The sequence below is a fragment of the Morganella psychrotolerans genome, assembly GCF_001676155.1.
Taxonomy (GTDB): domain Bacteria; phylum Pseudomonadota; class Gammaproteobacteria; order Enterobacterales; family Enterobacteriaceae; genus Morganella; species Morganella psychrotolerans.
Window position 1 is genome coordinate 801,364 of sequence record NZ_LZEW01000001.1, and the last position, 57,671, is coordinate 859,034.

A 57,671-nucleotide genomic window follows, 5' to 3' on the forward strand; every position below is an offset into this window, starting at 1 on the left:
AGCGATATCACCCAGAGTTATCCATTGTTCATTACCTACCGGCAACTGAATGTTTTTAATGTCATCAATGGATTTTTTTTTCACCCGGTACCCGGATAGTGTGCGAAAGCGCATTGTATTTTGATGATCCACCCGCCGCATTCTGATGAACACCGCGCAACACCTCGTTGATTGTGACAACCGAGAATTTTAGCGCCGCGAGTTTATTGGCATCCGGCTCAATGCGGATCACCCGGTCAGCGCCACCAGTACGGCTTACTTTCTGCACACCGGGCTGCATAATCAGCTGCTTACTGATAGTGTCATCCACAAACCAGGAGAGATCGGCTGCCGGAATTGTATCGGATGATACGGCATAGCGCAGGATAGCCCCGCCTTCAACATCGATGCGGTTAATCAGCGGTTCATCAATGCTTTGCGGCAATTCACTGCGGATTTGTGTTATCTGCTCACGGACATCATTTGTGGCGGTATTGGCATCAATATCCAGGTTAAATTCCACCGTTGTTGAGGAAATACCTTCTGTCACCGAGGAGGAAATATGACGGATGCCGGGAATTCCGGACACTGCGCGTTCAACCTGTTTGGTGACCGCATTTTCAAGCTCTGCCGGTGAAGAACCGTCCTGAGTGACAGTGACGGTCACAATCGGAAAATTAATTACCGGGTTTGCGGTGACCGGTAACTGCGAAAATGAAAATAACCCGGCAATAGTCAGTGCCAGAAAGATAACAATAACGGGAATGGGGCGGGTAATCGCCCATGAAGATAGCTGTAATTTCATTCAAAAGCCTTAACGGGCGTGACAGTGTCACCATTTGTCAGAAATGCCTGCGCATTGATAACCACATCAGCATCCTTTGTCAGCGGGCTGAGGATCTCAATGCGCCCGTTTTCTGTTCTCCCGGTCTGTACCGGGTGCTGTAATGCTTTATTGTCATTCACAATAAAAACAGAGCGCTCACCATTTTTACCGGTGCGGATAGCGCTGTAAGGCAGTGTCTGCCGCGATTGCGGTGTTTTCGTATAAACCATGACCCCGGTTTGTCCCGGGTGTGCGAACTCATTTTCCGGCATATCCGTGATAGCGGCACGTACACCGCCGGATTGTGTCAGTGATGATAATTTGGCCGGGAGATAGCGAATTTTCCCTGAAAGCGCAGTCTGCTGTCCGGTTTTAAGTATGACCTCATGTCCGGCGCGCATCTGAGCCAGGTCAGCAGCATAAACGGGGGCTTCAAATTCAATCTCATTATTTTCGATTATTTTAAATAACATGGCGTTATCTGACAGCATACCTTTAACCGCATGGCGTTCACTGATAACCCCGGCGGCAGGGGCGAAAATCTTTGATTTATCTTCCTGACTCTTTTCCCGCGCCAGTTGCGCCTGTAACTGACGCAGTTCTGCACGGGCGGCATCCGTCAGCGCCTTCAGGGCTTGTGCATCAGATTTGGCTTTTTCAAATTCACTGGCAGAGATAACACCACTGCGTGCCAGCGGCGTCAGACGCGCCAGATCACGCTGTGATTGCTGAGCGAGGGTACTTTCCCGGCGGATATTAGCCGCCGCTTTTTCAGTTTCGGCCTGTAACTGACGAACCGTTGCGCTCTGCTGCGGCGATTCAAGTGTCGCCAACAACTGATTTTTCTCTACCCACTGACCTTCTTCGGCAAAGACATCCGTTACCATTTGTTGTTGCAGCGGTGAACCAACCGCAATCTCATTTCTTGCCACAAAGGTTCCCGGCAGCACTATTTCGTCTGATGCCGGGGTTATCTGCGGATGTGTCACACTGACGCGGGCAGTTTCTGCACCACAGTAAAATGATGCAGCAGATAAAATAAGTGTTACCGTCATCAGCAACCTGGTTTTCATCGTAATACTATTTCCATTCCGGGGAGTTACCCGATAAATTAAACTAATTAGTCTAGTTTTCCTTAATTCCGTGTTAAGACGCGATTTTGCATTAAGCTGATTTAAGGAACGGGTCTGACCGGCAGAACCGGTACGGATTGATACTCAGAGGAATAATAAGAAAATGAAGCGCATTCTGACCTGGCAATACCTGCAATATACTGTTACGACAGATACTGCACTGTTTGATATTGGCGCTATTCATCAGTATCTGACCCGTTCATCCTGGGCGGAAGGCATTGATATTGATACCGTAAAGGAAAGCATTAATAACAGTCTGTGTTTCGGGCTTTTTGACGGGCAGACCCAAATCGGCTTTGCCCGTGTCATTACTGACGGGGTAACATTCGGCTATCTTTGTGATGTTTATGTCCTTGAAGAGTGGCAGCATCAGCAGCTAGGTCGCCGACTTATGGAGTGCTGTCAGTCTCATCCTGTTATGGCGCGTTTACGGCGAATTATGTTAGTGACATCGACCGCGCCGTGGCTGTATGAAAAAATGGGCTACAGCCCGGTTAATCGTGAAAATTTTGTCTGGCAGATTGTCAGACCGGATATCTACCGGCAATGCGGACAGGTGACATAATTTTATGAATGAAATTGCATTATATCTTGCCTCGGTACTGACGTTCTTTGTGGCACTTCTTCATTTCGGCTGCTTGTTTTGGGGGGCCGCCGGTTACCGTTTTCTGGGTGCAGGAGAGCGGATTGTCAGGCTGGCAGAAGAAGGGCGTTGGTATCCGCATGTTATGGCAATCAGTGTCGGGATTGTGCTGACGGTTGTTTCTGTTTATGCCCTTGTGACTGCCGCAGGTATAGCGGTGCTGCCGTTTGCACAGGGTGTGCTTACTGCTGCGGCCGGGGTTTTTTTGTTGCGGGCGCTGGCGTTTCCGCTGATAAAATCCCGCTTCAAAGGAAACAGTGACCGTTTTTGGTATATCAGCTCATTTTGCAGCCTGACACTTGGCTGTTTGTTTGCGGTTGGCGTATGGCGCTGAGTGTCATAAGGGAAATCAATCTCCCGGTGGATCCGCCGGGAAATTCCGTTATAGTAAGGCTGCTTTATTCACCCACCGGACAGGGATAATGACGAAATCGACAGCAAGCAGTAATACTGAAAACAGTAATGATGAAAAATCCGGTACTGCCGGCGGGTTAAAAACCGGACTGAAAAATGGTCTTTATTTTGTACTGTTTTTAATCGGCATTCAGTTACTGACCGCGATCACCGGTGGTGCAGTGACTGCGCTGGGCATTGAGCCACGCACCATTAACGGGCTGTTTGGTATCTTGCTTGCGCCCTTTATTCACAGCAGTTGGGGGCATTTGTTCAGCAATCTGCCACCGTTATTGATTTTAAGTGTTCTGCTGATGCTGCCGTCATTTAAGCACTATGTGAAAGCATCGCTGTTTATTATTATTGTCGGCGGGTTACTGGTCTGGTTGTTCGGACGGAATGCGGTTCATGTGGGTGCCAGCGGGTGGATTTTCGGCTTATGGGCATTACTGATTTATCAGGGAATTTTCCGTCGTAAACCGCTGGATATTCTGATTGGCATTGCAGTGCTGTTTTATTACGGCGGGATGATAACCGGTCTGTTTCCCGGGGAGCAATATGTCTCTGTTGAATCCCATATCAGTGGTGCGGTTGCCGGTATTTTATTCGGCTGGATCCAATACAGAAAACGCAAACCCGCAGTAAAAGCCACGGCAGAGCAGAAGTAAAATTTCAAATCAAAATATACCCTTACTCATTCAAACTCTTGAATGACGTTGGGTATAGATGAAAGCAATGTGTCCGTATTTTCTGCAATACGGACAAATGCCTGCCCGGATGGCGATAGTTCACGAAATCCCAGCATTAATGCGAATTCAGGCTCATGCCCGCCCAACGCATGATAACGTATTTTATCATGATAAAAGCCGCGCATACTCTGTGGCACAACAGAAACCCCCGCACCTGCGGCAACCAGTGAAAGCACGGCATGCATGCTGTGAGCCTCCTGGGCAACCACAGGAACAAACCCCGCCCGGATACAAAGCTGAAACACTTTCAGATGAAAGCTGCGCCCCTCATCGGCCGGCCAGAGTATAAAGGGTAAATCAGAGAGTTGGCTCAATGTCACGTCTGTGTGCGCATTTAACGGATGCGCTTTGGGTAAGGCGATACATAACCGGTCAGTATCAAACGGTTTTTGCGTTATATCATCCGCACTTGTCAGTGGAGGAATAATAATACTGATATCTAACTCATCATTGCGTATGGCATCAATTTGCGCCGCCGTTGTGGCTTCCCGCAATTCCAGGCGGATCCCCGGATGCAATAATCTGAATTGCTGAATGATATCCGGTAGCCGCCCGTAAAGCGCACTGCCCACATAGCCCAGCCGGATAAACCCGGTGCGTCCGCAGGCGAGATCCTGCGTTGATGTAACTGCCGCTTCTGCCTGTTTTATAACGGTACGCGCCTGATATAAAAAGTGTTTTCCCGCAGCAGTTAAACCGGATATCCGGTTGTTACGTTCAATTAAAACAACATTCATATCCTCTTCCAGCTTACGGATAGCATTCGTCAGCGGAGGCTGGGACATATTTAATTTTTGTGCTGCGCGATGAAAACTAAGCTCTTCGGCAACGGCAATAAATTGCGCCATTGCACGTAAGGTAATCCGGTTTTTATTGTTATGCATTGTCTTTTTACCCGGGGAATTAGCCGATGATGATACATAAAAGATATCATGAGATTATATAAAGTATATTATTTATATCGAAAATTGAATGCCATACTGATTTTTTCAATCAGAAGCTAAAGAGGCATTTAATGACTGATTTCACAGGACAGGTTGTGTTGATAACCGGAGCGGGGCGCGGGCTTGGTTTGGCTTATGCGGAGTGCATCGGACGGGCGGGTGCAAAGGTGTATATTCAGGATATCGGCGCGGACAGCAACGGAAAGGGTGAAAACCCGGAGGTTGCTGAACACGCCGCACAGTTGTTACGGGCTAAAGGACTGGATATTCATGCAATTGCCGGGTTTATCGGCTCCCGGAACGGGTGTCATCAGCTTGTATCATCCGTATTAAATAAGTGCGACCGGTTAGATGCCATTGTCCATAATGCAGGCTGGGTGGCTTATCAGCCGGTGACAGAACTGACTGAAGATGAGTTTGACACCATGATGGCGGTTACAGCAAAAGCACCGCTCTGGCTGGCTCAGGCAGCCTGGTCCGCGATGAAAGCAGCACATTATGGACGCATCGTGATGACAACCTCATGCCGTGCGTTATTCCCTGAATATGCACAGCAAGGTCTGGCATCTTACGCCGCTGCAAAAATGGCGGTTACCGGGCTGGTTAACACACTGGCTTATGAAGGCGCACAGCACGGCATTCTGGTCAATGCGGTGTCACCTGTCGCCAAGACCCGGATGTGGGGTGTCACCGGTGAACCGGATGAATTATATCCGGCAGATGTTGCTCCCGGTGTGGCATTTTTAGCCTCTGATAAGTGCCATTCAACCGGCTGGATTTTAAGAGCCGCAAATGGTCAGTTCCATGCAACAAAAGCCGCCGAGGCAGATAATGTTAATTATCCGCGCGATCTGCATGCGGTACACGCGTCAACCCTGCGGGAAGTTGCCGGTAACTGGCATAATATTGCTGTTCTGAACCGGGAACCCCGGTAATGGAGAGGGTAACGGTGATTTCCCCGTCACAGGATAGATTGGGCGAATCCCCGCTCCTGAGTGCAACGCGCAAATCACTTCTTTGGGTCGATACCCCGGCGGGGTTATTGCATTGTGTTGATCCCGTCAGTCATAAAACAATAACCTGTTCAGTCCCCGCACCTCTTGCTTTTATCGCAGAAGAACCAACCGGCGGGCTGTTGTTGGGGATTGGCTGTCATCTTGCGGTATGGCATGAACATGCCCCGGTAACCTATCTTTCAGCTGCACCGCACCAGCATGCCGATTTTCAGCTAAATGATGCAAAAATGGATGCAGCAGGGCGTTTGTGGTGCGGATTAATCAATAAATACCTGAATGCGGACTCAGGATATCTCTACTGTATAGACCCCGATGGGATATGGCAGACAAAAGATACGAATTTCACATTAATAAACGGCATAGCATGGAGCACAGACAATAAAACCTTGTTTGTGACGGACTCGGTAAAACGGGTAATTTATGCCTATGATTACATGCTTTCAGACGGAACAATCAGTCACAAACGTGTCTTTTACCGTTTTACCCCCGCGCAGGGCAAGCCAGACGGGTTAACGATTGGCTCTGATGATTATCTGCTGAGTGTTCTTTTTGACGGAAGTGCCGTCGCCCGGATTTCACCCTGCGGACAGCATGTACAGTTTATTGATCTGCCTGTTCCGCGTCCGACAAGCTGTTGTTTTGATGAAAATGAACACTATTTATATGTGACAAGTGCACGCATCGGGCTGACACCACAGATGCTCAGCGCATTTCCGTTATCAGGCAGTGTATTGCGGGTTGATATGAAGGGGTATTGACGATATTAAGAATAATCACCGGGTGATAACACCCGGTATCAGGCAGGAGTCAAATCAGCCGCGCAGGCGGACTGTCAGCCCTTTCAGGAAATAACGCAGCAGTTGATCACCGCAGTTGCGGTAATTTTTATGATCCGGGTTACGGAACAGGGCGCTTAATTCCGGTTTTGACACAGTGAAATCAGCATTCTTATAAATTTCCTGCAAATCCGCATCTTTCAGTTCGAAAGCCACGCGCAGTTTTTTCAGCATAATATTGTTGGTGAGCCGCGCATCAATTACCGGGTCCGGCCGACTGTCATCTTTTCCGCGACGGAAAGAAATCAGTCCGTTAAGAAAATGCCCCATCGCATTATCATTAATCTCCTGATAATCCGCATCATCTTCTTTTTTCAGCCACGCGGTCATTTCTGCCTGCGTTACAGTCAGTCCACCCAGTGCGGTGACTTCAGTCATTTTGATATCAGACAGATCCAGCATGTAACGGACACTGCGCAGAACATAATTATTTAACATAAATTGGGTTTATCCATTGGGATATAGTTGAAAACCCCGTTATGGTAGTGATTATCGTCCGGGTTTTCAATGAAATCTGCCGATTGGAAGTACATAAGAGGCAATGGTATATTGGTTTTTTCAGCCCTGTTTGAGGTTTTTATGTCATTATCCCGCTCCGCCTGTGTTGTTACCCTGCTTGCCGCTGCCTGTTCTGCTTATGCTGCCACGCCCGCCGACCTGATGATCACTGACGGAACGGTTCTGACAATGAACCCGGAAAATCAGGTCATTGAACATGGCACGGTGGTAATTAATGCCAATAAAATAATTGCTGTCGGCGGACCGGAACTGGCGGATAAATATCAGGCAAAAAAAATCCTCAATGCAGAGGGCGATATTGTGATGCCGGGGCTTATTAATACCCACACTCACGGCTCAATGACGGTTTTCCGCTCCCTCGGGGATGATGTTCCTGATCGCCTGCACCGCTATATTTTTCCGCTGGAAAATAAACTGGTTTCCCGCGACATGGTGCGGATTGGCGCAAATCTTGCCAATATTGAAATGATCAAAGGCGGCGTAACAACTTACGTCGATATGTATTATTTTGAGGATGAAGTCGCTAAAACAGTAGATAAAATTGGTCTGCGGGCAGTTCTGGGTGAAACCATCATTAATTTCCCGGTTGCAGATGCCAAAAATGCCGATGAAGGCATTGCTTATGCGGTGCGCTTTATTAAAGAATACAAAAACCATCCGCGCATTACACCGGCCTTTGCGCCACATGCACCTTATACCAATACCACTGAAAACTTACAGAAAATCGCGGCTCTGTCTCTGGAACTGGATGTGCCGGTAATCACGCATCTGGCGGAAACCGATCGCGAAAAAGAAGAAATAGCCAAACGCACCGGTGGTAAAAGCCCGGTTCAGTATATGGCGGATATCGGTGTGCTGAACCATAAATTACTGGCAGCGCACGTTATTATGGCTGATGACAACGATTTGGCGCTGTTGAAGCAATATGATGTCGGTGTGGCGCATAATATCAGCGCCAATACCAAATCCGCCAAAGGGGTTGCGCCGGTAACCGCCATGCTGGAGAAAGGGATCCGTGTCGGGCTCGGTACGGATGGTCCTATGTCATCCAACACACTGACGACGATGAATGAACTCGGGCTGGTGGGTAAGATCCACAAACTGGAAACCAAAAACCGCGCTGCAATGCCGCCACTGACAGTGGTTGAAATGGCAACAATGGGCTCAGCCCGTGCACTGCACATGGAAGATAAACTCGGCTCGCTGGAACCGGGCAAGCTGGCAGACATCATTGTGGTGGATACCAAAGCGCCGAATATGGTTCCGATGTATAACGCGTTTGCTGCCCTGGTATACGGCGCAAACGGGGCGAATGTTCGTCACACCATTGTGGACGGCAACATTTTGATGGAAGACCGCAAATTACTGACCACAGATGAAGCATCCATTATTAAGGACGCACAGATTTTTGCCGACAAAGTCCGTGAAACTGTGCTGGCATCAGGGGAAGAGGTGAAATGACCGAAAAATTAAAGTGCGCATTGATTTATGATTTTGACGGCACATTAGCCGAGGGTGATTGTCCGGAGCACGGATTAATGCCTGCGCTGGGTGTGAGTGACTTCCCGGCATTCTGGCGTGAAGTGAAAGCACACGCCAAAGAAGATGACGGCGATGAAATTCTGTCCTATATGGGAACGCTGGCGGCAAAGGCCAATGCAACACACTCAGATGAACTGAGTGTTGAAAACCTGATGAAACACGGGAAAAGCATCCCGTTATTTCCCGGTGTGAATGCCTGGTTTTCCCGGATTAATAAGTGGGCGCAGGAGCATAATTTACTGCTGGAGCACTATATTCTCTCCAGCGGGCTGGATGCCATGATCCGTGGCACAGCTATCGGCAACGAATTTCGTGATATCTACGCCTGTAAATATCACTATTCCCCGGACGGAAAAAAAGCCCTGTGGCCGGCTCAGGCAATCAATTACACCACCAAAACCCAGTTTTTATTCCGTATCAACAAAGGAATACATAATTCCTGGGATAACGCGGCGGTGAATGAGTTTATTGAGCAGGAAGAGCGCGACATCCAGTTTCGTCATATGATCTATTTCGGTGACGGGGATACAGATATTCCGGCGATGAAAATGATCCGTTTTCAGGGCGGTTTCTCGCTGGCGGTGTTTGATCAGAAAAAATGGGGCAATCCGGAGACTCAGCAGAAAGTCGGTAAATTAATCGCTGAAGAGCGGGCGAACTATGTGGTGCCTGCCAGCTATGAAGAGGGCAGCCAGTTGGATGTCACGGTAAAAGGATTATTGCAGTTGTTCAGCCGCAAGCGGTAACATTCAGTCCGCTACTTCCGGAAATAAGGCGGCGGATATTTAAAAAAAACTAAAAAAAACACAGGGAGTTGTGTATGAAAACTATTTTGCGTGTATTCACCGGTTTTTTATTTACCGCATTGTCTGTTCAGACTGCAAACGCGGATATTACAGTACCTATTGTATATGTCGAAAATGCTATTCCGGCGGTATCACTTACTGTTAACGGCATTCAGGTCCCTAAATTATCCATTGATACCGGCGCACCCGGCGGCTTATATCTGTTACCGCCGGTGTTTGAACAGGTTTTATCTGTGCAGGAAAATAAAACAAAAGAGATTCAGGCAGGCATTGATATATTCGGGGGGCAGCATTCAACTGAATTTATCCGCAATGCTACAGTGACTATGAATGGTGAAACCGTATCCGGTACAGATGTTTTTGCATTTAATCCGTGGGGTGCCGGAATGGCGACAGCAGATGGTCGCCTGCTTATTGATGGTGTGCTCGGGCTGGGCGTGGTCAATAAAAACCGCTCTCTGATTATTAATTTTGCGGCAAAACAACTGACAATCGCAGATAATCCGGCGGCGCGTCCTGAGGGATATCGCTGGCAACCGATTGACTTTACACGTTCAGACCAGGGAATAGTGATTAAAGTGCGCGGGGAAAATAATAATTCTTACCGGATGATGATTGATACCGGCGCAAGTCACACAGTGCTGTTTAACCGCAACGGTAAAGGCTGTGCGACACCGTCTTTATCCTGCCCGCGGGAAACCATTATTACCCCGGATGCCGTTACACTCTCAGCGCTGTTATTTCAGGTCAGTGACAGCCGGATAAATTATGACGGATTACTGGGCAATGATTATCTGTCCGATAAAGTGTTGTTTATTTCAGCAGACACCCTGTTAATTGGTGTACGATAACAGAAGGCCGAATAATCAATAACTGAAGAAACGGAGATAATATGAAATACCAGGATGTGACTAACCAACCCGGCGAAAATGCGTATTTCCTTGTTTTTAATCTGACAGAAAACTCACAGACACGGGACAAAGTGGTTACGCTGTGTAATAACTTATCAGGGATACTGCGCAGTATGCGGACCCGTTATCCTGCACTGGAAGTCAGTTGTGTCGCAGGGTTCGGTGCGGATGCCTGGTCGCGGTTATTTCCGGATGCCGGAAAACCCCGCGAGCTGAATACATTTAAAGAAATAAAAGGCGCACATTTTACGGCGGTATCCACTCCCGGTGATATCTTCTTTCATATCCGTGCATTAAATGTCTCTGCCTGTTATGAACTGGGATCTATTATCAGCCAGGCATTAAGCGGAGCGGTGACCTGTGTTGATGAAGTTCACGGGTTCCGTTATATGGACGGACGCGCCATTATTGGTTTTGTTGACGGCACAGAAAACCCGGCATTTGAAGATGAACGCGCTGAATATTCCGTTATTGGTGATGAAGACCCGGTATTTACCGGCGGCAGCTACGCGTTTGTGCAAAAATATATTCATGATATGAGTGCCTGGCAAAATCAGAGCACGGAATATCAGGAAAAAGTCATCGGACGCCATAAATTTAATGATGTTGAACTGACGGATGAGCAAAAAATACCCGGCTCCCATAACGTGGTTACCAATATTCAGGATGCAGACGGAAATGACCTGAAAATTGTCCGTGCGAATATGCCGTTTTCCAATCCGGCAAAAGATGAATACGGAACGTATTTTATCGGCTACGCGCGTTATTTCTCCACCACACGCCGCATGCTGGAAAATATGTTTGCAGGCACAGAAAGCGGCGCAAGCGATGAATTACTGAAATTCAGTACCGCGGTTACCGGCACACTGTTTTTTATTCCACCGTCTGCTCTGTTAGATGATATTGAGTAACAAAAGCCCGTTACGTAACGGATTTCAAACTGTTTTCGGTGGTGTTTTTACGCAACCTGATGTAAAGTTGCCGGCTTTTTTCCGGTACGATATAACTATTTGGGTGGCGGTATGTTTATTGGTTTTGATTACGGAACATCAAATTGCTCTGTTGCAGTCATGAAAGAGGGTGTTCCGGTACTTTTACCGCTGGAAGGCGACAATGTGTACATTCCTTCAACACTGTGTGCGCCTACCCGTGATTCGGTTTCTGAACATTTATTCCGCCACCGGGATATTTTACCGTCAGATAAAACCGGCGAACAAATATTGCGCAAAGCCATTGCGGCAAACCGGGAAGAGAGTATTGATCTCGAGCCGGAAGATATTGTTTTCGGGCAGGCAGCCCTGGAATTATATCTTAATGATCCGCGCGATGTGTATTACGTCAAATCCCCGAAATCCTTTCTGGGCGCGTCCGGATTACATGAAGTGCAGATCAGTTTTTTTGAGGATTTAGTCTGCGCCATGATGGCGAATATTAAACATCAGGCTGAGAAATCAACACAAAACACCATCACACAAGCCGTGATCGGTCGTCCGGTTAACTTCCACGGACTTGGCGGCGAAACGGCAAACCAGCAGGCGGAAGCGATTTTACTGCGTGCTGCAAAACGTTCCGGATTTCATGATATTACCTTCCAGTTCGAGCCGGTTGCAGCGGGGCTGGAATATGAAGCAAGCCTGGAAAAAGACCAGACTGTGCTGGTAGTTGATATCGGCGGCGGCACAACCGACTGCTCATTAATCCGCATGGGACCGGGATACTGCGGACAGGCAGATCGCACTGAAACACTGCTTGCGCATAGCGGGCAGCGCGTCGGCGGGAATGACCTGGATATTTATCTGGCGTTCAAACAACTGATGCCGTTATTCGGCATGAGTACGCGCGCATCATCCGGTATCGAACTGCCGCTGATGCAATTCTGGAACCCGATCGCCATTAATAATGTGGAAGCTCAGCGGGAATTCTATTCACGCCCTAATCTGGCAGCATTACAACAGCTTAGACGTGATGCGGCAGAGCCGGAAAAACTGCTTCGCCTGCTGGAAGTGTATAACGAAAGCCTGGGTTACAGTATTGTCCGGCGTGCGGAAGAAGCTAAAATCGCGCTTTCATCCTCCCCGCAGTACCGGGCGGGCATCCGGCTTTTCAGTGAGGTGCTGGAAGTGGATATTGCCGGTCAGGAAATGGAAGACGCGATTTCATCTCCGAAAGATAAAATGATTGCGCTGGTTAATGACGCTGTGCAGCAGGGCGGTGTTACACCGGACACCATTTTTATTACCGGCGGGACAGGGCGTTCCCCGATGTTGTGCCGCGCCATAGAGCAGCAATTACCGGGCATTCCTGTTGTCAGAGGGAATGATTTCGGCTCTGTCACTGCCGGTCTGGCGCGCTGGGGTGAAATTTGTTTCAAATAAACTTGCACCAGACCGATCGGTCTATTACAGTATTTGCATGAACAGACAGACTGACCATGATACCCGTGAACACCTTTTAGCCACCGGCGAACAGCTTTGCCTGCACCGGGGGTTTACCGGAATGGGACTGAGCGAACTGCTCAGAACCGCAGAAGTGCCTAAGGGGTCGTTTTACCACTATTTCCGCTCAAAAGAGGCGTTCGGTGTTGCTATGCTGGAGCGTTATTATGCGGATTATCTCACGCGCTTAGCCGATCATTTTGAGCGCGGGGAAGGGTGTTACCGGGCGCGTTTTCTCGCATATTACGGGGAAATGCTGAAAAATGCCTGTCAGCACAGCCGGATCCACGGGTGCCTGACCGTTAAGTTATCAGCGGAAGTCTGTGATTTATCAGAAGATATGAATGCCGCAATGGATAAGGGTGTCAGCAGGGTCATTGCCTTGCTGGCGCAGGCGCTGGAAAACGGGCATGATGAAAAATCGCTCGTTTTCAGCGGCAGTTCTCTTGCTACCGCACAGGTTTTATATTCCCTGTGGCTGGGCGCGAATTTGCAGGCCAAGATTTCCCGCAGTGCTGTCCCGCTGGAAAGCGCGCTGGCACATGTGAATGTATTGCTTACAGCGCCGGATGTATAACCGGCGTTTTTATTTACCCAATCACTAGTCGACTGGTCTAATCCGGAGATATTATGTCACAAGAAAAATTATTCACCCCGCTGAAAGTGGGCATATTTACTGCCCCTAACCGTATTTTTATGGCACCGCTTACCCGCCTGCGCAGTATTGAGCCGGGTGATATCCCGACGCCACTGATGGTTGAGTATTATCGCCAGCGCGCCAGTGCCGGGTTGATTATCTCAGAAGCAACACAAATTTCGGCACAGGCAAAAGGCTACGCGGGGGCGCCGGGGCTGCACAGTCCGGAGCAGGTCGCGGCATGGAAAAAAATTACTGCCGGTGTTCATGATGCAGGCGGCCATATTGCCGTTCAGTTGTGGCATACCGGGCGGATTTCACACACCAGTATTCAGCCTGCCGGGCAGGCTCCTGTCGCGCCATCGGCTATCAGTGCCGGAACCCGCACATCACTGCGCGATGAAAACGGGCGTGCCATCCGCGAGGATACCTCCATGCCGCGCGCATTGGAAACAGATGAAATACCGGGAATTGTGAATGATTTCCGTCACGCGGTGGCAAATGCGCGTGAAGCCGGTTTTGATATGGCAGAGCTGCATTCCGCCCATGGCTATCTGCTGCATCAGTTTCTGTCACCGGACGCCAATCACCGTACTGACCAGTACGGCGGCAGTGTTGAAAACCGCGCCCGTCTTGTGCTGGATGTGGTTGACGCGATTTGTGATGAGTGGGCACCGGAGCGCATCGGGATCCGCCTCTCGCCAATCGGTACTTTCCAGAATATGACAAATGGCCCGGATGAAGAAGCAGATGCGCTGTATCTTATTGAACAGCTGGATAAACGTGGTATTGCGTATCTGCATCTGTCAGAGCCTGACTGGGCAGGCGGCAAGCCGTACAGTGAAGAATTCCGCCGGAAAGTGCGTGCACGTTTTAGTGGTGTGATTATCGGTGCCGGTGCTTATACAACGGAAAAAGCAGAAGATTTAATTGAAAAAGGGCTTATTGATGCCGTTGCTTTCGGTCGTGATTATATTTCTAATCCGGATCTGGTCGCGCGTCTGAAACAAAAAGCTGCACTGAATCCGCAACATCCCGAAACCTTTTATGGTGGCGGCGAGCAGGGGTATACTGATTATCCGTTCCTCGTATAGTAAAGTATGAAAAGCAAAAGCGGCGAACTATGCCGCTTTTGCTTTTCAGGGATGCATTATTCTGTCGGCATACACTGTGCAATATCCGTCCATTTCTATTTTTTTAAATCTGACATCAAATACGTCACTTAACAGCGGTGAATCAATGAGCTCAGTTGCTGAACCGAAATAACGTAATTGTCCATGAGACAGCAAAATAACAGACTCAAAATAACGAAAAACCATATCCAGTTCATGCAAACACACAATCACTAATTTATCTTTACCCTGTGTGGTTAAATCTTCAATAAGCTGCATCCGGTGTTTGATATCCAGTGCGGCTCCCGGTTCATCGGCAAAAACAACCGGCGGGTTACACATCAGCGCCATCGCGGTTAATACCCGGCTTTTTTCACCGCCGGATAAAATATGCCAGTGTTTATCCAGCAGCGGCATTAATTCATATTTCTGACAGACAGTTGATTTTGCGTGTTCAGGCTCTGCTGCCCGCTCTGCCGCGAGTGTAATTAACTCATCCACCTGTTGATCCCAGCAGGGATTAAAACTCTGAGGGATAAGCCCGATTTGTTGCATTCGTGCCGCGCCACGATAGGCGGCTATATTTTTCCCGTTTAATGTGACGGATGAAAATACCTCCCGGTTAAGACCGGATAAGGCATTAATCAGGGTTGATTTACCGGAGCCATTCGGACCAATTAAGGCAATGCTGCTTTTATCCGGTAAATTCAGATTATCTATTGCGAGAAGCGTTTTTCCCTGTTTGCAAATATGCAGATTTTTTACTGTGATCATATTTTCCGCACCCGCTTTGCCAGTAAGTAAATAAAGAAAGGTCCGCCGATAAAGGCAGTAATCAGCCCCAGCGGTATTTCACCGGGCGGCAGTAAACTGCGGGACAGTGCATCAGAGAACATAACCAGTGCCGCACCAATAACAGCGGCTGCCGGTAAAACATATTTATGACGCGTGCCGACCTGCCAGCGGGCAATATGGGGCGCAATAAGCCCGATAAACCCGACAATTCCCCCGAGTGAAACCGCAACAGCCACAATAGCCGACCCGGCAATTAACGCTAAAATAGTGAATCGCTCAACGGATAAACCAAAACTCATCGCCATTGTTCTGTCGAGTCCCATCAGATCCAGCCCGTCAGATAAAATAAAGACAGAAATCAGAATGCAGGATGCGGTTAATAACAGGCAGATAAATAAACCTTCCGGTGAAGGCGTTTGTATACCACCCAGGATCCAACTGAGAACAACCTGAAGGCTGGTGCTTTCATCAGATAACGCCATCATCATAAAAGAACGGGCGGCATTTAATACCGCGCTGACAGCAACGCCGGTTAATAATAATGTGGCGGTATCCAGTGAGCCCGCTATCCGGGAAACAGAGATAACAATAAATATTGCTGCAAGTGCGCCACTGAAGGCAAATAAGGGCAGGGTAATTGCCATCGGTAATGCCAGCGGAACTAATAATGCGATGGTTCCGCCAATTGCCGCACCACCGGATGAACCTAATAACCAGGGCTCTGCCAGCGGGTTACGAAATACTCCCTGGAATATAGCGCCGCTTAATCCCAGCAATGCGCCGGTAAACCCGGCGGTAATCACCCGTGGTAAACGCCACTCAACTAATAGCCGGGATGTCAGGTCATCTGCATAAAATAATGCACTGATGACCTTAACCGGGCTTTCCCATGTATGTCCGGCGCAGGTGGAAAAAATAAAGGTAATAATGAGCAGAAATAACAGACTGACTACCTTCACTGTTTTGTGCTCCATTGTTCAAATAGTTCAGACATGTATTCAATACCATCAATAATGCGGGGTCCCGGGATCAGAACAAAGGCACTTTTCACCGGATAAATATCATTATTTTTCATCGCTTTTACCTGAGCCCAGCCCGGTAATGCAAGCAGTGACGCCATTTTTTCATCCGCAATGGTATAAAGAATAATATCCGGGTCAGCGGCAATAATCGCTTCAGGTGAGACTTGTTTTAACACCGGACCGGCATGTTTATATTCCTCCAGTGCAAGTATTCCGCCTGCTTTTAAAATAGAATCTGCGGTATAGCCCGGCGTTTTTTTTATAAGTCTGCGGTCTGGCGACCAGTAGTAAACCGTTGCTTATCTGCCCCGTTATCATAATCACGCGGGGAGCATGATAACCCGCCGGTTTATGTTGCGCGTTATTTAACCGCCTTTCCATTTCTGCGGCGACCTGTTCACCTTTCTCTGTTGTTTTTGTGACTTTTGCCACCAGGCGGATATTACGGATTATTTCATCAATACTGTTACCTTCCAGAACTAATACGGGAATACCAAATTTTCTCAGGGGAATTAACAGCTGATGAGTCGCCTGGCGGGCAGGTGTCATAATCACCAAATCAGGTTTCTGCTCAATAATACGCTCAAGGGAAAAACCAAGGCGTCCGCCGATTAAGGGTTTATTTTTTATTTCATCGGGGAAATAAGTGTATGCATCAATACCGACAATATTATCTGACAGACCCAGGATCGCCGTGATTTCAGTATTTGATGAAAATATCGTCACAATGCGCTGTGGTTTTTCATGCAGTGTAACCGGTGTATATAATGGTGCCGTTATGCTAAAAGCAGGAAGAGCATGGAACAAGGCCATGCTCAGTATGATAATCAAAAACAGATTTTTCATGATTATACCCTTATTCATTCAAACTCTTCCCTTGCCGCCTGCCTGCATCCTGAATGACGTCGGGTATATTATCTGTTAAAACCGGTAAGACACACCGGCAATAAAGGAACGCCCCGGCATGGATGTTCCCAAACTACCGTTGGATTTGGACGGCAACATAATATACGGGTCTTCATCCAGCGCGAAAAATACCGGATGTTCGTTTTTATTCAGAATGTTATCTATACGACCATAAAATGTCAGGGACGGGCTGATATCAACATCAGCATGTAAATTCCAGACCATAAACGGGGATTTACGCATAACATAAGAGGTATAAGGGCGGACTTCCGGAATAATGCCTTCTTCGGTTTTATACCACATTGGTCCGCGCAAAATGCCCTGAAGCTGAATACTCCACGGATACTGACCATTGGCAAAATACAGGTCATTAATCACGGCACCCTGATACTGATACATCCGCTGTACTTTTGTACTATTATTGGTCGCGGTTATTTGTGCACCTTTATCTTCCATATCGAAGTTCCAGCTGCCGTTAAACCGTAATACCCAATCCCAGTCCGTCTGCCAGTTCATTAATGAATTAACGGCGGTGCGGCTGTTTATTTCCAGCCCGCGCACAACAATATCATTTTCACTGTTTGCATACTGATATACGTTCGGTGAAATAACATCTGTCTGTATTCTGTCCTGAATAGTGTTCTGAAACAGAGAAATATCAACGGAATGGAGAGAGTCACCAATAATAGCGCCGACTTCAATCTGCCGGTTACTTTCTGCATTCAGCGTGTTGTTGCCTAAATATTGTGCGCCGGACAGAGTTGTATAATCAGCACCTAATTGTGTTGCGGTCGGAGCGCGGTATCCGGTTGCCAGAGATGACTTCAGGTTCAGCCACTCATTCACCTGATAGTTTGTCCCCAGACTCCAGGTTAATTTATTATAGGATGTGCTGCCGGTAAATTGATTGTCCAGATGCGGCGTTTTATCAAAGTCTGTTTTACCATAGGTATAACGCATCCCGCCGCGGATTATCCAACTGTCATCAAATAAGCTCTGTTTGTCATCAAAATAAAATGCATACAGGTTTTCGGTCTGGTTATTATCGTAAGGCGCGGATTGTTTAATTGGTTTTCCGCTCACACTGACCTGATGACGCTCAGAGCGTAAACGGCTGTGCTCATAATCAACACCTAATAACAGGTCATTCTGTTCATGAATTTTAATGATCGGCTGAAATTTAATACCATAAATATCTAATGCACGACGGTTATGATCACTGCTGGTTTTTGCCGTTAACGGCGATGCCCATCTGAAATTATCCACATCCTGAATAAAATAAGCATGGGTATTCATGCTGACGATACTGTCATTATTGCCGTTTTTCCAGACCAGATCCGCAGAACGGTTATAACGGGTATCTTTGGCATAGATATTTCCGGTTGACCCGCGAAAACCGCCGTCATAAATACCATCTGTCCTCAGTGATAAGTCCACCAGGTTATTTTCGTCTATTTTCCAGCCTACATTTCCGCTTAAACCAAACCGTTCCCAGTTTGTATTTTCCTGTTTATGTCCGCCTTTACCTGAATGGTAGTCATCCCGGCGACCGGCTTCAAAACCAAAGTAGCCGTATATATCGCCATTATCATTTTGAAAACCGTAGCCACCGTAGGTTTGGGCTAATCCCCATGAACCGGTTTCAACCGATAATTTCCCGCCTTCATCGGTTAATCCGTTTTTCAGGAAAATATTAATTACCCCGCCCATTGCCTGCGAACCATAAATAACAGAAGAGGGACCTCTGATAATTTCAATCCGGCTGACATCTTTAGGTGATAATTTGGATAAATTCGCGGTACCGGCACGGCGTCCGTTTACCAGCACTAAAATCTGACCGGCAAAATCTTTTCCCTGACCATCAGTTGCGGCACCACGGATATTCACGGATGTTTGCCCGGGGCTCCATTCACTGAAAAAACCAACACTGTTTTGTGCTAATAAATCCGTCAGACTGGTTGCGTGAGCGCGCTCTATCTGTTCGCTGTCAATAACCTGCGTGGTCACTGTCGATTTGCGTTGCTGCTCTTCACGTCCGGATGCGGTAACGACAATGGTGTCATTTGCCGGATCTGATTTGCTGTTATTTTCTGCACCTACTGCTATTTGTGAATACGATATAATTAATGAAAGAAGTACTATTTTCCTGCCGTCTATTTTCATCTTAAAACTCATTATTTTTATTTATGGCATAACTAAAATATCAACCGGTAATATCCGGAAGGTTTCCCTGTAATAAATAATATCACCCATAAATGATAGGCATTATCATTCTACAAAAAAACAACAGGCTAAGTTACTAAAAATAAAAGTAAAAATGCAAAGGGTGAGAGTGGTCAAGGTAATTGAAATCAATCTGTTACAATCACGGGCAGGAATTATAAAAAGGTATGAAGATGTGTCTTTAATCAGCAGGGTATTAACAAAATAAATACATCTATATCCTTATTCATTCAAACCGCAGGTTCGTTGGCAGCATCCTGAATGACGTTGGGTATATTTTTATAACATTCCACCGTGCAGTTGATTACACGGCGGAATAACGCATCATAATAAATCAGTTTTTGACAGGGACCTGAAAACGTTTCAGGCGTAACGCATTAGCCAGAACAAAGACACTGGAGAGCGCCATTGCGGCTGCGGCGATCATCGGGGACAATAATGTTCCGTTGACCGGATACAACAGACCCGCCGCAACAGGGATGAGCAGGGCGTTGTACGCGAACGCCCAGAACAGATTCTGTTTGATGTTACGGATTGTCGCCCGGCTTAATGCAATCGCATCACCAACACCGCGTAAATCGCCTGACATCAGCACCACATCTGCCGCTTCAATTGCCACATCAGTTCCGGTTCCGATAGCAAGACCAACATCGGCTTCGGCAAGTGCCGGCGCATCGTTAATACCATCACCGACAAATGCCACTTTCGCACCATTACTGCGGAATTTCTTCAGTGCTGCCACTTTGCCGTCAGGCAGAACTTCCGCCGCCACTTCATCAATACCCAGTTGTTTGGCGATTGCCGCTGCTGTTGCTGCATTGTCACCGGTGATCATTGCAACTTTCAGCCCCAGAGCATGCAGGGTGCGGATAGCTTCCGGTGTTGTGTCTTTAATCGGGTCAGCCACTGCAATAATCGCTGCCAGCTTTCCGTCAATTGCGGCATAAAGCGGACTTTTACCTTGTTCACCAAGACGCTTAGCGTCGGGTAATAAACGGCTGATATCCAGACCCAGCTGAGTCATAAACCGGTCTGCGCCGACAGAAACCGTGCGCCCGCCGACATCAGCAGAAACACCAAAGCCCGGTACGGCGGCGAAATTCCCGATTGGTGCCAGTGTCAGTCCTTGTTCCTCTGCTGCCACCACAATTGCCTCTGCAATAGGGTGTTCTGAGCGGGTTTCAATGGCAGCCACCAGGGCAAGCACTTCATTGTATTCAAACCCATCCGCCGGTACGAGGTCGGTCAGTTCAGGGCGACCTTTGGTCAGGGTACCGGTTTTATCAAGCGCAACCACGCTGACATCGCGCAGTGCCTGTAATGCTTCCCCTTTGCGGAACAAAATTCCCATCTCAGCGGCGCGACCGGTTCCCACCATAATGGAGGTCGGTGTCGCCAGTCCCATTGCACACGGGCAGGCAATGATCAGAACAGCCACTGCATTAATCAGCGCGAATGCCAGTGCCGGGTCCGGCCCGACAAATAACCAGATGAGGAAGGTGATTAACGCGCCTGCCATAACCGCCGGAACAAACCACATGGTGATTTTATCAACCATCGCCTGGATAGGTAATTTCGAGCCCTGTGCTTCTTCGACTAACCGGATGATTTGCGCCAGTACTGTATTCGCACCAATTTTAGTGACGCGAAAGCTGAATGCACCGGTTTTATTAATGGTTCCGCCGACGACTTGTGAGCCGGTTTCTTTTGACACCGGAACCGGTTCACCGGTGATCATGCTCTCATCGACATAAGAAGCACCTTCAGTTACCTCGCCGTCAACCGGAATTTTCTCCCCGGGGCGCACAAGAACAATATCGTCAGTCATTACGTCACTGAGTGCGATTTCAACTGTTTTTCCGTCACGCAATACCCGTGCCGTTTTCGGCTGAAGCCCGACCAGGCGTTTGATTGCCTGTGATGTTTTTCCTTTGGCACGAGCTTCCAGGGTACGTCCGAGCAGGATCAGTGTCACTATCACGACGGCTGCTTCATAATAAATATTGGCGGTTCCCGCCGGTAAAATCTGCGGAATAAAGGTGGATACAACGGAAAAGAGATATGCCGCTGCGGTACCCACCGCAACCAGTGAGTTCATATCCGGTGCGCCGCGCAGCAATGCCGGAAATCCTTTGCGGTAAAAACGCATTCCGGGACCAAATAACACGATGGTGGCGAGCACGAACTGAATATACCAGTTCAGCTGTTGCCCGAGTGTATTTGTAACCCAGCCGTGTACGCCCGGAATAAAGTGTGAGCCCATTTCAATGATAAAAACGGGCAGGGTGAAAACAGCGGCTGTCAGAAGTGCGCGGCGCAATGAACGGTCTTCTTTTTCCCGGCGGATCTCTGCCTGATCATTTGCGGTTGTTCCGCTGTCAGACAAACGCCGGGCTTTATAGCCCGCTTGTGTGACCGCCGCATCCAGGTCAGCAAATGTTACCTCCGCAGTGTGACGCACCCGGGCGCGCTCTGTTGCCAGGTTTACGGTTGCCTCGGAAACACCCGGGACATTTGCCAGCGCTTTTTCAACGCGCCCGACGCAGGATGCACAGGTCATTTCTTCAATGGCAAATTCTGTGGTTTCCATTGTGACGTTATACCCTGCGCCTTCAATGGCACGGATAGCCGCAGGCGCATCGATATCACCGGCAAAGGTAATATCTGCCCGCTCCGTTGCCAGGTTAACAATGGCATTATTGACACCCGGAACGGTTTTCAGTGCTTTTTCAACGCGACCAACACAGGATGCGCAGGTCATGCCTTCAACGGATAAGCTCAGCCGTCCGGATGATGAAGATGAGGATGGAGTTGTATTCATGGTTTTTCCCTCTGGAATAAATTGTCTGATAAGAAGCTTAACCTTTCCCTTTAGGGGAGGGTCAAGCGTTATCTGTTATTTTTTTCGCAGAGAGGTGTTTTTACTTAGTTTACTGTCACAGCCACCTGATCCGGTGGCTGAATTTCCCGGTAAACTGTGCATTCCATGCATCGCCCCCGTGAACAGTCTCTGCGGATGTCGGCATTGCCATTGATATCGCTATTGTCATCGTTATGCGCGGTAAACCGCCTCCCCGTGAAGATAGGTTTCAAGAACCCGCAGTGTGCTGTCCTGACTGTCCAGCACCACGATATCAGCCTGTTTTCCGGCAGAAAGCGCACCTTTGCCGGATAAACCGAGGAAACGGGCGGGGTGCTCAGAGGCATATTTCCACGCCTGCGCCGCGTCACACAGCCCGCTGCGGATCAGAAAATTAATACATTCCAGTACAGATTGTGCAGAGCCTGCCAGCAGCTCTTCGTTCGCCGCGAGGTGCAGGCGGCCTTGCTCTGTCAGTACCACATCACCGCCGATATGCGTGTGATAACAGCCTGGTGCCATGCCGCCGAATGCGGTGGTATCACTGGTCAGCAGGATTTTTCCTTGTTTGGCGCGCATAAATACACGGATCAATGCAGGCGGAAGATGAAAACCATCAGCAATAATGCCGCACCATAAATCATCTTCTGCTAACTGTGCCCAGATCGGATTATTGTGGCGGTGCATATGCAGCCCGCAACCATTGCCCAGATGAGTGGACATTGTGGCGCCCAGTTCTGTTGCCAGACGGATCTGCGCGGGTGTTGCGATAGTGTGCCCGATGGAAACCCGGATCCCGTTTTGTACACAAAAACCGATTGTCTCCGCCAGTCCGTCCTCCCGTTCAGGAGAGAGCGTCAGAATGCGCAGTAATCCGCGGGAAAGCGTATGCCATTTTTTCACTTTTTCTGCATCACAGTCCTGAACACAGGCTTTATCATGCGCGCCGCGCGGTCCGCTGACCGGTGAGATAAACGGACCTTCCAGATGAATTCCGGCAGTTGATGCGCGGATCTGCGGGTCTGCGGCACAGAAACCGGCGAAATCCGCCATAAGAGAGGAGATACCGTCATCACTGTTGGTGATAATGGTCGGACAGAGGCTGGTCACGCCTTTCTGATAAAGCATGCCATAGCTGTGGCGGACATCATCCTGATGCAGCGGCAGGGTGTTGTAATCGGTTCCCGCATAGCCGTTAACCTGTAAATCAACTAATCCTGCGGCGACAAACGGCAGATCGTCCGAGTGTGCGGTATTCAGGGGGCTGATGCTGTCTATATGTCCATTTGCCATGGTGATGACAATAGCATCACCCTTCAGCGTTTTTCCCTCAATGCGTTTTTCTGTGCTGTTCAGCATAAATCAGCCCCCGAATCCGGATCGAGATATAAAAAATGCACTGTTGTGGCGGCGAAGAATAGTAGCGGGTAAATCTTCGCTGATAGTGTCGTTTATCATCGCGCAGACAGCCCGGCGTTTCGTTGCAGCAGGCACCACACACACCATGTGGCGGGCGCTGAAAAGCGCGGGGATTGTCAGTGTCAGGGCATAAAGCGGCACATCATCAGTCCGGGCAAAGCAGCCGTCATTAACCTGTTGCTGACGGCACTGTTCATCAAGCTGCACCCGTTTAACCACTGCCGGATCATTAAAGTCAGCCACCCACGGGTCATTAAACGCAATATGACCATTTTCCCCGACACCGAGGCAAACCAAATCAATAGGCGCGGCGTTGAGTAACGCACTGTAGCGGCGGCACTCGGCTTCGCTGTCCGTCGCATGGGCGCGGATAAAACAGGTGGCGGCGGGCTTGACCGCATCAAACAAATGCGCCTGAATATAGTGGCTGAATGCCTGCGGTGCGCCCGGCGGCAACCCGATATATTCATCCATGTGAAATGCGGTTACTTTTGACCAGTCTATTTCACGAAATGATTGCAGATGCTGTAAAAATTCATTCTGTGATGGTGCGGAGGCAAAAACAATGCGTACCGCAGGTTGTGACGCCTGGCAGGCAAGGATGATGTCGCGGGCTTTTTCTGCGGCAGCGCGACCCATGGCATTGCGATCTGCATAAACGGCGTACTGTAACTTACCTTTCTGACCTGTGGTAATGGGTGTATCAGACATTAATATGTTCCTCTGACAGGTGCATAGCAGCCTCTTTAAAGCGGTATTCAAATCCGCCGGGCATGACCGGCAACGGTGGCGTGATATCAGTTTTACTGGTGCCGGGAGTCATTTCTGTTGTCATGATGATTGTCCGCACAGTGCGACAATCAGTTGCAGATTGCGCATGATGTGAAACGGATCTTTTACCGGCAATGCGACCACTTTATTCAGCGGCTGCCCCGAGCGATCGCGGATCTGCGTCCATTCACCGTATTCATGATTCGGAAATGTTTTGAGGACATAATCAGCGGTCTGCTGATACAGGGCGTAAAATTCCGGGTCATCGGTCTGATCTGCCATCAGCAGCAGGGTATAAAGCGCTTCTGAGTGAACCCACCAGATTTTGGTGTCCCATGTGTCCTGAATCAGTTTTTCATACGGGTCATTTCCCAGCAGGCGTCCGGCAGGCTCAGAGCCGTCCGCCTGTACATAACGGAACAGCCCGCCTTCTTTTTTATCCCAGCCCGTATGCCACATCAGCGATACAATTTTCCGGATAGCAGGCAGGTATTTCTCTGTTTCCCCGAGCAATTGCGCGGCATGGAAGCAAAACCACATATTTTCCAGGGTATGCCCCGGTGTTTTATGGCGGGCGAGCAGGGTATCACTATGTTCCGGTGACACGTTCATTTCCCGCGGGATAAGCGTGTCCGGTTCGTGCAGTTCAGTAAAAATCCGCGCCAGACTACGACGGGTAAGCGCCGTCAGCCGGGAAAGAGCCGAGTGCTGATACCGCAGGGCGTAACGCAGTAATTCGCTGACCGTGCCGAGCATAATCATTTCATACGCATAAGGTTCAAAACCCGGCGGTGCGGGATACGGATCACTGCGGACGCACCCGGTCTGTAACCGCTGAAAAATAGTGTCATATAAATTAAGTGCGCGCTCAAAATACTCACTTTCGCCGGACACAAACGCATATTCACACAGCCCGATCACGATAAAGCAATCGGCATAAAATGAGGTGTCGTAACCCTCTCCCGGGGTCATTTCCAACTTATTACCGGTGCTACCCAGCAAAAAGGCACAGTGCCCGTTATCCAGAAACGCATGCGCGAGCAGAAAATCTGCCGTCTGTTTTGCGTGTGCGAGCAGGGGAACCGCATCCCCCTGACACAGCCCGCTGCGGATAAGGGCAGCCTGGCGGCTCTCATTCCAGAGGAAACGACCTTGTGACCAGGTAAATTTATTCTCACTCAGGCGTGTTGCGCCGTCATTACTAAAACACGTAAAAACGCCGCCATAATCCGTGTCAACCGCCTGCTGCCAGAACGGCAGAATATTGTGTTCGAGTTCCTGTTGCCACAGAGTACGGCACTGTTCGCGCTGTTGCGGTGATAACCCCATCTTAATGTTCCCCGTCGCGGCTCAGTTTGTGCATAAGTTCTTCCACTTCCGGTTTTACCGGGTTTCTGCGGGCGATAATGGCTGCCAGCGTGAAGAACACCAGGGAGCAGAAGACCGGTCCGCCGACTGACAGCGCCATTGATGGTGCCGTTACAAACAGTTTGGTCCCGGCAAAAACAGCCAGACCTATCAACATGGAGCTGATGGCAATTTTAGGTCCGCAATGCTTATAGAACGGCAGAAGACCTAATACCATCGGGATAGAGGCCGGACCAATTAATCCGCCGAACCACACGACGATAAGTCCGATAATGCCGCCGAAATGCTCCTGATTCAGAGCCAGGATCATGGTGCAGAGTGTAAAGGTGAATGTGACAACCCGTGCCATCCAGAGTGGTGTTTCACCATTAGCCCGTTTCACTCTTTTTGAGATCAGCGGCAGAATATCCCGCGAGAGCACAGAACTGATGGCATTAGCATCAGATGCCACCATCGAGAGTGTTGCGGCAAACATGGATGCGAGGATCACCCCGACAAACCCGGCCGGTAAATATTTCAGTGTCAGCATCGAATAAATCTGAGTCTGTTCTGAATGCGGCACATCAGGGAGAAGCAGCGGGGCAGCCCACATAGGCGCAAACAGGATCAACGGCCAGACAAGATAAAGTGAGGCGGAAAGCATCATAGCGCGGCGGGCTTGTTTGCCATCCGGTGAAGCGATAAAACGGGAGGCGAGGTTCCAGGTGCCGCCGTTATAACTGAGGAAACAGACAAATGCGAAGCTGGCAAAGAACAACGGACTGTACTGACCATTAAACCAGTCACTGTTACCCGCCGGAAGTTTATCCCACATATCCAGATAGTTAGTGCCGATATCGCCCAATTGTGACTGCACGATAAAAAACATAATCACACCTGCCGCGATACCAACCAGGAACTGGAAGAAATCATTCATGGTATCCGCCCACAGCCCGCCGACAGTGACATAAATCATCGCAACAGTACCGGAAATCAGCACACCGTAAATAACCGGGAGCCCCGTGAAACCGTAGAACAGCACACCGATTGCCGCATATTTTCCGGCGGTATCCAGTAATTTCAGTAACACACCGAGCCAGGCGATCAACTGCTGGGTTTTAATATCATAACGGATTTTCAGGTATTCAGTCGGTGACTGCACCTGTAATGCATTACGCAGCCGCGCCCAGCGGGGCACGATAAGCCAGGCACCAAGCAGGCACGCGATAGTCACGTTCAGCGCCCACCACACATACAGGTTAAAGCCGGACGCATAGGCAAGGGCGGCATAACCGGTAAACACCACACCTGAATACCCGGACACATGATGCGAAATCCCGGCCAGCCACCAGGGCAGCCCGCCGCCGGCAACATAAAAATCGTTTGTACCTTTCACCCGGCGGTAAGCATTCAGGCCGATACCTATCATAATCACGAAGAAAAGTGAGAGTGTTATCCAATCCAGCATTTGCATCTTATTGATTCCTTGTCGTTATTTTTATCAACATCATCAGGAAATACGTTGGTTGCGGTACTGAAAGAGCTATAGAAAATGATAAAGAGTCATAAAAACAGCAGAGCGTTACAGAGATATCAGGGTACTTCTTATCCGGAATGTACATTAATTACGCAGACTGTAAATATATTTAATTCCACTGTGTGTTATTAATACGATCTGACTCACAAATTAACCTTCGGACAAAGAAAAAAAAGACGGAATTTATATGACAATGATGTGTGATACACATAGGATAATGGCACCGGATACTCTTGACATATCGGGTAGATAGCTGAAAATCAGAGTGTTCCCTATCCTTTATCCGGAAAAATAAACAACTATGGTGAAAACCTCTCTTTCGTCAGAACGCAGGCAGCATCTGTTCCGGCAGATTTTATCCGGATATAAAGATCAGGAAATCGTGACCCGCAAAGGGCTGGCAATACGTAACAATCTGCGCCCGGCGACCGTGACACAACTGATCGGTGAAATGATTCAGAGCGGACTTATCATTGACGATACTATTAATCACCAGCCCGGACCCGGACGACCGGAAGTGGGTATTATTCCGAACCTCAGGCAACTGACCGCTATTTTTATCTGTATTGATGCCCGTAATATTATTGCCTCGCTGGTGGATATCAGAGGGATCGTGCTTTCCTCACTGAATCAGTCGTTACCCGACGACAATGTCGGCAGTGAGGTATTGCTGACGTGCCTGCGGAAACTGATCAGTCAGTTACTGAATAATTGCCTGTCGGATACCTGTATTCAGGGAATTATTATTTCTCTGCCCGGGGTCATTGATGCGAAGCTGAGCCACTGGCTTTACACTAATCGCTGGCCAAAAGCGCGCCATACCAATCTCTCTTTGCTGGAGACAGAATTTGCAATTCCGGTATGCCTGGTCAAAAATTTGCAGGCGGAATTAAATGCATTTATCCTGGAAAATCATGACCTGGCAACAAAACGGGTTCTCTATGTTCACTGGGGGGAAGGGATAGGTGCGGCAAGTTATTCAAAACAGCAAATTAATGCCAATCAGCAGGGATTATTCGGCGAGCTGGGGCAACTGACACAGGGAGATGACCGGACAATTGAGCAAATGTTGTCACTTTCTGCGTTACGCGGGACATTGAATGAGGCATTACCCGGGGATTTAAGTAATGAGCGGGCAGCCGCAAAAGCACTCAAAGATGCCGATATTACTGTATTACCTTGTCTGAATAATGCGGTCAGCACCTGGAGCCGTGTTCTTGCCAATATTTATTTTATTCTTTTCCCTGATGTGATTATTTTTTCTGGTCCGTTTACACACAATGATGCCTTATTTAACGGGATTATTGACGGATTTAACCAACGCGTACCGGACTATTTTGAACAAAATGTTATCTTCACCATTAACCATAAATCGTTTACTAATGAAATGAATGGCGCACTCTCACCATTTTTTGAAAAATTAGTGACGAAATATTGTCAGGATGATTGCGCAGTATTATGAGGCTGATGAAAACACATGATTTACAGAAATAAAAATGTCCCGGAACTTATTGTCAGTCATTTAGAGAAAAGCCTCGCGTTTTGGGTCGGCATTCTTGGTTTTACGATTTTATATGAACGCACTGAAGAACGTTTCGTCTATCTGGATTTAAACGGGGTTCAGTTTATGCTGGAGGAGCACCAGGAAGATCAATGGGTAACAGCACCATTGGTTCCTCCTTTCGGGCGCGGAGTTAATTTTCAGATTGATGTTGAACACCAGGATATGATTTTATCCGCATTAGAAAAAAATCATTATCCTTTATTTTCCGGACCACAGGAAAGGGTATATCAGGTCAATAATACTGAACGGGTACAACGCCAATTCCTTGTTCAGGATCCGGACGGATATTTATTACGCCTGGTTCAGGTTATTAATCACTGAGCAGCAGAAAAACCGGATAATATTTATTCGATAGTTTTGGTCCAGGGATTGAATCCCGGATGCGTCTCTTCTTCCTGAATATCCTCATCCCGTGAATCAAGATACAGCGCTTCAACTTCTGCACGGGCCCAGGGGGTTCTGCGCAAAAATTTCAGACTCGACTTCACGCTCGGGTCACTTTTAAAACAATTTATCTTAATAATTTGAGACAGTTTGACCCAGCCATATCTGGCAACGAGTGCATTAACCTGCATTTCAAGTGTGACGCCGTGCAAAGGGTCTTTAGGCGTATTCGCTGTCATGAATAAAGTGTCCTGTTATATCAGATATCAAAAATAGGGAAACAGCCGGAGTTTAACACAGATTACCGGTTTAATTCCTGTAACAGGCGTGTATTAAGGTACAGTTTTTCCCGCCCGGACTGCATTTCTTCCAGCACGCCTATTTCAACCAGTTGTTTCAGGTAAGCAGAGGCCGTCTGACGTTTTGCCACACCCCGCTCAACAAGATTCTCTATCCGGCAATAAGGTTGCACAAAAAGAACCTGAATTAACTCATGAGTATAAATTTTAGGTAATTTTTCCCGTACGTATCCGGTAATCTCTTCTATTAGCCTGCGGATAACGGCTATTTTCCGGGATGTCCATTTTGCTGTGTTTTCAGCGGCTTCCAGCATAAAGAGTATCCATGACTCCCAATCATGGTTCTCTGTCACTCCGCGTAATAATGTGTAGTATTTATCCCGGTTTTCCAGAATGAAACGCGACAGATAGAGAATAGGTAATGACAGTATGTCCGTCTGAATCAGATATAAAATATTCAGTATCCGCCCGGTTCGCCCGTTACCATCGGGAAACGGATGAATACATTCAAACTGATAGTGCAATATTGCCATTTTAATCAAAGGGTCAATATCATCTTCCGCGTGCAGGAATATCTCCCAGTTTGTCAGCAAATCCCGGATAACAGTTTCGCCTGACGGCGGGGTATATATCACATTTGCGTATTGGTCGCTTAATACGGTTCCCGGCGTTTTGCGGATATCCGTCTGAATAGATCTCAGCGTTGTACAAATCTTTATTGCGGTATTAGTACACAGCGGAAATGTGTTTAACTGTGCAAAACCATTATGCAACGCAGTGCGGTAGCGTAATGCTTCTTTAGTTGCGGGGTCAGCATTCTCTTCGTGACCGGCATACTGAAATAATTGATCGCTGGTGGTAACGATATTTTCAATACGGGAAGAATCTTTTGCTTCCAGCAACGGCAGAATATTGATCAGCAGGGCAGGATCAGGAATCAGTTCTCCTGCCGTTTTCAGTTCAGCAACCGCCGCACGTGCAGTGATGCACGCTTTGAGTATTTTTCGTGTTTCAATAAGATCCAAATCCGGCGGCAGTGCCGGGAGCGCGTTGTAAGGGACTTTCGGATCATGAGTCATATGTTTACAAAACCTATTTTTTATCGACATATGACCATACTATGTTGATAGCATAAACATGTCACGTACTATATGTACGAAAAATCCACTTTTATCGACATATCACTGATATGTGTCGATGTGATAAAGGTATGCCGGTGAACAGAACGTATTGCTGTTTTATTAATACATATGTTTTGACGAATATGACGTGGTGATATACATTGGCTGACAGATAACAAAGGAGAGGGTATGGAACCATTACAGCTATTCAAAATACTCAGTGACGAAACACGATTGAATATTATTTTGCTTTTAAAGGCATCAGGTGAATTGTGTGTCTGTGATATTTATACGGCATTAAACCTCTCTCAGCCAAAAACATCCCGCCATCTGGCTATGTTACGTGAAGCCGGAATTTTACTGGATTCTAAACACGGGAAATGGGTTCATTACCGGTTATCTCCCGCATTATTACCCTGGATAAAACAAATTATAGACCAGGTTTATATCACCGAACAAAGCAGAGTATCCGGACTACTGAGTCCGATAAAAAACAAATCCTCTGCCGGCAATTGTATCGGTTAAAAAAAATTTAAACATACGCATCTGATAATTCATATATGAAATCGTGACGACTAACAGTCCCTCATATTTCAAAAGAGGCAACGCATGCTCATTGCATCATTTATTTTTATTCTGACTATCACCTTTGTTATCTGGCAACCCAAAGGACTTGGTATCGGATGGAGCGCAACTATTGGCGCAATATTGGCACTGATATCCGGAGTTATCAGTTTTCAGGATATCCCGGTTGTCTGGAATATTGTCTGGAATGCGACTGCGACATTTGTTGCGGTTATTATCATCAGTTTACTTCTGGATGAAAGTGGTTTTTTTGAATGGGCAGCACTGCATGTGGCTAAATGGGGCGGCGGAAAAGGGCGCTTATTATTTACTTATATTATTTTGTTGGGCGCATCCGTTGCCGCTCTGTTTGCCAATGATGGGGCGGCATTAATTCTGACGCCGATTGTGATTGCCATGTTGCTCGCATTAGGTTTCAGTAAAGGCACAACACTGGCATTTGTTATGGCGGCCGGGTTTATAGCGGATACAGCAAGTCTCCCGCTGATTGTCTCTAACCTGGTTAATATCGTTTCTGCTGATTTCTTTAATATCAGCTTTAACGAGTATGCCTCTGTAATGATCCCCGTTGATATTGCAGCAATTATAGCAACACTGGTGATGTTACATTGGTTTTTCCGCAAAGATATTCCTCAGCACTATACCGTATCAAAGCTGAATAGCCCGGCATCGGCAATTAAAGACCCGGCAACGTTTAAAGCCGGATGGTGTGTATTACTGCTGTTATTGATCGGCTTTTTTGTATTAGAGCCATTAGGTATTCCTGTCAGCGCCATTGCGGCAACGGGTGCGTTAATACTTTATGTCATTGCATCAGCCGGGAAGGTGATTAATACCGCAACCGTATTACGCGGCGCACCATGGCAAATAGTTATTTTTTCACTGGGAATGTATCTGGTTGTTTATGGTTTAAAAAATGCAGGCCTGACGAATTATCTTTCAGACATATTGAATTACCTTTCAGGTATTGGTCTTTGGGCGGCCACATTAGGTACAGGGTTTATCACCGCTTTTCTATCCTCCGTAATGAACAATATGCCGACAGTATTAATTGGCGCATTATCAATTGAAGGAAGTGAGGCAAGTGGATTAATACAGCAGGCAATGATGTATGCCAATGTGATTGGTGCAGATTTAGGACCTAAAATTACACCAATAGGCAGCTTGGCGACACTGTTATGGCTTCATGTTTTATCACAAAAAAAATATCACCATTACATGGGGCTATTACTTCAGAACCGGCATTATCATGACCATTCCTGTGTTAACCGTCACATTGGTCGCGCTGGCGCTTCGTTTGTCTGTCCTGAATTAAGAGAGATAGCATGAGTATAATATTTCACCCATTTGCATTTTTTTTCTTCCGTAAATTGATACAGGACAAGTTAATAAGATTCAATCTCATTGTTTAAGCGTTATCATAAGAAAATCAGAAAAGAACCGGAACATCGCGCTCAGGATATAATCTAAAGCGCGGTTACCGGTTTTTATGATTTTATTTAAGATAACTATACCCGATGTTATTCAGGATGCAGGCAGGCGTAGTAACGCCAATAAACCTGTCGTTTGAATGAATAGGGTATATTGAGGAATGTTTATGTGGTTCACTGCGCTTTTAAGGGAGTCTGCTCATGATTAGCGGCTTATTCATCGGCATGCTCTTCGGCGGGCTTTTACAATCAGGGCAATTTTGCTTTGTTTCCGGTTTCAGGAATATTGTTTATCAGAAAAACACCCGTTTTCTCACCGCGCTGCTGATTGCGGTTTCTATTCAGGCTACCGGATTTTTTACCCTGCAATCAATGGGATTACTGACCATTCCGGAAGGAACTCTGCCGGTGACCGCCACTATTATCGGCGGTTTTTTATTCGGGGTTGGCATGGTATTAGCGGGATGCTGCGGTAGTGGTGCCTGGTTCCGGTCCGGTGAAGGGCTGACAGGAACATGGATTGCCTTATTTTCATTTGTCGTCACTATGGCGTCAGCCTGGAAAGGCAGTTTAAAACATTGGATTGAGCCATTATTAATACATCCGGCACAAGCTGACACTATCTATAAAACACTGAATATCTCTCCGTGGTTTCTGGTTGCAGTATTAATTATTGTCACTATCGGATTACTGATTTATCAGCATCGTCATCCCCGTTATTCTCCGCCCCCGTTGGGCAAATTTAAGCGATTACCCCTTAACCTTACCGCCGTGCTTATTGGTATCCTCGGTATTATTGCCTGGCTTTTCAGTGCGGAAAGCGGACGCAACTTTGGCTTTGGTATTTCTGTGCCTTCCGCCAATGTCATTCAGTATTTAGTGACAGGTCAGCAGCGTTATTTCAATTGGGGAATGTTATTTGTTATCGGTATTTTTGCCGGTTCAATGATCAGCGCTAAAATACGCGGGGAGTTTGCCTTAACATTACCACCGGACGGAAAAACGGTTGTGAAACGGTTAACCGGCGGCATAGTAATGGGAATAGGGGCAACACTTGCCGGCGGATGTACTGTAACTAATTCACTGGTAGCTACCGCGTATTTCTCCTGGCAGGGTTGGATTTCAACACTGACGATTATGGCGGGTGTCTGGATCACCAGTTATTTCATCAGACCATCACAGTGCAGAATATAGGAATATATATGAAAGGAAAATTAACAATCTTATTATTATCAGCGCTGCTGTCGGGCTGTGACCAGACCGTCGTAAAAGATATCAGTGTTGATGAGTTATCAAAAAACCTGGATAACCCGGATTACCTTATTATAGATACCCGTCCGGACAGCCTGTATTTTGGTTTTAAAGATAAAGATGCAACCCGCGGTGGTCATATAAAAGGTGCTATGCAATTTACCACCGGTTGGCTGGACTTTATTGATGAAAATAAATTCAATAATTTTGTTGCCGAAAAGGGAATAACCAAAGAAAAAACGCTGGTTTTCTATGACAGTAATCCGGATGACCTGGACAGAGTAACCGCTGAATTTGCCGCCAAAGGCTATAATGTACTGGCATTTAAAGAGTTTATTAACTATGCAAATTTAGATTATCCGATGGAAAAATACCCGAATTACTGGATGAGTGTTTCACCCGGATGGGTTAACGCCGTACTTAACGGTGAAAAGCCGGAAAGTTATACCAGTGATAAAAAACCGGTGATATTTGAAGTTTCATGGGGCGCTGCGGAACAATCCAAATCCTATTCCACCCATATTAAAGGTGCCTATCATTTTAATACGGACTGGATTGAAAATGCACCTGTATGGAATTTATCTGAACCTGACGTTATTAAAAATAATTTACTGAAAAATAGTATCCGCAAAGATACCCCGGTCATAGTCTATTCTGAAAATCAGATGGCGGCATTACGGGTATTGTGGGCGCTGAAATGGGCAGGGGTTGAAGATGTCCGTTTTCTTAACGGCGGTTTAAATGTTTGGGTTGATGCAGAATTACCAACAGAAACCGCAGTTAATATCCCTGTGCCGGTTTCTGATTTTGGTGCTTTTATTCCGGCAAATCCACAGGTCAATATTTCCATGCCCGCTGAAGCTATTCAGGGACAAAAATCCGGATTAAAACTGATCAGTAACCGCACATGGGATGAATATACCGGGAAAATTACCGGCTATGATTATATTCCGCGTAAAGGTGAACCGGCAGGAGCTATCTGGGGATTTGGCGGTAAGAATTCCAATGATATGTCTGATTATTATGATCCCGACGGCACATTACGTAATCCGGAAGAGATTTTTGCACTCTGGAAAATGCAGGGAATTGAGCCTTCAGATCACGTTGCGTTCTATTGCGGAACCGGATGGCGGGCAAGTGTCTCATGGTTTATGACGCAAATGGCGGGCTGGGAAAACAGTCAGATATATGATGGCGGTTGGAATGCATGGCAAATGAACCCGGAATTACCGGTGCTTGATAATGCACAGAGCAAAATCAGCAAACCAAATGCACTGAATGACTTTGGTGAAATCGTGAAAAAACCGGGACAATCCTGCAAAAGCTGATGCCGGATTATCAGTATCCAGGCACGGAATTTTTTCCATCAGAGGTAAAAAGTGGTGAATAATAGCGAGAATATTCTTCAGGGGGGAGGGAGATCTTTAGTAACGAAGAAAGATGATGTGGTTTTCCGCATCCCTGCTCCCTGGTCAGCGACAACCATTGCACTTCTCAGACATCTGGAGCAAGTCGGCTTCAAATATTCACCAAGGATCGTCGGTACTGGATTCGATCCGGAAGGGCGGGAAATGGTTTCATTTTTGGAAGGGGATTTTGTTCATCCTCAGCCGTGGAAAGACGAGGCTCTACCGTTATTGGGACAGATACTGAAAGAGTTGCATCAGGCGACCAGTTCTTTTTTGCCACCAAAAAACGCTCAATGGCACCCATGGTTCGGTCGGAATTTGGGAACAGCTTCGGTGATAGGTCATTGTGATACGGGGCCATGGAATATCGTCTGCCGTAATAAATTACCCTTTGCGCTCATTGATTGGGAAGAGGCAGGGCCTGTTGACCCATTGATTGAACTGGCACAAGCCTGTTGGCTAAACGCTCAGTTAGTCGATGATGATATTGCTGAAAAGCAGGGACTCCCTTCAGTTGAGGTTCGTGCACATCAAATGCGCATGTTACTTGATGGATATGGCGTTCTACGCTTTCAGCGAATTGGTTTTATTGAAAAAGTGAGAGACTTTGTGATTTTCAGTGCTGCAAATGAAGCTATTACAGCGCGAGTGACTATGGATAGCCAGGAGATTGATCCGCTTTGGGGGATATCGTGGAGGGCTCGCAGTGCAGCTTGGATCATAAGACACCAGGAAAAACTAAATCGGATAATCATGGCGGACTGATCGTTCATCCCGAAGTACATATATCTGAACGAGAGTTTGGAATTGAAAGAGACAGAATAGAACATGAGCATGCTCTGAGAGGCACGGGAGAATTTACGCTGGTTTTTTCCGGATGTGATTGGTGATGTCCATAAAAATGGGATTCACGGACAATCAGCTGAAATCCCGAATTTTTCCAGTGCGGGTAAAATAATTTTCTTCTGAATGAAAGTCCAATAGGGGCTGGATACCTGATTTCCATTGCTATATGTCATTTAACATAATATACATTATGCGAACCTAAATATGAAATAGAGAAATCCAGTGTTCTGGCTGGTTCAATCATGTTGGTTCTTTTTCGGCTCTAAACTGAGTCCTACCTTCATTTAACCCCGAATACCAATTACTGGTTTGTCATCTTCAGGATCATGACGCCCTAATGAATCTTCAGAAAAAGGCTTTAATTGGGGTCGATATTATTCGACCCTGTGTGTGTTTAATGATTAAATCCGAATATCACTTTTTGCAGTACGCTCTCCGCCTTCATGGCCTGTATTTAGAATGCCACAAGGTTCAATTATCATAATATGAGTTTCGATATCGGCACTGGTCTTATGCTCTATGCCCCGGGGAACAACATACATTTCTCCTGCAACCAGCTGCACATGCTCATCTTGAAAATCAATCCGTAAAACACCATCGAGTACAATAAATGCTTCGTCTGTCTCCGGATGTGTATGCCAGATAAAATCCCCCTGAATTTTGACTACCTTAAATTGATAGTCATTCATTTCAGCAATCACTTTAGGTTGCCATTGTTCAGTAACAAGGGATAATTTATTTTTTTAAATTGATGGGTTGATACATTATTGAGCTCCTTATAAATGAGGGAGCATCATAGTAAGAAATGCTGAATAATTATTGAATGATCGTGCAACTTAATATCTCAGTTATTTTGGATGTATTTTAACCATCGACCGGGAGAAATACCAAAATGACTTAAAAATTGACGGTTTGCATGACTCTGATCTGCAAACCCAGCTTCGATAGCACTATCTGCCAAATGTTTACGCTTTAATATCAAGTCTTTAAACCGTTCCAATCGTCGCATAGTTATATATCTATATGGACTTGTTCCAAATAATACGCGGAAATCCCGACTCAAACTCCACCGTTCCCTGCCACTCACTGAAGAAAGCTCATCTAGTGTAATATTATTATCAAAATGTGAATGAATATACTCCCGGGCAAGCTCTGCGGCTTTGTAATCAAATGACCGTCGTTGATGACTTTGTCCTCCGATAGCAGCGAGGATCTGTACAAGATCGTAAATTGCATCTTCTTCTTCAATCATTTCAAAATGCATATCCATTGCTTTTAATAAGGGCTGAATTGCAGTTGATAGCCTGGGATCAGTAGAAATACCATCAGGAATAAAGGGGAGCGGCTTACCGCCAAGAATATTTTGAACTAAAGAAGGCTTAATATATAACATACGATACCGGAATCCATCCAGTGTCCCTGCCTTTCCATCATGCACTTCATCGGGGTGTAATATTACAGTCCCTCCCGGCAAGCTATGACGTTTTTGACTACGATAATTAAAACTTTGTACACCAGCTAATGTGCGCCCAATGGCATAGGTGTCGTGGCGATGAGGTTCATAACCATGACCAGAAAAAAAAAGCCTCTATACGTTCTATCTGCATTGAGTGCTCAGCCAGCTTCACCCAGTCTTTTGCTTTTTCATTTCCCGGCATTCTGATACTCTCCTCTCAAACCACAGGTAATTAACAGTATTATATACAATAAATCTTTTGTTCAGTAAAAAGTCTTTATCAGGCTGTAAGGCCGCATGGCTTGTTGACTTATATCAATGAAACAAAATTAATTGAATCGATTCGTCTCATAGACTATTTCCTGCTATTGACTTAATAACCCATGGGGTGAGAATAAATTAATACTTTAATTTATCTGAATAATAATTTTATCCTTGGAAGGTTTATCATGAGCTATCGTATGTTTGATTATCTGGTACCGAATGTTAATTTTTTTTGGTCCGGGCGCAATTTCTGTTGTCGGTGAACGCTGCAAACTGCTGGGTGGTAAAAAAGTTCTTCTGGTGACTGACAAAGGCCTGCGGGCAATTAAAGACGGCGCGGTAGATAAAACTATCGGTTATCTGAAAGAAGCCGGTATTGATGTTGCCGTGTTTGACGGCACTGAGCCCAATCCGAAAGATACCAATGTGCTCGAAGGTCTTGCGATGTTCCGCCGGGAACAGTGCGATATGATAATTACGGTCGGCGGCGGCAGCCCGCACGATTGCGGTAAAGGTATCGGTATTGCGGCGACACATGAAGGCGATCTGTATAGTTACGCCGGGATTGAAACTCTGACAAACCCCCTGCCACCAATTATTGCCGTGAATACAACAGCCGGTACTGCCAGTGAAGTTACGCGCCATTGCGTACTGACCAACACAAAAACCAAAGTGAAATTCGTTATCGTCAGCTGGCGTAACCTCCCTTCTGTCTCTATCAACGATCCGCTGCTGATGATCGGTAAACCGGCGGCACTGACTGCCGCAACCGGTATGGATGCCCTGACTCATGCGGTTGAAGCGTATATTTCCAAAGACGCCAATCCGGTAACGGATGCCTCTGCTATCCAGGCAATCCGCCTGATTGCCCGTAACCTGCGTCAGGCAGTGGCACTCGGTACTAATCTGAAAGCACGTGAAAATATGGCGTATGGATCACTTCTGGCCGGGATGGCATTTAATAATGCCAATCTTGGTTATGTGCATGCGATGGCGCATCAACTGGGCGGCTTATATGATATGCCGCATGGTGTGGCTAATGCTGTATTACTGCCACATGTTGCACGCTATAACCTGATTGCCAACCCGGAAAAATTCGCGGATATTGCTGAATTTATGGGTGAAAATATTACAGGATTATCTGTGATGGATGCCGCTGAACGGGCAATTGCCGCTATCGCGCGTCTCTCTGCGGATATCGGAATTCCACAGCATCTGAGTGAATTGGGTGTGAAAGAGTCTGATTTCCCGTATATGGCTGAAATGGCACTCAAAGACGGTAATGCGTTTTCTAACCCGCGCAAAGGTAATGAAAAAGAGATTATTGAAATCTTCCGTCAGGCATTCTGAGTTCCGGGAAAAACACCCGCCGGGGCATTGTGCCGGCGGGCTGATTGCCGATACGGTAAACATTATGCGAACCAAGGTAGCTAATGGAGAAATCTGACACTTTAGCTGGTTATATCCCCCCCCCCTAAACGGAGCCCTCTTTTTCAATCACCAGTATTCTGGCTTCACCCACCGGATGTGCAACATGCTCACAGCCGATACCGGCATAAAGAATATCACCGGCATTTAAGATAACTTGCTTAGTCTCGCCATTCTCTTTGTAATGCATTTCTACAGTGCCATCCATGACGGCGAAAACTTCTTGTCCGTCATTAACGTGCCATTTGTATGCTTTATCTGTCCAATGCAACCGTACTGTTGTGCCGTCAAAATTAGCAATATCTAATGCCTGCCAGGCTTTGTCTGCGGTAAAGTCTTTGCTTTTGTATGTTTTCATTTTGTGATTTTTTTGTAATTATCAATCAGTTATTTTGTATTTAATATTTGCAGTTTTTCAAATCGGAATCAATAATTTTTCTATTCTATTTCCTGGTAGTTGAACAAAAGTAGATACCGGAAATGATCAGAACCGCACTTAACAAATGAAACCTGTGTAATGTCTCATTTAAAAATATATGTAGCCTGCTTATAGCCTGAATTTTATTTTCAGACTAAAAATCAATAAAATAGACTATCGCCTGTTTTATTGTTTGCAGTACCATTTCCAGTTCGTCATACGTCAGTGAACTGATTGCGACACGGATAGCTTGCGGAATATCCCGTGTGACGGCGTAAGATTCAGCGGAACTGACGACTATATTAGCATCCCGCAAATGGCTGATAACGATATCGCAACGGACACCGGGAGGCAGCGGGATCCATAAAAAATAGCTGCACGGATGGGCGATATAGGGAAAATCAGTAAAAATCCTGCGGACAATATCTTGCCGGTTTTTGGCATCACGGCGTTTTCTCTTCTCCAGTTTTTCTGCATCCCCCTGCTCTAACCATTCACTGATAATCGCCGTTGTTAGTGCAGGCGTGTTCCATGTCGTAATACGGATGATGCGCTCAAGATTGGCAATCTGTTCCGGTGGTGCAACAACCAATCCCACACGAAAGCCGGTCGCAATATTTTTGGAAAATCCGGTCACATAAAATGTGATATCCGGTGCAAGCTCAGCCAATGGCGGTGGTGCCGTTTTTTGCAAAAAAGAGTATGAACCATCTTCTATCAGCCAGAATTGATGCTTTCTTGCAAGGTTAATCAATGCCTTACGGGATGATAAATCCATCACCCAACCCAGCGGATTATGCAGTGTTGGCATGGTGAAATAACCACGGATCTTCCGGTGTCCGCATATTTGAGCAAATGCCGTTAAATCAGGGCCGGATTCTGTAATAGGAATTGCTACTAAATCAATATGATACATTTGTGCCAGTGCCTTGAAACCAGGGTATGTCAGGGCATCAGTTGCAATAACATCTCCCGGGCTGAACATGCCCAGCACAATGGTGGCAAGACCATGTTGTGCGCCACTCACTATAACGACCGTTTCCGGATTAACGGATGAAAATCCGCGTAATTTCAGGTGTTGTGCCGTTATTACGCGTTCATGACGCCGTCCGGCGTGAGGCTGATAATGCAACAGACTGTCCAGATCACCACTCATGGATAACTGACGTAATGAACGGCGCAGCAGTGTTTCCTGTCCTGTAATTTCCGGATAAATAAAATTAAGATCATACATTTCCGGCATGACATCCTGTTCAATACTAAATGTTGGTAACAAACTGATATCACGAACAAATGTTCCGCGCCCTGTTTCCCCTCTGACTAACCCGAGACTGATTAATTCTTTATATATCCGTGACGCTGTCACTAATGAGGTCTTCTCATCAGCAGCAAATGTTCTGTGTGCGGGTAATTTAGTCCCCGGAGGTAGCTCACCACTCAGGATACGGGCTGCGATTGTATCGACGTAGCATTTATAACGTGGTGCGGCCATTTGAAGTGTATCCATGACAATTTTTTTGATTGTCATGATTATCAGTATTAGGCTCTGGTATCACAAGGTCTTATTAAGCGGAGTATGATATGGATAATGAAATAGTGGCAACTTCCCACTCAGCGCGTGGCTGGATCAACGGCTTTATTGGTGTCCTGATCTTTAGCGGCTCCCTGCCCGCAACAAAAGCCGGTATTATCGGGTTTGCACCTGATTTTCTGACAGTGTCACGGGCAGCAATTGCCGGGATTTTTGCACTGATAATTTTACTGGTCATGCGCCAACGCTTGCCGGCTGCAAAATATATCCCGTCATTACTGATAGTGGCGGCAGGCGTTGTTGTAGGTTTTCCGTTATTGACCGCTCTTGCCCTGGAGCATGTCAGTTCTGCTCATTCAATTGTCTATCTCGGATTATTACCTCTGGCGACTGCATTGTTTGGTGTTTTGCGCAGCAGTGAACGCCCGAAGCCTGCCTTTTGGTTTTTTTCAGTCCTGGGCAGTGTGTTTGTTATGGGATTTGCATTATTTCAGGGCGGTGAAAGTACACTGACCGGCGATATCTACATGTTGGCGGCAGTATTACTTTGCGGGCTCGGGTATGCGGAGGGCGCTGCCCTTTCCCGTCATATCGGTAGTTGGCAGGTGATTTGCCAGGCATTGGTTATTTCCCTGCCGGTGATGATCATTCTGTGTATTGCATTATGGCCGGAAACATTACGCGGTATACCGGCACAGGCATGGGGCGGATTAATCTATATTGCGTTATTCAGTATGCTGATTGGTTTTTTCTTTTGGTATCGCGGGCTGGCTGAAGGCGGTATTGCTGGCGTCAGTCAGCTACAGCTGTTACAGCCGTTCTTTGGATTGGTCCTTTCTGCTTTGATACTTAATGAGGCGGTCAGCTTTGTTATGATTGCATCAACGGTTGGCGTTATTGCCTGCGTGGCAGGTTCAAAGCGATTTTCCTGATAAGTTATTATGAAGGTGATTTATTTTTTGACTGAATACTAAAAACAATGGTTAACATAAACAGGGTTATGACCAGCGGCATAAACATAACAGAGTCGCCATAAATAACAGCCGCAACAGCGGCACCAATGGCAAGGGCTACGCCGGAAATACCATCCAGTATGGCGATGTTCCGGTCGCTGTCCACTGATGTAATTAGTGTATCAATGCCTGCGCCGTAAAACATTTCCAGAAATGTCACACCAATAACAATTAACAGCAGTCCCGGCAGACCCGTCAGCTGGAAAAACCAGGGAATAAACAGCAGAATACAAAGCCCGGTTGCTATCAGTATCGAATTTACTATGCCGCACTTTTCCGTGAGATATCGGTATACGGGGATCTGCCCGATAATTATCACACCGGTGTTGAATAACATCACCGGTCCGATAAGCGATTTGTTATCTGATTGCACCAACTCCAGCGGAACAATGACTTCAAAAGTGTAGTACAACATAGAGAAAAGAATACTGATAACTGAAATAACCGCGACATCTTTATTTATCAGGTCAGAAATAGTAATGGTACCATGTGGCTGACGTGGTTTCCCGGGACAAATTTTCAATCCGGTTGAGAATAAAACACCGATGATAAATAATAAGATCAGTGTCAGGAGTGCAGTGGTAAATGTCATGGAAAAATAGACAAATGCACTGATCAGCATCGGTGAAATTGCCGCACCTGTATTGTTGAGTGTCATACGTACAGAAAAGCTTTCACTCATATTTTTCGCTGTGGCTTTAATATAATATTTTGATGCAACCGAAAAAAAAGATGTAGCAATGCCGTTTGTCAGCATGACAATCAGGCAAAGATAAAATGACTGATCATAAAATAACAGTGAAAGTGATATTAATTTAAATATCAGTGAAAAAATAATGACTTTTTTACTGTCAAACTGTGTTGCCGACGGGATCACTATAAAATAGGCCAGTGAATATGACCAAAACTTTACAGTCCCTAAATAAAGTATTTCTTTAGCGCTGAGATGTGTACCGACAAGGTATAACAACGCCAGAGGCATCAGTAATCCGGAACCCATCGCATTAAGTAAAAAACAGAGGTTAATAGCCCGGCTGTTTTTTTCAAAAACGGCACGGTATATTCCCATCAGCTAAGGTTCCAGCGCTGACATATTTCAGAAAAAATCGCCCTTCCGGTATCGGTAAGTACGGCATGTTGTTTGACGATACCGGCTGTATTGCGTAATTTATTCATGCTCTCAGTAAATCGTTCGTTATACTCATCGGTACATTCCCCGGTGCTTTTTTTTAATGATTTCATCAAATACATGGCAAATACGGGAAAGAACAAATAAAGCATGAAAGATACCGATCATTGGCCTGTCATCATCACGTAATGGTGCGGTAAATACATCATCGGGCGAATTCAATACCAGTTGATCCTGTGCGTTCAGTATATTCAGTGCGGTATGCCCACACTCATGGGCCAGGATATCAATGTAATACGCCACAGAATGCGACGGATGAACATAGGCAAATAACATTCCCCACATATAGAAATTAGTGCCTGAGCGCATAAAACGGGAGCCGTCTTTTGTTTCCTGAGTCAGGTAGATCTGATGAATGAACTGATTGATCTCCTGCCGGGTATCGGGGGCATAGCGATAAATAACAGCAAGTGCCTCTTTAAGTTTTACCGTTTCATCAATTGCCAGTTGGTTATCATCACAATAGCCGAAACCAAGCTGTTTATCGTCACGGATAATTTTTAAAATGATATGTGTTGCAAATGAACAATCATCAGAGCTCAGTGGTGATATTGCCAGTTGTTGCAGGTTATCTTCTCTTTTTAATTGATTGAGATAAGTTATCGCAGTTGAGTGATCTTCATCTTCAGCATATATTCCGGCTATATAGTGGATAGCACAGGTTTCCCATGATAACGGCAATGATGGTTTCATTTCAGGTAGTTTATAAAAATCCAAAAGATAATTCAGTGATGCATAGATTTCGGATGAAAAATAGTGATAAGCCTGCTGGTGTGAATAGTCAGGAAAAGTCAGATTAAACATATTATCATACTCCATTGATTATATAGTCCATGAGAGGGTCATGCCTGTAACAGACAGGCATGACCTGTATACCCGTATTCATTCAAATCGCAGGTTCGTTGGCTGCACTCAACCAGCCGGGTCACATAGTTTATCTATGCTCCCCGTCTGTTTTCCCTTGCCGCCTTCCTGCAACTTGAATGACGTTGGGTATAGTCATTATTAAATAGCGGGCATATTATTTACTAAATGACCAACCAGACAATGGGGATTTTATCTTCAGTAGTTTACTGGTATCTAATTTTTTTCATTATTTTAATTCCTTATAAATAATAATAGATGGAGTTAGATTGATTATTGCTGTGTTTGAATGACCAATAAATCGTAAATTAAAAAACGAAAAAATAAAAAAACATTTTTTTCGTCATGTGTGTGATTTTTTTAGATGATAGTCACAAAAAAAATAATTTTCTTAATTAAAATATATCAGGACTGCATTTATTAATTAAATGCCAATTAATTAATAATGATATTAATGATTTATTTTTTATAAAAAAATACCGCCCGACGTTATCTGCCGGGCGGTATCAATAAGAGTCTGAATATAGCTTACATCAAAGATAAAAATGTCTTTTTAAAATCATCGATATCATGTTGTGTCGTCGCCCATGAAGTACACAGACGCAAACAGGATTTACCCGGTTCAGCAAGCAATGTTTCATGGAATACAAACTGTTTTTTCAGTTTTTCGGCCAGTGTCACAGGCAGGATCACAAATACCTGATTGGACTCCGGTGGTGCCAGAAAGGTGAAACCCTGTTCTGTAAAGAATGCAGATAACTGCCCTGCCATATTATTCAGATGACGGCCTAATGTGAAATAGAGGTCATCGGTAAACAATGCGAGGAATTGCGCTCCGAGTAACCAGCCTTTTGCCTGTAAGCCACCCTTTTGCTTGATACTGAAGCGGAAATCATCTTTCAGTGCAGGATTATTAATCACCAGCGCTTCTGCGGCAATAGCACCGATTTTAGTTCCGCCGATGTAAAATGCGTCTGTCAGCGCGGCAACATCTTCAATTGTGATATCGCTCACGTCAGACATCAGACCGGATGCCAGACGTGCGCCATCCAGGTAGAGCCACAAACTGTGTTCATCACAGAATTGGCGCAGCGCCTGTAGCTCGGCTTTGCGGTAAACTGTACCGATTTCTGTGGAGTTCGTGATATAGACCAGTTTTGGCTGTACCCAGTGTTCATCATTATGTTGTGCAACTATCGGTTTCAGATGATCGGGGGTCAATTTTCCGTCAGGGGAAGAGATAGTGATAACTTTGTGCCCGGTTGCTTCAATCGCGCCGGTTTCATGTGTCGCAATATGCCCTGTGCTGACAGAGATAACCGCCTGATGCGGACGCAGAAAGTGAGAGATAGCGGTCAGGTTTGTGATGGTGCCGCCGTTGAAAAAATGCACGTCTGCCTGCGGACGACCGATCCGCTGTTTAATCAGTTCAGCTGCACGGTTGCACAGTGAATCCATCCCGTAGCCGTCGTGGCGATGCCCTGCAGTGTCAATTATCTCTTTTAAAACAGCGGGATGAGCCACTTCATTATAATCATTCTGAAAACGGTACATGTATTTCCTCCGGTTATGTTATCCCTGATAAATCAGTTTGTGCTTACCAGCCCGATCACGCCCTCATCAAGGGTGATTTTCCCCTGAGTTTTCAGGCGCAGCAGGACTTTGTCAGCATGGCGCCGGGAGGTTCCCAGGATACTGGCAAGCATATCCCGGGGAAGACGGATTTGGTGACCACTGATTTGTGTCAGCATATAAAGTAAGTTATTTTCAATAGAATCAACGGCATTCATCAGGCGCTGTTCGCCGTTAATCAGACAACGTTTTGCCAGTTGACGATTAAGCAACAGTGACAAGCGGTGATCCTGAGCAAGCCAGGTCAGAAATGCCGTTGCCGGCATGCGCAGAACACGGCAATCTGATAATGCAATAACATCATACCGGTAGGCCTGCTGGCAGATAGCTTCCATTTCACCCAGAAATTCGCCGCGATAACAAAAAGTTAATCCGACTTGCTTGCCATTTTCCGCTTGTTTATTAACGATAAACTCGCCGTCCAGGATAACATAAACCGCCTGGTTAGGGTCGCCCTGACAGATAAGGTTTTGTCCGTTACGGACATGCAGTGTGGTAACGGTGTTTCTGATGAGATCAGGTGCATCGCGGAACAAGCCGTCCGCATTGGGCAGAAGCTCTTCTTCACTGAATTTCAGCCATAATTCACGAAACGGGGTATCGTTTTGCATCATCGTTATCAATTGGTCAGACTGAGATATTTATCGTGAAAATACGGTAACACGGTTAATCGTGTGTTTGAATAGGTCGTGGCGGGTTATTTTTTGTTACGGTGTAACAAATATTCATCAACAGCAGGTATATATTTCCTGCTGTTGACGCATATGCAGTGAAGGTTATTAATTTAGTTCGTAGCCATTCAGGTATTTTTGCTGTTTTGTGCTCAGATTATCCAGTGAGACACCCATGTCTTTCAGTTTCAGCGCCGCTACATTGCGGTCAATTTCATCACTGACATCATAGACTTTAGCTTCAAGGCTATGTTTGAGCAGGTATTCCGCACTCAGTGCCTGAAGTGCGAAACTCATGTCCATAATTTCTGCCGGATGACCATCGGCACAAGCGATATTGACCAGTGCACCGCGACCTAATAAATAGAGGGTGTGTCCGTTTTTCAGGGTGCAGCCTTCAATATTGTCACGGACAGTCGTGATAGTGTCGCTGAGCCGTTTCAGGTCAGTCAGGTTAATTTCATCTTCAAAATGACCGGTATTGCTGATTATGGCACCCTCTTTCATCAGACTGAAATGCTCTGCTGTCAGTACATCACAGCATCCGGTGGCGGTAATGAAGATATCTCCCCGTTCTGCCGCTGCGTTCATGGTCATAACGGCAAAGCCGTCCATTTTCGCTTCCAGTGCTTTGATAGGGTCAACTTCCGTCACAATGACTTCAGCACCCAATCCTTTTGCCCGCATTGCGCAACCTTTACCACACCAGCCGTAACCGGCGACAACAACCGTCTTCCCGGCAATGACCAGGTTGGTGGTGCGCATAATGCCGTCAAATGTGGATTGCCCGGTGCCGTAACGATTGTCAAACAGGTGTTTGGATTGCGCGCCGTTAATGGATAACACAGGAAAATTCAGTGCCTGATTTTTTTCACGGGCAATTGCGCGTAAAACGCCGGTGGTGGTTTCTTCACAGGCGCCGATAGTGTGTTTTGCGTATTCAGGATAGATACTGTGCAATTCATGAACCAAATCACCGCCGTCATCAATCACAATGTGCGGCTCACAGGCCAGTGTTTGTTTTACAAACTCCTGATATGCCTGCGCATCGGCTCCGTGAATGGCAAAGGTACTGATCCCGCTGACAATAAGTGCCGCCACAACATCATCTTTTGTGGACATAGGATTGCTGCCGGTGACAGACACCTGTGCGCCGCCTGCCGCCAGAACCCGCGCCAGATAGGCGGTTTTGGCTTCCAGGTGAATAGAGAGCGCAATACGTTTTCCGGCAAAAGGTTGCTCTTGTATAAAACGTTGTTCAAGTGCACGCAGCAGCGGCATGTGGGCACGAACCCAGGTAATTTTTTGCTCGCCCTGCGGGGCTAATGAGAGATCTTTATAGATACCGGTGACCATAGCAACTCCTGTGTACCCTTATTCATTCAAACCGCAGCCAACTAACCTGCATTGAATGATGTTGGGTATATACGTTTTTAATAACGGGGAATTGGGTCACAGTAGCGGAGTGCTTTATATGTCTCCAGGGCAATTGCCCTGAAAACGGCAAAAAAAGGTTAACCGGATGATATTTTTTATCAGCACATTCTTCAGTTAATGGCTCAGGTAATCATCGCTATGACAACCGGCAGTGTCAGCACGGCGACCATGGTCTGAAATGTAATGATACCCGCCATTAGCTGACTGTCACCGCCGAGCTGGCGCGATAAAATATAGGCGGTCGGTGCGGTCGGGATAGCAAAGAAAATCACAAACAGGTGATATTCAAGATCATTCAGCCCCGTTACAGCCGCAACAGCAATTGCCAGCAACGGCATAAGACATAAGCGGATAACACTGTTAAAGCCGATTTTCAGTGCCGAGTAACGGATAGTTGCAACCTGTAATGCCGCACCGACACATAACAACCCGAGCGGCAGGCTGGCACCGGCAAGTAATTTGGCAAATTGATGTGTGTTATACGGCAACCCGATACCAGAGATATTCAGTAACATCCCGATAATGCAGGATATTATTAACGGATTTGTCAGAACGGGAACCAGCAGACGGCGCAGAGACAGTTGCTGAAATTCTGACAGGGATATCACGGAAATAATGTTACACAGCGGCACTAATACCGCGAGGATCACCGCTGCAACGGCGACACCGGAAGGACCATAAAAATCATTGACGATGGATAACCCTAGATAGGTATTAAAGCGGATAGCCCCCTGGATAAGCACACCAAATTCAGCAACCGGTATTGCATGAAACCGCTTTGCAATCACAAAGCCGATTGTCGCCAGTCCGAGCATGATAACCAGAGAAAGCGCGAGTTTCGGCAGTTGTGGGTTATCCAGCGGCGCGGTGGCGAGGCTGCTTATCAGCAGTGCCGGAAACAGAATATAGTAATTGAGTTTTTCCGCACCATTCCAGAACCCGGCGTCAAATACCGGACGCCGTTTTAATACGCAACCCAGTAAAATCAAAGCAAATAACGGCCACAATGTCATTAATATGGCAAACATCAGCTGACTTCCGGCAAGACAGATATGTCCGCATCATAACAGGAATAATGTAATGCGCGAGTAACAGTACCGGTTTTGTATCTCTGATCGCGTTTTTACATTAAATCAGGTGCAACACATAAAACACACTACGTTTTTGCCGCGCAGTATGTTAACCCGCCGGAGTTATTACCTGATAAGTTTGCCGGCCGAATGAGCGACAATGTCAGCGGGTTATGCTGAGTATGGTGGATTTTCTTCCGGGTGACGTGGTGAGTTTCCTGACTGACAGAGGCATCAGGATTTCTTTGTTGGATTTAATTTAACCCCGGAGACATCATTCACGGACAGATGTCCGCTTTAATCCGCAAAGTGCCTTATAACCACAGGCTTTGTGGAAAAACCAAACCATAACATGTACATATCCTTATGTACATGACTTACCTTTCTTATGATTTTATCAACTAAAAGTTATACTTAACCCCAATCATAGCTGAACTATCGTTATAACCTTTATCACCCACTTGCGTACCTACATTCCCCCACAGGTTCAGGCGTGGGTTGATTTGCCCTTCCACACCCACTTTCACCTCACCTATGTTACGAGCACCCGCCTGGCTGATACGGACATCATCCATTGTAGCGCTATAGCTGCGTGTATTATGCAACCAGTTAACTTCAATAAACGGCTCGAAGGTACGACCTTTGTCTTCATCCATAGCGTAATGGCTCTTCAGATAAGCACGCATACCCAAACGTGTCTGTACATTGCCATCGCCATCGCTATTGACGAGGGTACCATTATCTTCTCTATGTTGGTCAGCCGCCACACCCATCCACGTTGCCTGTGCTGTAGGTTGGATAAACCATTCGTTTATCGTACCTTTGCCATTGGTAAAATCACCCATTTTAATGGTGTAACCCGTTTCCAGCGATGCAGTTAACCCTTTAGACTTATAGGACTCACTGACCAGCTGTTCGCCCTTGACATCGTTATTAAACCAGTTGTATTGCAACCACGTATCCATATAAAGACCCAATTTATCTGCATCGTTGGCAAACCATGTACCATAAACGCCAACACTGTAGCCATTAACTGAACCTTTAGAATCATAGCCCGTTACAGAGGAATTTGTCTTACTATGGCTATTAGCATACCCGGTCATCAGTCCCAGGCGGCTTTGGTTTAAACCATTCGTTGACCATTGGGCGATATCGCCCCCCAACTGAACCATATAGCTATTACTTCGAGTTTTTAACTTCCCATTGCTATCACGCCAGCCGTTATACCCCCCAACCTGACGTAACCAAAGGCTGGTGACCTTTTTCTCTCCAGTGAGAGCATCAATATACTGAGTTTCACCTAAACGGTCGTGCAAACTTGTATTAAATAACGTATTTGCCGCTGCGAGATTAGCAATATAGCTACCACCTTCAGGTCGACTCACATGTTCACCATCAACAGGTGGCCCAACTACAGGTGGCTCAACTACAGGTGGCTCAACTACAGGTGGTTCAACTGGTAGTTGACTTGTTAAAATCCAGTTATTGTTTCTGCGAACCAGCGAGTAGTCGTATGCACCAGCAACGATACGGCCGCTCTGAGTAAATATACCGTCTGACTGACCGTCTACATGAATTAATTTAATTCCTTCAATAGTCCCGGCGCCTTTCCCGCCGATATTATTAACAATGACATTTGTATTACCATAGCTATCTCCTTCAATGATCATCTTATCGATAAGAGAGTCATCCCCGGCCAATTTTGCATTAAAACTGATAGTGCCATCATTCCCAATATAATTATAATGAACAGTCAGGGTTGAACCTATACCATACCCATCAGAGAACCGTATAACTCCAGCGTTAGCAAGTTCGTTTACATCAGAGTCCAAAATAATATCCCATGAAGAAGTGGAGTCAATATTAAGCACACCAACGTTACGAATGTAGCCAACAAGTGATGAATAATTGGATAATCGAGTGTCTATATAAGATTTACCCACAGCAATTATGGAGCCAATAGCACTGCTTTTATTAAGGTTAAAGTCAATAATCGATTCGTCAGAGCCAAGTAACAAGGCGGCGGTAGGGTTTCCGGTGGTGACCATTGAATCGTTAATTACATTAATTTTTGCAAAAGCCCCATCAGAAACCATAAATGCCGTGGTGCTTTCGGTAGTGACAGATGAGTTATCAATAGCAATATTAGTGGTGAAGTAGGTACCAGCATTACCTTTATATATATGAATCGCACCAGCTGTATTTTTAGACTCAACAACACTTCCATTTTCAATGGAAATATCCCCACCTTTTGTAACAATCCCATATCCAGAACCATACTTATCTCTTCCGGTGGAATTTATTCTAGTATTATCAAATTTAATTACGCCACCAACAATATAAGCTCCAGCTGCCGAACCTTCTGAATTTATAGTACTATCCCGCACTAAAGTTGTAGTGGTTTTTGGATTCTCAACTCTGTTGGCATTCACAACCAATCCATTAGCACTTTCTCCGGAAGTGCCATCTGTCGCAGTTACGTTAATAACTGTATTTTTAATCTCATACTGGCTAAATTTATTAAATACTGCCCATGTATCATGACTGGATAAATTAGCATCCTCGATGACGGTGTTGGCGTACACAATAGCAGGGCTTAAGATAAGCCCTGAAATAACTAAGCTGAGTGTTTTTATTTTATAGTTATGCATATGGTAATTTAAATACTCCTTTATGATAGGTCGGTTTTTACAGGTTGAGGATAATATCAATAATAACAAGATGGAACTCATGTTGCGTTAGGTAATGGAAAATGATATTAAAAATAAACGGACAAAACCAAGAAGAGAAATCCTGATTTTATTATTTTCAATCTGTGTTGACTGGTTGGTTTTTGATAATTCCCCTCCATTAACTCCATCTTACAATAATCAATCAAATAGCATTGTTAGATTCCGGCTTAATTTAGCTGACACATTGTGCTTATGATAATATGGTAGGTTTCCCATTAACGTAATTAGGCTATCTGATGCACTAAGTTTTTTTTCGGATTTTGAACATTATAAGTAATCAATAGAATAAAGCACTATTATTTAATTCCTCATTTTAATTCCTCATTAAGATGAGGTTATTTAACAACATTAACCTATGATTAGTCAAATTCATTATTGTTGTTTCATTTACCAGTAAAGGTGGTTGATTATGCTAATCGTCGGCGGAGCGGCACAAACCCAGAAAGATTCTGTCGCATTAACAGCGTGAAAAAGCTGAAGCCGATATTCCTGAGTCTGGTGGCGGAAGATGTGACCGGCAACTCAGTAATATCAAATTTGAAGTCAAACTCAAAGATCCGTCCAAAATCGATTCATTAATATCGGAAAATTTTGGCGCAGAAGCCACCTTTGTATTTGATAATAACGCACCAGCACCTTTGATGGGGGTTATGAAAAAATCTTTATCCGCTCAACTGTGCAAAGCCAGGTGACAGTGTCACGCTTACAGGCGGGGTATCATCCCCGCGGATACGGCGCAACAACCGGGTGGCGGCGGTACTTCCGACTGCACGGGACGGCTGGGTGATAAAGGCGACCGGGATGTCATACAGCGCTTCACTGCCGATATCATCAAACCCGACCAGCGCAATTTCCCGGGTATAATAACTTTCGTTATCCCCTTGTTTTACCGCGTTTCCGGTGCTCAGTGCCGCAAAATAAGCGCCGAGCGCAGTACCTGTGTTATGACAGACAATGGCACTGACGTTAGGGTACTGATACAGAAATTCAGACACCATGCGGATAATATTTTGCTGCTTATTATCAGTCTCAACAATCCATTCCGTCCGGAACGGCAGCCCGTACTGCACTAAAGTGGAGCAGTAACCGCCGATCCGTTCAGCACGGGTCAGTGAATCACTTTCCCCGCCGAAATAGGCAATCTGTCGATGACCGTTTTTGATGAGATATTCTGTTGCCATCCTGGCGGCAACCGCATTGTCCGGGCGGACAACATCGATACCGGCAAATTCACTGGCACGGGCAGCACATACCAGCGGGATCTGATAATGGTTTACCCGCTCAACGACATCATCTGTCAGAAATTTCCCGCCGCCTACAATTACACCATCCACACCATAGCGGATCAGGCTGTCCAGCGAGCGGGTAAAACCGTCGGCTGAATTTCCGCATTGTGTCAGAAAAACCTGCTTTCCCTGAGTCTCCGCGTATTCACTGACACCGGCGGCAACTTCAGCATAAAATGGCTCAGTAATATCTTTGACAATCAGCCCGATCACATTCGAAATGTTATCGCGTAATGTCGCCGCCTGTTGGTTACGGACATAGCCCAGCGATTCAATTGCGGCATTTACTTTTTCCGCTGTTTTACGTGAGATCCGCCCTTTTCCGCTGAGTACCAGCGATACCGTTGTGACCGACACCCCGGCCAGTTGCGCCACATCCACAATCGTGACTTTTCTGAGATTCATAACGCCTGATATTTCCCTTATACACCGGATACCGCAACGAATTTTACACAATATTCGATAAAACGTTTTATCTATTTATTAAATATGATTGTCAGGTCATGTTTATTTTTTGTGATCGGGTAAGTAGTATATTTTGGTAAAACGTTTTATCTTATTTTACCTTAACGACACCACACTATACCCAACGTCATTCAAGATGCAGGCAGGCGGCAAGAGAGGATAGACGGGGAGCATACATCAGTATGTGACCCGGCTGTCTGAGCGCAGCCAACGAACCTGCAGTTTGAATGAATAAGAGTATAATAATTACAGGATACGGTATGAGTAGCCAACCAAAACAAAAAGTCACGCTCTGGGAATTTTTCCAGGGACTTGGCAAAACATTTATGCTGCCTGTCGCACTGCTCTCATTTTGCGGGATCATGCTCGGGATAGGCAGTTCGCTCAGCAGCCGTGATGTTCTCACCCTGCTGCCGTTCCTTGACCACACTGCATTCCAGCTGGTTTTCACCTGGATGAGTAAAGTCGGCTCATTTGCCTTCAGCTTTTTGCCGGTGATGTTTGCTATCGCCATTCCGCTGGGTCTGGCGCGTGAGAATAAAGGTGTCGCTGCATTTGCGGGCTTTGTCGGCTTTACGGTATTCAACCTTGCCACCAACTTTTATCTGACGGCAACCGGCGTATTACCCACAACCGACCCGCTGATACTTAAAGCACACAATATTCAGAATATCATTGGTATTCAGTCAATTGACAGCGGAATTCTGGGCGCAGTGATTGTCGGTATCATTGTTTATATGCTGCATGAGCGCTTTAATACCATCCGCCTGCCGGATGCGCTCGCATTCTTCGGCGGTACCCGGTTTGTGCCGATTATCACTACCCTGGTGCTGGGTTTATGTGGTTTATTGGTGCCGCTTATCTGGCCGTGGTTCGCAATGGGGATCAACGGATTAGGTAAGCTTATTCACAGTGCGGGTGCATTCGGTCCGATGATTTTCGGCTCCGGCGAACGGTTGTTACTGCCTTTCGGCCTGCACCATATTCTTGTCGCACTTATCCGCTTTACTGAAGCCGGCGGCACAATGGATGTGTGCGGTAATACCGTTAACGGCGCGCTGACTATCTTCCAGGCACAGCTTTCCTGCCCGGATACACAGGGTTTCGCGGCAAGTGCCACTCAGTTCCTTTCTCAGGGAAAGATGCCCGCTTTCCTCGGCGGTCTGCCTGGTGCGGCGTTAGCTATGTATCACTGCGCACATCCTGAAAACCGTCATAAAATTAAAGGATTACTGATTTCCGGTGTGGTTGCCTGTGTGATTGGCGGCACCACAGAACCGCTGGAATTCCTGTTCCTGTTTGTCGCACCGTTCCTGTATCTTATCCATGCGATCCTGACCGGTCTTGGCTTCACAGTGATGGCTGTCACCGGGGTGACTATTGGTAATACAGACGGTAACCTGATTGATTTTGTGGTCTTCGGGATCCTGCACGGCATTCAGACTAAGTGGTATATGGTGCCGGTTGTCGCCTTTATCTGGTTTGCCTCTTACTATGCGATTTTCCGTTTCGCCATTACCCGCTTTAATATCAAAACCCCAGGTCGTGACACAGAAATCAAAGCGGGTGATAAAGCGCCTGTCATCACCGGCTCAGCGGGTAAATCCGGTTATAATGTCCCTGCTATCCTTCAGGCTCTCGGCGGCAAAGAGAATATTATTTCACTGGATAACTGTATCACCCGCCTGCGGATGTCAGTTCATGATATGAGCAAAGTTGATGATGCACAGCTTAAAGCGCTGCGGGCAATCGGGGTTGTTCATCTTAATGACCATAATTTACAGGTTGTTATTGGTCCGCAGGTTCAGTCTGTCAAAGATGAACTGGATCAACTGATGAAATCTGCGCCTGACAGCGCACAACCTGTAGTTCAAAATGCGTGATAATACAAAATACTTGATAGTTCAAAACGCCTGATATTCCTCACCGCACTGCCTGTCAGTGCGGTTTTTCCCCGGAGAAACTATGCCATCTTTATTTTCTGTTCCGGTCGATCGCCACGGAACCTATTGTACTCAATGGGATTTTGTACAGGATCGCTTTGGTCTGGCAGATTTACTGCCGTTTACTATCTCTGATATGGATTTTGCCACCGCTCCGGCTATTTTGCAGGCAATCACCGACCGCACCGCGCATGGTGTATTCGGTTACAGCCGCTGGCAGCATGCGGATTTTCTCAGCGCCGTCGCACACTGGTTTTTATCCCGTTTTCAGGCGGAAATCGATACGCAATCAATCGTTTATGGTCCGTCAGTTATCTATATGGTCAGCCAGATGATCCGGTTGTGGTCACAACCCGGGGACGGGATTCTGGTTCATACCCCGGCGTATGATGCCTTTTATAAAACCATCACCGGAAACGAACGAAATATTGTGCCATGCCCGCTGGAGAAAACCGCTGATGGCTGGTGGTGTGATATGGAAAAACTGGAAACACTGCTGGCACAACCGGATACCTGTATTATGCTGTTATGCAGCCCGCATAATCCGACCGGTAAAGTCTGGACCCGCGCAGAACTGGAGACAATGGCACAACTGTGTGAGCGCCATAATGTGAAAGTGATCAGTGATGAAATTCATATGGATTTGTGCTGGTCACCGCATCAGCACACGCCGTGGTCTGAGGTCGGGCGTCAGGAATGGGCGCTGTTCACCTCAGCGTCGAAGTCCTTTAATGTTCCGGCGCTGACCGGCGCTTACGGGCTTATCAATAATGCGGTATCCCGCGAGGCCTATTTTCACCGGCTGAAAGCCTGTGACGGGCTCTCTTCCCCTGCTGTTCTGGCAATTATTGCCCATATTGCCGCATACCGGAACAGTGCGCTGTGGCTTGATGAACTGCGTGATTATCTGTTTGCTAACTTACAATATGTAAAACAGCGGTTGGATGATGCATTTCCTGAACTTAACTGGCAGATACCGGAATCGACCTATCTTGCCTGGATAGATCTGAACCCGCTGAACATTGATGACAATGTACTGCAAAATACGCTGATTAACCGGGAAAAGGTGGCGATAATGCCGGGATATACCTACGGAGAGGAAGGTCGCGGATTTTTACGTCTTAATGCAGGATGCCCGCGGGAAAAACTTGCCGCAGGCATGGATAAATTAATGAGTGCGCTGAGAACGTGCACTGAGGTAGTTCGTTCGCTGCATCCTGAATGACGTTGGGTATACATCCCGGTTATTCATGTTTGCCGACCTTATTGCGTAAAGCCCGGCGTAAATAAGAAAACGGTAAGCCGGGACATATTTTATCATCCGGCCTGCCGGTCTTCACCGCTTCCTGTTTTTCATCCTTTACCGGCGCTGTCTGCGCTTGCGGTTGGATCTTGCCGGAGGTGGTGTTATCCGCCATTTTTATTTCCCTTCTTTACTGAGCGCGTCGTTAACGGCTTCTATTTTTTGTACAGCATCATTAAGAATATCTGCGATTTTGCCGAGTTTGCCGGTATCCAGTTCACTGGTGACCAGTTTGTGGCGCAGCAATGCACGTAAGTTACCGAGAGCCTGTTCTATTTCATCGGATAACAGAGAGCCACGACGGAATGAGTCTGTTTCTTTCAGGCGCAGTGCAATTTGCTCCAGAACCCCGGCATTTTCATCCAGATGCAGCTTCCCTTCCGGTGTCAGACTGTAACTCTTGCGACCATTGCCTGTATCTTCGGCGACAATCAGAAACTGGTCTTCAAGCAGTGTCAGTGTCGGGTAAATCACACCCGGGCTGGGTGTATACAGACCTGATGTTAACTGACTGATAGATTTAATTAATTCATAACCATGACTTGGTTTTTGATTAAGGTTGGCCAGCATCATGATGCGCAGGTCACCGTGATCTAACAGACGACGAAGACCTTTGCCCCGTCCGCCCCGGCGCTGACCCCGGTGTTCGCCGTGTTCACCATGGCAACCGTGCTCTTCGTGTTCGTGGTGATCGCCATGGCAACCGTGTTCTCCGTGAC

51 protein-coding genes and 5 pseudogenes (2 of these 56 only partly in view) are annotated in these 57,671 nt (G+C 46.5%); 24 read left to right on the plus strand and 32 right to left on the minus strand.

Going from position 1 to position 57,671, the window contains the following annotated elements; all coding sequences use genetic code 11:
- The 3 genes in view from AYY16_RS03990 to AYY16_RS03995 are tightly spaced (each overlapping or abutting the next) and all read right to left on the minus strand, a layout consistent with a single transcriptional unit that may run on beyond the window.
- Positions 1 to 84 carry the 5' portion of an efflux RND transporter permease subunit gene (locus AYY16_RS03990; RefSeq protein ID WP_268874115.1) on the minus strand. 2,304 nt of this gene lie to the left of the window's left edge, so only the first 84 of its 2,388 coding nucleotides appear in the window; the start codon lies at positions 82 to 84; its stop codon lies off the left edge, out of view.
- Positions 65 to 784 carry an efflux RND transporter permease subunit gene (locus AYY16_RS21375; RefSeq protein WP_268874116.1) on the minus strand — a complete coding sequence of 240 codons (720 nt, stop codon included), beginning with the start codon at positions 782 to 784 and terminating at the stop codon, positions 65 to 67. Before AYY16_RS21375 ends, AYY16_RS03990 begins: the two co-directional genes overlap by 20 nt.
- Complete coding sequence (locus AYY16_RS03995; RefSeq protein ID WP_223861146.1) at positions 781 to 1,860, minus strand: efflux RND transporter periplasmic adaptor subunit; 1,080 nt, start codon at positions 1,858 to 1,860, stop codon at positions 781 to 783. Before AYY16_RS03995 ends, AYY16_RS21375 begins: the two co-directional genes overlap by 4 nt.
- 181 nt (positions 1,861 to 2,041) lie before the next feature.
- Between AYY16_RS03995 and AYY16_RS04000 the strand changes: the two genes are divergently transcribed.
- From AYY16_RS04000 to AYY16_RS04010, 3 genes are all read left to right on the plus strand, one after another.
- The gene (locus tag AYY16_RS04000; protein WP_067362378.1) at positions 2,042 to 2,503 is read left to right on the plus strand and encodes a GNAT family N-acetyltransferase; all 462 of its coding nucleotides are present in this window, start codon (positions 2,042 to 2,044) and stop codon (positions 2,501 to 2,503) included.
- A gap of 4 nt (positions 2,504 to 2,507) precedes the next feature.
- Positions 2,508 to 2,915, plus strand: a complete 408-nt coding sequence (locus AYY16_RS04005) for a hypothetical protein (protein WP_067362380.1) — start codon at positions 2,508 to 2,510, stop codon at positions 2,913 to 2,915.
- An 88-nt stretch (positions 2,916 to 3,003) separates the two neighbouring features.
- A complete protein-coding gene (locus tag AYY16_RS04010) occupies positions 3,004 to 3,642 on the plus strand; it encodes a rhomboid family intramembrane serine protease (RefSeq protein WP_067362383.1) in 639 nt (212 codons plus the stop codon).
- Between the two features lie 26 nt (positions 3,643 to 3,668).
- On the opposite strand, the gene AYY16_RS04015 is transcribed toward AYY16_RS04010, so the two are convergent.
- Positions 3,669 to 4,607 carry a LysR family transcriptional regulator gene (locus tag AYY16_RS04015; protein ID WP_067362386.1) on the minus strand — a complete coding sequence of 313 codons (939 nt, stop codon included), beginning with the start codon at positions 4,605 to 4,607 and terminating at the stop codon, positions 3,669 to 3,671.
- Positions 4,608 to 4,738: 131 nt separating this feature from the next.
- Between AYY16_RS04015 and AYY16_RS04020 the strand changes: the two genes are divergently transcribed.
- Both AYY16_RS04020 and AYY16_RS04025 read left to right on the plus strand, forming a co-directional pair.
- Positions 4,739 to 5,602 (plus strand): SDR family NAD(P)-dependent oxidoreductase, encoded by an 864-nt coding sequence (locus AYY16_RS04020; RefSeq protein ID WP_067362389.1) that lies wholly within the window; start codon positions 4,739 to 4,741, stop codon positions 5,600 to 5,602.
- The gene (locus tag AYY16_RS04025; RefSeq protein ID WP_067362392.1) at positions 5,602 to 6,441 is read left to right on the plus strand and encodes an SMP-30/gluconolactonase/LRE family protein; all 840 of its coding nucleotides are present in this window, start codon (positions 5,602 to 5,604) and stop codon (positions 6,439 to 6,441) included. Before AYY16_RS04020 ends, AYY16_RS04025 begins: the two co-directional genes overlap by 1 nt.
- Positions 6,442 to 6,495: 54 nt before the next feature.
- On the opposite strand, the gene AYY16_RS04030 is transcribed toward AYY16_RS04025, so the two are convergent.
- Positions 6,496 to 6,957 (minus strand): YehS family protein, encoded by a 462-nt coding sequence (locus tag AYY16_RS04030; protein ID WP_067362395.1) that lies wholly within the window; start codon positions 6,955 to 6,957, stop codon positions 6,496 to 6,498.
- A 141-nt stretch (positions 6,958 to 7,098) separates the two neighbouring features.
- Between AYY16_RS04030 and AYY16_RS04035 the strand changes: the two genes are divergently transcribed.
- The 7 genes from AYY16_RS04035 (at position 7,099) to nemA (ending at position 14,463) form a co-directional block, all read left to right on the plus strand.
- Positions 7,099 to 8,499 (plus strand): amidohydrolase, encoded by a 1,401-nt coding sequence (locus AYY16_RS04035; RefSeq protein ID WP_067364653.1) that lies wholly within the window; start codon positions 7,099 to 7,101, stop codon positions 8,497 to 8,499.
- Positions 8,496 to 9,326, plus strand: coding sequence for an HAD family hydrolase (locus AYY16_RS04040; protein ID WP_067362398.1), 831 nt, complete (start codon positions 8,496 to 8,498; stop codon positions 9,324 to 9,326). Before AYY16_RS04035 ends, AYY16_RS04040 begins: the two co-directional genes overlap by 4 nt.
- A 74-nt stretch (positions 9,327 to 9,400) precedes the next feature.
- Positions 9,401 to 10,237: a hypothetical protein gene (locus AYY16_RS04045; protein ID WP_067362401.1), complete on the plus strand. Its 837-nt coding sequence runs from the start codon at positions 9,401 to 9,403 to the stop codon at positions 10,235 to 10,237.
- A 41-nt stretch (positions 10,238 to 10,278) separates the two neighbouring features.
- Positions 10,279 to 11,208, plus strand: a complete 930-nt coding sequence (locus tag AYY16_RS04050; protein ID WP_067362404.1) for a Dyp-type peroxidase — start codon at positions 10,279 to 10,281, stop codon at positions 11,206 to 11,208.
- Positions 11,209 to 11,319: 111 nt separating this feature from the next.
- Positions 11,320 to 12,672: a molecular chaperone gene (gene yegD / locus AYY16_RS04055; RefSeq protein ID WP_067362407.1), complete on the plus strand. Its 1,353-nt coding sequence runs from the start codon at positions 11,320 to 11,322 to the stop codon at positions 12,670 to 12,672.
- Between the two features lie 37 nt (positions 12,673 to 12,709).
- On the plus strand, positions 12,710 to 13,309 hold the full coding sequence (locus tag AYY16_RS04060) for a TetR/AcrR family transcriptional regulator (protein ID WP_067364656.1): 600 nt from the start codon (positions 12,710 to 12,712) through the stop codon (positions 13,307 to 13,309).
- Positions 13,310 to 13,362: 53 nt separating this feature from the next.
- Positions 13,363 to 14,463: an alkene reductase gene (gene nemA / locus AYY16_RS04065; RefSeq protein WP_067362410.1), complete on the plus strand. Its 1,101-nt coding sequence runs from the start codon at positions 13,363 to 13,365 to the stop codon at positions 14,461 to 14,463.
- Between the two features lie 45 nt (positions 14,464 to 14,508).
- Here the strand turns inward: nemA and AYY16_RS04070 are convergent, their stop codons facing one another.
- From AYY16_RS04070 to AYY16_RS04110, 11 genes are all read right to left on the minus strand, one after another.
- Positions 14,509 to 15,255, minus strand: coding sequence for an ABC transporter ATP-binding protein (locus tag AYY16_RS04070; protein ID WP_067362413.1), 747 nt, complete (start codon positions 15,253 to 15,255; stop codon positions 14,509 to 14,511).
- Positions 15,252 to 16,235: a FecCD family ABC transporter permease gene (locus tag AYY16_RS04075; protein ID WP_223861145.1), complete on the minus strand. Its 984-nt coding sequence runs from the start codon at positions 16,233 to 16,235 to the stop codon at positions 15,252 to 15,254. The genes AYY16_RS04070 and AYY16_RS04075 overlap by 4 nt, the downstream gene beginning before the upstream one ends.
- Complete coding sequence (locus AYY16_RS21380; RefSeq protein ID WP_328585667.1) at positions 16,232 to 16,561, minus strand: ABC transporter substrate-binding protein; 330 nt, start codon at positions 16,559 to 16,561, stop codon at positions 16,232 to 16,234. Before AYY16_RS21380 ends, AYY16_RS04075 begins: the two co-directional genes overlap by 4 nt.
- Positions 16,488 to 17,144, minus strand: coding sequence for an ABC transporter substrate-binding protein (locus AYY16_RS04080; RefSeq protein ID WP_268874118.1), 657 nt, complete (start codon positions 17,142 to 17,144; stop codon positions 16,488 to 16,490). The genes AYY16_RS21380 and AYY16_RS04080 overlap by 74 nt, the downstream gene beginning before the upstream one ends.
- A gap of 75 nt (positions 17,145 to 17,219) precedes the next feature.
- A complete protein-coding gene (locus tag AYY16_RS04085; RefSeq protein WP_067362418.1) occupies positions 17,220 to 19,367 on the minus strand; it encodes a TonB-dependent receptor plug domain-containing protein in 2,148 nt (715 codons plus the stop codon).
- Between the two features lie 394 nt (positions 19,368 to 19,761).
- Positions 19,762 to 22,248, minus strand: coding sequence for a heavy metal translocating P-type ATPase (locus tag AYY16_RS04090; RefSeq protein WP_067362421.1), 2,487 nt, complete (start codon positions 22,246 to 22,248; stop codon positions 19,762 to 19,764).
- Positions 22,249 to 22,479: 231 nt separating this feature from the next.
- Complete coding sequence (locus tag AYY16_RS04095) at positions 22,480 to 23,646, minus strand: N-acetylglucosamine-6-phosphate deacetylase (RefSeq protein ID WP_082970579.1); 1,167 nt, start codon at positions 23,644 to 23,646, stop codon at positions 22,480 to 22,482.
- Between the two features lie 3 nt (positions 23,647 to 23,649).
- Complete coding sequence (locus AYY16_RS04100) at positions 23,650 to 24,417, minus strand: glucosamine-6-phosphate deaminase (RefSeq protein WP_067362424.1); 768 nt, start codon at positions 24,415 to 24,417, stop codon at positions 23,650 to 23,652.
- Positions 24,410 to 24,541 carry a hypothetical protein gene (locus AYY16_RS21385; RefSeq protein WP_263317256.1) on the minus strand — a complete coding sequence of 44 codons (132 nt, stop codon included), beginning with the start codon at positions 24,539 to 24,541 and terminating at the stop codon, positions 24,410 to 24,412. Before AYY16_RS21385 ends, AYY16_RS04100 begins: the two co-directional genes overlap by 8 nt.
- A complete protein-coding gene (locus AYY16_RS04105) occupies positions 24,538 to 25,806 on the minus strand; it encodes an AGE family epimerase/isomerase (RefSeq protein WP_067362427.1) in 1,269 nt (422 codons plus the stop codon). The genes AYY16_RS21385 and AYY16_RS04105 overlap by 4 nt, the downstream gene beginning before the upstream one ends.
- Before the next feature lies 1 nt (position 25,807).
- Entirely contained in the window at positions 25,808 to 27,298 is a 1,491-nt protein-coding gene (locus AYY16_RS04110) for a sodium:solute symporter family protein (RefSeq protein ID WP_067362430.1), read from the minus strand.
- Positions 27,299 to 27,662: 364 nt separating this feature from the next.
- On the opposite strand from AYY16_RS04110, the gene AYY16_RS04115 reads away from it, so the two are divergent.
- Complete coding sequence (locus AYY16_RS04115; RefSeq protein WP_067362433.1) at positions 27,663 to 28,823, plus strand: ROK family transcriptional regulator; 1,161 nt, start codon at positions 27,663 to 27,665, stop codon at positions 28,821 to 28,823.
- Between the two features lie 15 nt (positions 28,824 to 28,838).
- Positions 28,839 to 29,246 carry a bleomycin resistance protein gene (locus tag AYY16_RS04120; protein ID WP_067362436.1) on the plus strand — a complete coding sequence of 136 codons (408 nt, stop codon included), beginning with the start codon at positions 28,839 to 28,841 and terminating at the stop codon, positions 29,244 to 29,246.
- A gap of 23 nt (positions 29,247 to 29,269) precedes the next feature.
- On the opposite strand, the gene AYY16_RS04125 is transcribed toward AYY16_RS04120, so the two are convergent.
- Positions 29,270 to 29,548, minus strand: a complete 279-nt coding sequence (locus AYY16_RS04125) for a VF530 family protein (protein WP_067362439.1) — start codon at positions 29,546 to 29,548, stop codon at positions 29,270 to 29,272.
- A gap of 62 nt (positions 29,549 to 29,610) precedes the next feature.
- Complete coding sequence (gene fic, locus AYY16_RS04130; protein ID WP_067362442.1) at positions 29,611 to 30,687, minus strand: protein adenylyltransferase Fic; 1,077 nt, start codon at positions 30,685 to 30,687, stop codon at positions 29,611 to 29,613.
- 231 nt (positions 30,688 to 30,918) lie between these two features.
- On the opposite strand from fic, the gene AYY16_RS04135 reads away from it, so the two are divergent.
- The 5 genes and pseudogenes from AYY16_RS04135 to AYY16_RS04155 all read left to right on the plus strand — a co-directional run bounded on the left by AYY16_RS04135 (position 30,919) and on the right by AYY16_RS04155 (position 36,169).
- Positions 30,919 to 31,254, plus strand: coding sequence for a metalloregulator ArsR/SmtB family transcription factor (locus tag AYY16_RS04135; protein WP_067362445.1), 336 nt, complete (start codon positions 30,919 to 30,921; stop codon positions 31,252 to 31,254).
- Between the two features lie 84 nt (positions 31,255 to 31,338).
- Positions 31,339 to 32,629 (plus strand): annotated as a pseudogene (locus tag AYY16_RS04140) (arsenic transporter).
- A gap of 316 nt (positions 32,630 to 32,945) precedes the next feature.
- Entirely contained in the window at positions 32,946 to 33,938 is a 993-nt protein-coding gene (locus AYY16_RS04145; protein ID WP_067362448.1) for a YeeE/YedE family protein, read from the plus strand.
- 8 nt (positions 33,939 to 33,946) lie between these two features.
- Entirely contained in the window at positions 33,947 to 35,323 is a 1,377-nt protein-coding gene (locus AYY16_RS04150; RefSeq protein WP_067362451.1) for a rhodanese-like domain-containing protein, read from the plus strand.
- Between the two features lie 54 nt (positions 35,324 to 35,377).
- Positions 35,378 to 36,169 carry a phosphotransferase gene (locus AYY16_RS04155; RefSeq protein ID WP_067364662.1) on the plus strand — a complete coding sequence of 264 codons (792 nt, stop codon included), beginning with the start codon at positions 35,378 to 35,380 and terminating at the stop codon, positions 36,167 to 36,169.
- Positions 36,170 to 36,651: 482 nt separating this feature from the next.
- On the opposite strand, the pseudogene AYY16_RS04160 reads toward AYY16_RS04155, so the two are convergent.
- Both AYY16_RS04160 and AYY16_RS04165 read right to left on the minus strand, forming a co-directional pair.
- Positions 36,652 to 37,015, minus strand: a pseudogene (locus tag AYY16_RS04160) (cupin domain-containing protein).
- Between the two features lie 79 nt (positions 37,016 to 37,094).
- Positions 37,095 to 37,908: pseudogene (locus AYY16_RS04165) on the minus strand (AraC family transcriptional regulator).
- A 247-nt stretch (positions 37,909 to 38,155) separates the two neighbouring features.
- Here AYY16_RS04165 and dhaT point away from each other — a divergent pair.
- Positions 38,156 to 39,320, plus strand: a pseudogene (gene dhaT / locus AYY16_RS04170) (1,3-propanediol dehydrogenase).
- 124 nt (positions 39,321 to 39,444) lie between these two features.
- Here dhaT and AYY16_RS04175 read toward each other — a convergent pair.
- Complete coding sequence (locus AYY16_RS04175) at positions 39,445 to 39,756, minus strand: cupin domain-containing protein (protein ID WP_067362453.1); 312 nt, start codon at positions 39,754 to 39,756, stop codon at positions 39,445 to 39,447.
- 214 nt (positions 39,757 to 39,970) lie between these two features.
- The gene (locus tag AYY16_RS04180) at positions 39,971 to 41,308 is read right to left on the minus strand and encodes an aminotransferase-like domain-containing protein (RefSeq protein WP_067364665.1); all 1,338 of its coding nucleotides are present in this window, start codon (positions 41,306 to 41,308) and stop codon (positions 39,971 to 39,973) included.
- A gap of 89 nt (positions 41,309 to 41,397) precedes the next feature.
- On the opposite strand from AYY16_RS04180, the gene AYY16_RS04185 reads away from it, so the two are divergent.
- A complete protein-coding gene (locus AYY16_RS04185) occupies positions 41,398 to 42,279 on the plus strand; it encodes a DMT family transporter (protein ID WP_067362456.1) in 882 nt (293 codons plus the stop codon).
- A 7-nt stretch (positions 42,280 to 42,286) separates the two neighbouring features.
- Here the strand turns inward: AYY16_RS04185 and AYY16_RS04190 are convergent, their stop codons facing one another.
- From AYY16_RS04190 to AYY16_RS04220, 7 genes are all read right to left on the minus strand, one after another.
- Positions 42,287 to 43,429 (minus strand): MFS transporter, encoded by a 1,143-nt coding sequence (locus AYY16_RS04190; RefSeq protein ID WP_067362459.1) that lies wholly within the window; start codon positions 43,427 to 43,429, stop codon positions 42,287 to 42,289.
- Between the two features lie 132 nt (positions 43,430 to 43,561).
- Entirely contained in the window at positions 43,562 to 44,353 is a 792-nt protein-coding gene (locus AYY16_RS04195; RefSeq protein WP_235846206.1) for an aKG-HExxH-type peptide beta-hydroxylase, read from the minus strand.
- Positions 44,354 to 44,941: 588 nt separating this feature from the next.
- The gene (locus tag AYY16_RS04200; protein WP_067362464.1) at positions 44,942 to 45,967 is read right to left on the minus strand and encodes a threonine aldolase family protein; all 1,026 of its coding nucleotides are present in this window, start codon (positions 45,965 to 45,967) and stop codon (positions 44,942 to 44,944) included.
- Positions 45,968 to 45,999: 32 nt separating this feature from the next.
- Positions 46,000 to 46,659 carry a Crp/Fnr family transcriptional regulator gene (locus AYY16_RS04205; protein ID WP_223861143.1) on the minus strand — a complete coding sequence of 220 codons (660 nt, stop codon included), beginning with the start codon at positions 46,657 to 46,659 and terminating at the stop codon, positions 46,000 to 46,002.
- Positions 46,660 to 46,824: 165 nt separating this feature from the next.
- The gene (locus AYY16_RS04210; RefSeq protein ID WP_067362467.1) at positions 46,825 to 48,072 is read right to left on the minus strand and encodes an adenosylhomocysteinase; all 1,248 of its coding nucleotides are present in this window, start codon (positions 48,070 to 48,072) and stop codon (positions 46,825 to 46,827) included.
- Between the two features lie 203 nt (positions 48,073 to 48,275).
- A complete protein-coding gene (locus AYY16_RS04215; protein WP_067362470.1) occupies positions 48,276 to 49,181 on the minus strand; it encodes an AEC family transporter in 906 nt (301 codons plus the stop codon).
- 443 nt (positions 49,182 to 49,624) lie between these two features.
- Complete coding sequence (locus AYY16_RS04220; RefSeq protein WP_067362472.1) at positions 49,625 to 51,874, minus strand: autotransporter outer membrane beta-barrel domain-containing protein; 2,250 nt, start codon at positions 51,872 to 51,874, stop codon at positions 49,625 to 49,627.
- Positions 51,875 to 52,431: 557 nt separating this feature from the next.
- Here AYY16_RS04220 and AYY16_RS20830 point away from each other — a divergent pair.
- Positions 52,432 to 52,613: pseudogene (locus tag AYY16_RS20830) on the plus strand (hypothetical protein); the annotation flags it as partial.
- 4 nt (positions 52,614 to 52,617) lie between these two features.
- On the opposite strand, the gene malI reads toward AYY16_RS20830, so the two are convergent.
- The gene (gene malI, locus AYY16_RS04225; RefSeq protein WP_067362474.1) at positions 52,618 to 53,646 is read right to left on the minus strand and encodes a Mal regulon transcriptional regulator MalI; all 1,029 of its coding nucleotides are present in this window, start codon (positions 53,644 to 53,646) and stop codon (positions 52,618 to 52,620) included.
- 320 nt (positions 53,647 to 53,966) lie between these two features.
- Between malI and malX the strand changes: the two genes are divergently transcribed.
- Both malX and AYY16_RS04235 read left to right on the plus strand, forming a co-directional pair.
- Complete coding sequence (malX, locus tag AYY16_RS04230) at positions 53,967 to 55,589, plus strand: maltose/glucose-specific PTS transporter subunit IIBC (RefSeq protein WP_067362476.1); 1,623 nt, start codon at positions 53,967 to 53,969, stop codon at positions 55,587 to 55,589.
- A gap of 82 nt (positions 55,590 to 55,671) precedes the next feature.
- The gene (locus AYY16_RS04235) at positions 55,672 to 56,874 is read left to right on the plus strand and encodes a MalY/PatB family protein (protein ID WP_067362479.1); all 1,203 of its coding nucleotides are present in this window, start codon (positions 55,672 to 55,674) and stop codon (positions 56,872 to 56,874) included.
- A 19-nt stretch (positions 56,875 to 56,893) separates the two neighbouring features.
- Here AYY16_RS04235 and AYY16_RS20525 read toward each other — a convergent pair whose 3' ends face one another.
- Entirely contained in the window at positions 56,894 to 57,067 is a 174-nt protein-coding gene (locus tag AYY16_RS20525) for a hypothetical protein (RefSeq protein WP_166417013.1), read from the minus strand.
- A gap of 2 nt (positions 57,068 to 57,069) precedes the next feature.
- Positions 57,070 to 57,671, minus strand: partial view of a PadR family transcriptional regulator gene (locus AYY16_RS19535; RefSeq protein ID WP_082970581.1) — the 3' portion only. 148 nt of this gene lie beyond the right edge of the window; 602 of the gene's 750 nt are visible here — the last part of the coding sequence; the start codon falls outside the window, past its right edge; the stop codon is at positions 57,070 to 57,072.

Excerpts from the sequence above, each read along its gene's own strand:
- nemA (WP_067362410.1), top strand. The coding sequence starts at position 13,363 with ATGTCACAAGAAAAATTATTCACCCCGCTGAAAGTGGGCATATTTACT.
- AYY16_RS04015 (WP_067362386.1), bottom strand. The coding sequence starts at position 4,607 with ATGCATAACAATAAAAACCGGATTACCTTACGTGCAATGGCGCAATTT.
- AYY16_RS04220 (WP_067362472.1), bottom strand. The coding sequence starts at position 51,874 with ATGCATAACTATAAAATAAAAACACTCAGCTTAGTTATTTCAGGGCTT.
- AYY16_RS04080 (WP_268874118.1), bottom strand. The coding sequence starts at position 17,144 with ATGAAAAATCTGTTTTTGATTATCATACTGAGCATGGCCTTGTTCCAT.
- AYY16_RS21375 (WP_268874116.1), bottom strand. The coding sequence starts at position 784 with ATGAAATTACAGCTATCTTCATGGGCGATTACCCGCCCCATTCCCGTT.
- AYY16_RS04035 (WP_067364653.1), top strand. The coding sequence starts at position 7,099 with ATGTCATTATCCCGCTCCGCCTGTGTTGTTACCCTGCTTGCCGCTGCC.
- AYY16_RS04125 (WP_067362439.1), bottom strand. The coding sequence starts at position 29,548 with ATGACAGCGAATACGCCTAAAGACCCTTTGCACGGCGTCACACTTGAA.
- AYY16_RS04040 (WP_067362398.1), top strand. The coding sequence starts at position 8,496 with ATGACCGAAAAATTAAAGTGCGCATTGATTTATGATTTTGACGGCACA.
- AYY16_RS04120 (WP_067362436.1), top strand. The coding sequence starts at position 28,839 with ATGATTTACAGAAATAAAAATGTCCCGGAACTTATTGTCAGTCATTTA.
- AYY16_RS04205 (WP_223861143.1), bottom strand. The coding sequence starts at position 46,659 with ATGATGCAAAACGATACCCCGTTTCGTGAATTATGGCTGAAATTCAGT.
- fic (WP_067362442.1), bottom strand. The coding sequence starts at position 30,687 with ATGACTCATGATCCGAAAGTCCCTTACAACGCGCTCCCGGCACTGCCG.
- AYY16_RS04030 (WP_067362395.1), bottom strand. The coding sequence starts at position 6,957 with ATGTTAAATAATTATGTTCTGCGCAGTGTCCGTTACATGCTGGATCTG.
- AYY16_RS04215 (WP_067362470.1), bottom strand. The coding sequence starts at position 49,181 with ATGTTTGCCATATTAATGACATTGTGGCCGTTATTTGCTTTGATTTTA.
- AYY16_RS04050 (WP_067362404.1), top strand. The coding sequence starts at position 10,279 with ATGAAATACCAGGATGTGACTAACCAACCCGGCGAAAATGCGTATTTC.
- AYY16_RS04070 (WP_067362413.1), bottom strand. The coding sequence starts at position 15,255 with ATGATCACAGTAAAAAATCTGCATATTTGCAAACAGGGAAAAACGCTT.
- AYY16_RS20525 (WP_166417013.1), bottom strand. The coding sequence starts at position 57,067 with ATGGCGGATAACACCACCTCCGGCAAGATCCAACCGCAAGCGCAGACA.
- AYY16_RS04060 (WP_067364656.1), top strand. The coding sequence starts at position 12,710 with ATGAACAGACAGACTGACCATGATACCCGTGAACACCTTTTAGCCACC.
- AYY16_RS04005 (WP_067362380.1), top strand. The coding sequence starts at position 2,508 with ATGAATGAAATTGCATTATATCTTGCCTCGGTACTGACGTTCTTTGTG.
- AYY16_RS04090 (WP_067362421.1), bottom strand. The coding sequence starts at position 22,248 with ATGAATACAACTCCATCCTCATCTTCATCATCCGGACGGCTGAGCTTA.
- AYY16_RS04085 (WP_067362418.1), bottom strand. The coding sequence starts at position 19,367 with ATGAAAATAGACGGCAGGAAAATAGTACTTCTTTCATTAATTATATCG.
- AYY16_RS04100 (WP_067362424.1), bottom strand. The coding sequence starts at position 24,417 with ATGTCTGATACACCCATTACCACAGGTCAGAAAGGTAAGTTACAGTAC.
- AYY16_RS04105 (WP_067362427.1), bottom strand. The coding sequence starts at position 25,806 with ATGGGGTTATCACCGCAACAGCGCGAACAGTGCCGTACTCTGTGGCAA.
- AYY16_RS04115 (WP_067362433.1), top strand. The coding sequence starts at position 27,663 with ATGGTGAAAACCTCTCTTTCGTCAGAACGCAGGCAGCATCTGTTCCGG.
- AYY16_RS04135 (WP_067362445.1), top strand. The coding sequence starts at position 30,919 with ATGGAACCATTACAGCTATTCAAAATACTCAGTGACGAAACACGATTG.
- AYY16_RS04020 (WP_067362389.1), top strand. The coding sequence starts at position 4,739 with ATGACTGATTTCACAGGACAGGTTGTGTTGATAACCGGAGCGGGGCGC.
- AYY16_RS04190 (WP_067362459.1), bottom strand. The coding sequence starts at position 43,429 with ATGGGAATATACCGTGCCGTTTTTGAAAAAAACAGCCGGGCTATTAAC.
- AYY16_RS04010 (WP_067362383.1), top strand. The coding sequence starts at position 3,004 with ATGACGAAATCGACAGCAAGCAGTAATACTGAAAACAGTAATGATGAA.
- AYY16_RS21385 (WP_263317256.1), bottom strand. The coding sequence starts at position 24,541 with ATGACAACAGAAATGACTCCCGGCACCAGTAAAACTGATATCACGCCA.
- AYY16_RS04150 (WP_067362451.1), top strand. The coding sequence starts at position 33,947 with ATGAAAGGAAAATTAACAATCTTATTATTATCAGCGCTGCTGTCGGGC.
- AYY16_RS04045 (WP_067362401.1), top strand. The coding sequence starts at position 9,401 with ATGAAAACTATTTTGCGTGTATTCACCGGTTTTTTATTTACCGCATTG.
- AYY16_RS04235 (WP_067362479.1), top strand. The coding sequence starts at position 55,672 with ATGCCATCTTTATTTTCTGTTCCGGTCGATCGCCACGGAACCTATTGT.
- AYY16_RS04000 (WP_067362378.1), top strand. The coding sequence starts at position 2,042 with ATGAAGCGCATTCTGACCTGGCAATACCTGCAATATACTGTTACGACA.
- AYY16_RS04025 (WP_067362392.1), top strand. The coding sequence starts at position 5,602 with ATGGAGAGGGTAACGGTGATTTCCCCGTCACAGGATAGATTGGGCGAA.
- AYY16_RS04110 (WP_067362430.1), bottom strand. The coding sequence starts at position 27,298 with ATGCAAATGCTGGATTGGATAACACTCTCACTTTTCTTCGTGATTATG.
- AYY16_RS04175 (WP_067362453.1), bottom strand. The coding sequence starts at position 39,756 with ATGAAAACATACAAAAGCAAAGACTTTACCGCAGACAAAGCCTGGCAG.
- malI (WP_067362474.1), bottom strand. The coding sequence starts at position 53,646 with ATGAATCTCAGAAAAGTCACGATTGTGGATGTGGCGCAACTGGCCGGG.
- malX (WP_067362476.1), top strand. The coding sequence starts at position 53,967 with ATGAGTAGCCAACCAAAACAAAAAGTCACGCTCTGGGAATTTTTCCAG.
- AYY16_RS04185 (WP_067362456.1), top strand. The coding sequence starts at position 41,398 with ATGGATAATGAAATAGTGGCAACTTCCCACTCAGCGCGTGGCTGGATC.
- AYY16_RS04095 (WP_082970579.1), bottom strand. The coding sequence starts at position 23,646 with ATGCTGAACAGCACAGAAAAACGCATTGAGGGAAAAACGCTGAAGGGT.
- AYY16_RS04200 (WP_067362464.1), bottom strand. The coding sequence starts at position 45,967 with ATGTACCGTTTTCAGAATGATTATAATGAAGTGGCTCATCCCGCTGTT.
- AYY16_RS03995 (WP_223861146.1), bottom strand. The coding sequence starts at position 1,860 with ATGACGGTAACACTTATTTTATCTGCTGCATCATTTTACTGTGGTGCA.
- AYY16_RS04180 (WP_067364665.1), bottom strand. The coding sequence starts at position 41,308 with ATGGCCGCACCACGTTATAAATGCTACGTCGATACAATCGCAGCCCGT.
- AYY16_RS04145 (WP_067362448.1), top strand. The coding sequence starts at position 32,946 with ATGATTAGCGGCTTATTCATCGGCATGCTCTTCGGCGGGCTTTTACAA.
- yegD (WP_067362407.1), top strand. The coding sequence starts at position 11,320 with ATGTTTATTGGTTTTGATTACGGAACATCAAATTGCTCTGTTGCAGTC.
- AYY16_RS04195 (WP_235846206.1), bottom strand. The coding sequence starts at position 44,353 with ATGTTTAATCTGACTTTTCCTGACTATTCACACCAGCAGGCTTATCAC.
- AYY16_RS04210 (WP_067362467.1), bottom strand. The coding sequence starts at position 48,072 with ATGGTCACCGGTATCTATAAAGATCTCTCATTAGCCCCGCAGGGCGAG.